We start from the raw sequence: 57,073 nt of genomic DNA, 5'->3' as shown, positions 1-57,073 counted from the left end.
AATTTTTCGGGGAATGTTAAAGTTGCACTGACAGTTTAGCAGACTGTGGGTTTCCTTGCTATTTTTGTATACAATTTGTACATTACTAATATCTAAACACAAATATTATGGCACTTTTTAAATCCGGTAATCCTACCCTCTCGGAAAAGATCTTTAACCGAAGTCTTAACCCCGCCGACACTGAGGTGATGACGGTAAGAGGCTCTATACAGAAATTTGGATTCTTGTTGTTGATGGTGGCTGCGGGTGCAGCTTACACCTGGAAATTATATGCTGAATTCAAGTTTCCCACCATGAACACGTTGATGTGGGTTGGCCTCATCGGCGGGTTGATAACGGCCTTGATCATCTCTTTCAAGCCTACGACCGCCAAATGGCTATCTCCTGCTTATGGCCTGTTGGAAGGTTTGGCGCTCGGGGCTTTCTCGGCCGTCATCAATGATGCGTTCAAGAAAAATTATCCGGGCATTGTGCTTCAGGCGGTGATGTTGACCTTTGCCGTGGCCTTTGCCGTCTTCCTGCTTTATAATTTCAGGATCATCAAGCCGACGCAGAAATTTAAAGCGGTGATCATCGGGTCGATGGCGGGCATCGGCGTGTTTTATCTGGTATGGATCGTCCTGGGGTTTTTCGGCGTGAACCTTAGCTTTATGGCCTGGGGTAATTCGAGCCCGCTGGGTATCGGTATCAATCTTTTTGTCGTCGCTATCGCGGCGCTTAGCCTTGTCCTGGATTTCGAGCGGATCGAAGTCGGTGCCCAAATGGGTGCACCTAAATATATGGAATGGTATGGCGCATTTGGCCTGCTGGTGACGATGGTCTGGTTATATATCGAGGTTCTGAAATTGCTGACCCGTTTTGCCAACAATAGAAATTAAAAAGCTCTCTCCATAAAAAAAGGCCCGTCTTCCGACGGGCCTTTTGTATTTTAAAACCAGCTTCTGATCCAGGTCTCATCGGCCCCGCGCCGGCCTTGCAGGCGACGGCGGCGGCGAGCCACCTCGTAGCGATGCCGGAAGAGGGTGATGAACAGGAGCAGGAGGAAGAGGATGGTAAAAGGCGGTATCCCCAGGAAGGATATCCATTTCCCGCCCCAGTGACGGCGCATCGGCCGCCTCAGCCTTTCCGCCAGCAGGTACATACTGGGAACCATGAACAGGGTCATGAAGAACGCGAAGGCCAACCCGAAGATGATGGTCCAGGACAGGGGCTTCCAGAAGACGGCGTTATCGCCGCCAAAGTAGATATGCGGGTTCAGGTCGGAGAACAGGGTAACGAAATTGATGTTGAAGCCGATGGCCAGCGGTACGAGTGCCAGGATCGCGGCCAGGGCCGTAAGCAGCACAGGGATGATACGGGTTTTCCCGGCCTCGATTGCCGCCTCTCTTGTCTTCATCCCACGACCACGGAGTTCATCGGTAAACTCGATCACGAGAATCCCGTTCTTTACGACGATACCCGCGAGGCCGACGATCCCGAGACCGGTCATGATAACGGACACTTCCATCTTTGTGATTGCGAAGCCGAGGATCACGCCGATGACGCTGAACAGGATCTCGTTCAGGATGATCACCGACTTGCTGACCGAATTGAACTGCAGCACGAGGATGGCGAGGATGGTTGCCAGCGCGATGACCAGGGCTTTTCCAAGGAAAGCGCCCGTTTCCGCTTGTTGTGCCCCCTCCCCTGTCTGGGTGATCGTGACCCCATCCGGTTTCTTTTTAAACTCGGCGATGGATTTCGCGAGCTGCTGGTTCACGGCGGTGGGGGTATAGCCGTTGAGCACATTCGACTTCAGGGTGATCACCCGCTTCTGGTTCTTGCGTTTTACGCTGCCCAGGGTGCTGGTATAATCGATATGGACCAGCGAGCTGATCGGCACGTTCTTGATGGCGCCGCCGCCGGCCATATCCCGGAAGGTTACGTTCATATTCAGGAGATCGACCAGGTTCTTGCGCTGAACGGCCAGGTTGCGGATCTGAATCTTATATTCTTCTTTTCCTTCTTTGATCTTCGACGCCTCCAGTCCGAACAATGCTGTCCGCAACTGCTGGCCGATCTGCGCAGAACTTACGCCTTCGGTCATAGCCCGTCGGCGGTCAACTGTCAAGGTTATTTCGGGATTGGTAAGGTCCACATCCATTTTCAACTCTTCGACGCCGGGAGTCTGAATGGAGTCGAGGTAATTTTTAAGGTTTACGGCTGTTTTTGTCAGGTCATCGAAATCGTCGCTGGATACTTCGATGTTGACAGGGGGATCGGTAGGCGGCCCACCCTGTTCCTGGTCGACCGTGATCTCCGCGCCGGGGATGCCTTTTATCACGTGGCGGATCGAGTCGAGGTATCTGGCGGTATTCACTCCATTGCGTTTGGCGAATTCAACGAAGGACACCTGGATACGGCCCAATTCGGGATGGGTGCTCTGGTCGCCGCTCGTCGGGTCGTTTGCCCCGATGGCCACGTTGGCAATGACGCTTTCCACGACCGGGTTTGGCTTACCATTCTCCATATCCAATACCTTGTAGACCTTGTTTTCGAGGGTTTTGGTGACGGAATCGGTGTAGTCCACGGCCGTACCGACGGGGAGTTTCAGATAGACGTAGATCTGGTTGGGATCGCCTTTCGGGAAGAAGACGACCTGTACATTCCTGGCGCCGAACAGAACAAACGAGAAGATCAGCAGCAGGAAGGTGCCGAACAGCAGCCAGGCCGGTCGCCAGCCTTTGAGCGCCCAGCGGAGACTTCGCTCGTAATGCCCCATGATCCAGGGAAGTACCCTGTTCTGGAAGCCGTGGATCATGGCATCGAAGACGAATTTATTCAGGATGGCGAGGAGTACGAGGAAGAGCAGCAGGTTCCCCAGGAAGGTGACATGCGCCAGATCGAAAAAGATCCCGAAGGCAACCGCGATCCAGAAACCGGGTTTTCTGAACATCGCCGCCTTTGAACGCGTAGTGCCGTCATCGGGGTGGTTCATGAAATCGACGGCGAAGACCGGGTTCATAATAAAGGCGACGACGAGGGAGGCGGCCAGGGTAAAGATGAGCATGGCCGGTAGATAGACCATGAATTTCCCGATGATCCCCGGCCAGAACAGCAGGGGGAAGAAGGGGGCCAGGGTCGTCAGGGTTCCGGCGAACACCGGGATAAACACTTCACCGGCGGCCATCATTGCCGAAGTGGAAGGATTGATCCGGCCTTTCCCCATGGTAAATATGCGGTGGGTGTTCTCTATGACCACGATGGCGTCGTCCACGATGATGCCCAGGCCGAAGAGCAGTGCGAAGAGAACGATGAAGTTGAGGGTGACCGCCGTGCCGATAATGACATTCGCTGCCGGGAGGAAGACGAAGGCCAGGAACATACTCAGCGGGACGGAAAGCGCCACGAAGAACGCGTTGACCACCCCCATGAAGAACATGAGGATGATGAGCACCAGGATAAAGCCGATGATGATGGAGTTGACCAGATCGTTGAAGGAGGTTCGGGTCAGATTGCTCTGGTCGCCGGTGACCACCACCTTCAGGTCTCTCGGGAGACTGGTCTTCATCTCTTCGACCGTCTTCTTTACATCATCGGAGGTCTTGATCAGGTTTTCACCGCTGCGTTTGATGATGTTCAGCGTTACGACGTTCTTGCCGCCGAGCCGGGCATAGCTTTCCCGGTCCTTTATCGTATCCTTTATCGTAGCAATGTCCTTAAGGTAGACGGCGGAGCCGTTGTCCGGGCTGCGAACGATGATCTGTTCGATATCCTGAGCCGTATGGAACTGCCCTTTCAGCTGCAGATTTCGTTTCATGTTGCCGACATCCAGCTGACCGCCGGAGATGTCGAGATTTTCGCCTTTTACCGCATTGTTGATATCGTCGAAGCTGAGGTTGTGCGAGCGGAGCTTGTAGTTATCGACATTGATCTGAAACTCGCGTTCGGGAGCGCCGACAATATCGACGCGATTAAGCTCGGGCAGGTCTTCCAGTCTGTCCTTCATATCGTCGGCGAATTTCTTCAGCCGCTGCTGATCGTAATCCCCGCTGATATTGACGTACATGATCGGCTGATCCGAAAAGCTCACTTCAAGGGCGGTTGGCTCCTGGGTCAGGTCGGTGGGCAGGTCTTGCTTCGACTTGTCGATAGCGTCCTTTACTTTTTGCAGGGCGATATCGGTTTGTACATCGGTTTCGAATTCCACTACGATGGCCGAATAATCCTGCTGCGAAGTGCTGGTGAACTTATTGATCTTGGCGCCCGTAATGCCTTTTATCTGCTTCTCGATGGGCCGGGTGACCAGGTTCTCCATGTCTTTGGGGCTGGTACCGGTATAAATGGTGGAGACGTAGATGGTTGGGATAACGATATCCGGGAACTGTTCTTTTGGCAGGGTGACGAACTGGAACACCCCCCAGGCGCTCACGACGAGCATAAACAGATAGATGGACGTCTTATTCTTTATACTCCAGGTAGTGGGCCTGAAGTGTTTGAACTTTCCTGTAAAATTTTCTAAAGCGCTCATAAGTGTTTTTTCAAATGATGAGAAATCGACTACCTGCGCGGACCCTATTGGGTCGTGATCAGCTGGCCTTCATAGAGACCCTGGAAGCCATCCGTTACAAGCTGGTCCCCTTGCTCGAGGCCGCTGGTGACTTCCACCTGGTCGGCATAGGACTGGCCGATGGTGATGGCTTTCTTATGTGCAATGGTCCTGCCTTTTTCCGTTGAAGCCACCATCACGTATTTCCCTTTTTCGTCTGTTTGAAGCGTGTTGATAGGAATGGTCAGGACGTTTTTCGCGGTATAGTCCTGCAGCTTGACGACGGCGACCTGATTGGCGCGGATGTCCCGGTCCGCGGGGAGGTGGATCTCCACCTGGAAGGCGCGGTTGCCGGTGTTGATCACTTTGCCGACAACCCGGACGGTGCCGGTGACTACTTTATTATTGAGGCCCGGGAAGGCAATTTTAACAGGGGTGCCGACATGGATCCGTTCCTGGTAGAGTTCGGGTATATTGACCGTGGCCTTCATATTGTCCGTGTTCATTATCTGCAGCGACGACGGACTATTTGCCGTGGACTGCGCCTGCACCGCCGAAGAGAAGAACTCGCCGACCTTAAGACTGAGATAGTTCACGGTGCCGGGGATATCGGCATAGACATTTGTCCAATTCAGTTGTTCCTCATTTATCTTTACCTGGGTTTCGGCCTGGTCTACCTGGTTTTTCGCGTTGATGAGCTCTACCTCCGTACCGATCTTTTGATCCCAGAGATTCTTTCTGCGGTTGTAGATATCCTTTGCATAAGCCAACTGGGTTTGGGCATTGGTCAGTTGTTGGCGCTGGATAGCGTCATCGAGGCGAACGAGCAATTGTCCTTTATTGACGTGATCGCCTTGTTTGACCAATACCTCGCGCACTACACCGCCGCTGCCGTTGGGCGAAACATTGGAATAGTTCTCCGCTTCGACATTCCCCTGAAGATCGATATAATGGGTGAAGGATGTCGGAACGATGCCCGTCAATGCCACCAGCTTTGCCTTTTCCCTGGGCCCGGCCGTCGAGTCGGTTTTTGCGATCACGTCCTCGAGGGTGGTTATTTGTTTTGCCAGTTTTTCCTGTTGGTCTTTCAGAGCGGCGAGCTGTTTCTTTTTCCCGTCAAGCGAATCATCCGACTGAACGGAGCCGCTGCCGCAGGCGGCCAGCAACAGGGAAGAAGCGAATACAACAGTCAGTAGCTTATGCATATCGATCAATTTTTTATTTTTCTTACAATAGGTTAGTTACAGTTTTCCGATGGCGTTGAGATAATCCACCCTGGCGGCTATCGCGTTGTACAGGGCGTTGAAATAGTTGGCCTGGGCCGTGCGTTGATCGTTCAGCGCCGTGGTAACCTCGAGGTTAGAGCCAAGACCCTGTTCATATTTTTTCCGCGTCTGGGTATACACCCGTTGGGACAGGTCCATGTTCTTTTTTTGATAATCGAGGGTTGCCAGGGCCGCCGTGAAACGGATCTGGGACTCTTTGACATCGTTGTCGATCCGGTTCTTCAGCGAGTCGATGCTATTCGAGGTCTGTTGCAGCCTGAGCTTTGCCTGTTTTATATTGGCGTCCTTGTAAAAACCATCGAAGATGGGCACATTGATAGCCAGGCCGACGTAGGTGGTGGGGAACCAGGACATTTTCTGACCCCAATTGAAGTCGCTGGTGTATTGGTTCTGGGAGTAGTTAACGTTTAGCTTAACCGTCGGGATATATTCTTTTTTGTATCGTTTGATGTCGAACTCGTTCAGCTGCCGGTTGATCTGGAGCAGCTGATAGTCGCGGCGGTCGGTATATTTATAGTCGTCGTTTAGCGCAGCATCCCGGACCATGTCATAGGTGAGGGTATCACTCAGATGCAGAGAATCTTTTACCGGCATGCCCATCAGGACCTTCAGACCGAGATAACCATTGGAAAGCTGGTACTCCACCTGTATTTTTTCGGATTCAAGATTGGCCAGCTGAACGGTTGCTTTGTCCACATCCAGTTGTTCGGCGAATCCATTCTTGAACATCTCGGTGGAGTTATGCAGCAGTTCCTGCTGACTGGAGATATTGGCGTCCACCTGATCGATCTGCCATTTGCCGACGAGCAGCTGGTAGTAGATCTTGTTGATGTTGGCACGGACCATCTGTTCGGTGATCTCGGTTCTCTTCCGGTAGAAATCCAGTGAAGCCTGGCGGGCCTGCAACCCTACGAACACCTGACCATCGAAGAGGATCTGCGTAAGGGTGACACCGGCCGTGGTGTTGTACTGGGTACCGAATTTCAGCGGGGTGAAGGTGCCGGGCTGGCCGCCGGTAAACTCCGAGGGGATCAGGGTAGTAGGGATCTGGATATAGTCTGTCCAGCCGAGGTTACCGCTTACCTGTGGCAGCGCCTGAGACGTGGTGGCGCGATTGCTTTGCACCTGGAGCTGGTAGTCCAGCAGTGAGTTCTTTACCAGCACACTGTTCTTCGATGCATAGTCGATCGACTGTGCAAGTGAAAGATCATGTACTTGCTGGGCACGGAGGTTAAAAACCACCAGCAGTAAGGGAATCCCCAAAAGACGGCTAAGCGTGTTGTTCATGAGATAGTTTTTTGGTGCGTTCTTCGGTGTATTTTTCGATCAGCTTTCTGCCTTTATCGGTCACGATGCCATACAGGAAAAGCATGGCGAGTTCAAAATTGACTTCGGACATCTTATAGCGGCTATGGGGGAACAGGTCGATGTTGAAGACGAGGAAGGCGGATTCTATCCGATTTTTCGCCACTATATCCCGGTTGATATCCGGCCGGTAGACCCCATCTTCGATGCCTTTCCGGAGATTTTCCAGGATGGCCTCATGCAGGAACTGGTATTTATACTCCCTGATCTTCTGAAAGGCCCGGGGATGGTATTTCTCCAGGTCATAGAGCATCATCGGGTTGGTATAGCGCAGCATTTCTTCCAGGTCCTCCACCGCCAGAAAGATCTCGTGTACGCTGTCGTTGGAGCTATAGCGGTATTGGAGACACTCTGCCTCGTTCTTTTGGATCTCCTGCCCGATTACCGCGTATACCATATCATCCTTATCTGTAAAGAATTGATAAATAGTCTTTTTCGAAATTCCAAGTTGGGCAGCGATCTCATCCATGGTGATGGACCGGATGCCGTACCGCATAAACAGCTCAGCGGCTTTTCCTAATATTCTCTCTTTTACATCCACGGCGGCAAAACTAGAGAAACTTTTATCGTTACCAAAGTTTCCTATGACGAATTGTGTATTATTTACCGGTGAATGGCGGATTTTGTCGGTGAACGGCAAATGGGCGGGATCGGGGCAGAATGCCTAATTTTGACCCCTAAATAGCTATACATGCCCTCACGCCAAATTCCCCGCAACCTTTTTCGGCTTTTTCTCCAGGGGCTGCTTATCCTCGCACCGATATCGATAACCATCTGGATCCTGGTGACGGCGTTCTACTGGATCGACGGCATCCTTCCCAACCTTGTATACTCGATCTTCCCCAAATTGATCGGGACGGATGCCTTCGGGCTGCCGCGGCGGCTTCCCGGGTTGGGTTTTGTCGTATTCATTGGCATTGCGTTGATTGTCGGTTATATTTCGCCGTCGTGGATCGTGAGCCGGGTGGTTGAGTTTGCCGAATCGCTGCTGGAGCGGACGCCGGGTATCAAGCTTATCTATTCGACGATCAAGGATTTCTTCGAGGCGTTTGCCGGCAGTAAACGGAAATTCACCAAGTCCGTGCTGGTGAGTATCGCCGCGCCCGATGTATGGCAGGTAGGTTTTATCACGCAGGAAGATCTTCAGCAATTCGATCTACAGGAATATGTCGCTGTATATCTGCCGCAGTCCTATGCATTTGCGGGTCATCTTTATTTTGTAAAAAGAGACCGGGTGCGGATCCTGACGGACATCAGCTCGGCCGACGCGATGAAGTTTGCGATCTCGGGTGGCGTCGCAGAAGTTGACGAGCAATAGCTTATCTTTGACCTTCATTAAAAATTTTCGCGTCGTGGTTCATAATTTCAATGCCGGTCCGAGTATCTTACCAAAGGAAGTCTTTGAACAGGCCAGCCGGGCCATAGTGGACTACAATGGTACGGGACTGTCGATTCTCGAGATCGGGCACCGGACCGCTTTATTCCAGGAAGTGGTCGATGAAGCAATGGCAACAGCCCGTGAGCTGATGAAGCTGGACAGTGATCATGAACTTCTTTTTCTTCATGGAGGCGCCTCCACGCAATTCTTCCAGGTTCCCATGAACCTGCTGAACGAACAGGACACGGCCGCCTACCTCGACGGTGGCGTCTGGGGCAAGAAGGCGATCAAGGAAGCAAAGCTTTTCGGAAAGGTGGAAGTTGTCGCCAGTTCGAAAGACCGGAACTACAGTTATCTCCCGAAAGGATACCGGATACCGGAGAATGCCAGTTATTTCCACTACACGACAAATAATACGATCGAGGGCACGCAGATGCATTCCATCCCCGAGACGGCTGTTCCGCTTATTGCCGATATGAGCAGCGATATTCTCAGCCGGGTGATGGATTTCAACCGGTTTGCGCTTATTTATGCGGGCGCCCAAAAGAACATCGGCGCCGCGGGTGTCAATATGGTCGTTGTCCGGAAGGACATACTGGGCCATGTCAGCAGGCCGCTGCCATCGATGATGGACTATCGCGAGCATATCGCGGCCGGCTCTCTGCTGAATACGCCCCCGGTATTCGCGATCTATGTATGTATGCTAACCCTTCGCTGGCTGAAGCAGCTGGGGGGTGTTTCGGCAATCGAGGCGATCAACGACCGGAAAGCCGCGTTGTTATATGATACCCTGGACCGGCTCCCTGTTTTCCGGCCTACCGTGGCAAAAGAGGATCGAAGCAAGATGAATGTGGTCTTTGTAATGGATGACGAAACGCTCGAGAAGGAATTTCTGGCGGAATGCAAGGCCAACGGAATGGTTGGGGTAAAAGGGCACCGCAATGTCGGCGGCTTCCGGGTATCCCTGTATAACGCGATGCCTCTCAGCAGCGTGCGGACGCTGACGGAACTGATGAATGAATTCGCACTAAAAAAAGCCTAACTAATACTATGTCTACGATTGTTCCTTTTCAGGCTCTACGGCCTGATCCGCAGTTCGCCGGCCAGGTTGCGTCGAAGCCCTATGATGTGCTCAGCAGTCATGAGGCCCGGGAAGAGGCTGCGGACAATCCTTATTCTTTTCTGCATATTACCAAGTCGGAGATCGACCTGCCGCTGAACATCGACACCCATTCACAGGAAGTATACGATAAGGCAAAAGAGAATCTGCAATCTTTTATCGAAAAAGGCATTCTCCTCGAGGAGAACACGCCCTGTTATTATATCTATCAGCTGGTGATGAACGGGCGCAGCCAGACCGGTCTTGTGTGCGGCAGCAGTGTCGACGACTATGAGAAGAACATCGTCAAAAAACATGAGCTGACCCGGCCCGACAAAGAGGCCGACAGGATCCATCATATGCAGACCATCCGGGCGCAGACGGGGAATGTTTTTCTTGCCTATAACAGCGTCAGCGCCATCGACGATGTCATCGAAAGCTGGAAGCGGGATCAGTTGCCCGTCTATGCTTTTAAGGCCGATGACGGCATCGGTCATACGATATGGATCGTCAATGACGAGGGAACCGTCAAGACGATAACCGCGTTATTCGCCAATGAGGTGCCCTTCACCTATATCGCAGACGGTCATCACCGGGCTGCGTCGGCCGCCAAGGTGCGCAAGGCGTTGGGAGCGGGGGCTTCCGCCGCAGCGGATTATTTCCTGACGACGCTGTTCCCTTCCGATCAACTGCAGATCATGGATTACAACCGGCTTGTTCATGATCTCAACGGGCATAGCGTCGAGGATCTTATCGATCTGCTGCAAAAAGATTTCTTTGTCGGGAAGGTGGATAAGGCCGTTCAGCCGCAGCAGCTGCATGAGTTTGGCTTATATATAGACGGCGGCTGGTACAAGCTGGTTGCAAAGGACGGCAGCTTCAGCACCGACGAGATCGGCATCCTGGATGTGACCATCCTTCAGAAGAATATCCTCGACAAACTGCTTGGCATCAAAGATCCGCGGACAGACAAGCGGATCGATTTCGTGGGTGGTATCCGCGGCTTGCAGGAGCTGGAGCGGCGGGTCGACAGCGGCGAGATGAAAGCGGCGTTCAGTCTTTATCCCGTCAGCATCCAACAACTGTTCGACATTGCCGACAGCGGCCAGGTAATGCCGCCAAAGAGTACCTGGTTTGAGCCGAAACTGCGGGACGGACTGCTTACACATCTTATTTGATCAACAAAGCAATATGCATGAACAGGATCCTTGTTTTTTTCACGGCACTGACCCTTTCACAATTCTCTGTCCTTGCACAATCCACGGATGATAAATCCCCGCAGACGGTTGCCCGCGGATATACCCAGCAGGGGGATTATACGAATGCCATTGTCGTGTTGAATACGGCACTTCAAAAGGATCCGCAAAACCTCGAGCTGTCAAAAGACCTCGCTTTTAACTATTATCTCAGCAAGGACTATATCAAGGGAGTCAGCCTTGCCCGCGCGCTGGTCGACCGGCCGGACGCGGACGTGCAGAGTTACCAGATTGCCGCGATGCTGTACAAGGCAATCGACCAGGCGAAAGAATGCGAAAAGCTGTATCGGGATGGACTGAAGAAATACCCCCGCAGCGGTCCGCTGCACAGCGAGTATGGGGAGATGCTTTGGGCGCGCCAGGATTATGGCGCCATCAAGGAATGGGAGAAAGGCATCGAAGTGGACCCGAATTACTCCGGTAACTATTATTTTGCAGCCAAGTATTACTATTTTACCTATGATAAGGTGTGGAGCCTGCTTTATGGGGAGATCTTCCTCAACCTGGAAAGCTATACAAAACGCACCGCGGAAATAAAGGAGTTGTTGCTCGAAGGGTATAAGAAACTGTATACCGAGAGCGATATGCATAAGAACCAGGATACGAAGAGTCCCTTTGTCAATGCCTGGCTCAACATCATGGGGCCGTTGAACTTTACCGTCAAGGACGGGATTACGGCAGAGTCGCTTACGGTTCTCAGAACCAAATTCATCCTCAACTGGTTCACCACCTATCCCACCAATTATCCTTACCGGCTGTTCGATTTCGAGCGCCAGTTGTTAAAGGAGGGGATGTTTGACGCGTATAACGAATGGATCTTCGGGGCGGCGGGTAATTTACCGGCTTTCCAGACCTGGACAAATGTTCATAACGAGGAGTACAAGCGCTTTATCGACTTTCAGCGGGGAAGGGTCTTTAAGATGCCGGAAGGACAATATTACCAGGTGGCCGCGAAGTAGGAATTTTTTGCTAATTTGTCGTCAAACAGTTATTTATGACCGAACCCAAGCGATTGTTCGACTGTCTGACGCTGAACCTGGAAAGAGACCCGTTACCGGATATGCTGGCGGGCAAAGTGGGTGGGGTCTATAAGACCCATAGTACGCAGGAAGTCGCTGAAACCGTTGATAAATTATGTACCGGCCTTCTCCGGCTGGGAATTTCCGGCGGAGACCGAACCCCCGAGACCATTGAGAAGGTGGGGATCATCTGTAAGAACCGGCCGGAATGGATCATGCTCGATCTTGCCGTCCAGCGCATCGGCGCTGCATTGGCGCCCGTCTATCCCACTATTTCACCAAACGAACTCGAGTTTATCCTGAACGATGCGCAGGTGAGGTATCTTTTCGTCAATGATAAGGATCTCTATCACACCGTGCAGGCGATCCGGGAAAAGGTGCCCTCCCTCAAAGAGGTCTTCACCTTCGAACCCGTACCGGGAGCCCGTAACTGGCATGAGTTGCTTGTTACCGCGACGGCGGAGGAAGCCGCACAGCAGAAAAAGATCCGGGACGCCATCGATGAGGACGACCTGGCCACCGTCATCTATACTTCGGGGACGACCGGAACGCCAAAGGGGGTGATGCTTTCACACCGGAATATCGTCAGCAATGTCCACTCCTGTATGCCCTGTTTGCCGCAAGGCAAGATCCGGGCCCTGAGTTTTTTACCGCTTAATCATATTTACGAGCGGATGCTGACCTATGTCTATCTTTTTAATAACAGCACCATTTATTATGCGGAGAGCATGGATACCATCGGGGATAACCTGAAGGAGGTGAAGCCGCAGATGTTCGTTACCGTACCCCGGCTGCTGGAGAAGGTCTACGACCGGATCATGCACAAGGGGTCCGAGTTGACGGGGATAAAGAAAAAACTGTTCTTTTGGGCGCATGATCTGGCGGCCCGCTTCGAGATCAACAAGCCGATGGGGCTTGGCTACAACATCCAGCTTTCCCTGGCCAACAAACTTATCTTCAGTAAATGGCGGGAGGCACTGGGGAATAATATCACCTGTATTGCCAGCGGCGGCGCTGCGGCGCAGGTCCGGCTGATCCGCATCTTCACGGCGGCGAAGATCCCGATCCTCGAAGGATACGGGTTAACGGAGACCTCTCCCGTCATCAGTGTGAACCGGATGGAGGTGCATGACCGGCATTTTGGTACGGTGGGTCCGTTGATCCCCGGCATCGAAGCGAAGATCGCCGCAGACGGGGAGATCCTTGTCAAGGGGCCGAACGTGATGATGGGTTATTACAAACGGCCCGATCTCACTGCGGAAGCGATCTCCGATGGCTGGTTCCATACCGGGGATATCGGGGAGTTCGTCGACAACAAATATCTCAAGATCACGGACCGGAAAAAAGAGATGTTCAAGACCAGCGGCGGCAAGTATGTGGCTCCGCTGGCCATTGAAGGCAAGATGAAGGAGTCGCCTTATATCGAGCAGATCATGGTGGTTGGACCGGAGCGAAAGTTTGTCGGTGCGCTGATCGTACCGGCTTTTCCCCGGCTGGAGGAGTGGAGCCGGCAAAACGGTGTCACGGCCACCACCCACGAGCAGATGATCCACGATCCGAAGGTGCTGGCTTTTTACCGGCAGGTCATCGATGGCTATAACGTCCACTTCAGTCATGTCGAGCAGATAAAGCGCTTCGAACTGTTGCCCGCGGAATGGACCGTCGAGTCGGGTGAAATGACGCCCAAGCTGAGTCTCCGGCGCAAGGTGGTGACGGAGAAGTTCAGCAAACTCATCGAGAAGATCTATCTGGAATAAATCTTTATTTCGCTCCGGACCGCTCGTCCGGCTGGAATTTCAATAATTGTACCGGCCCGTTTCCGACGATCAGGAAAAGGATCAGCAACAGGAATACGAGGATTGCGAGGAGCATTTCGGAGAAAGGACGGTAAAGCGAAGTATTTACAAAAAATATGGCACCAAGGAGGACCGGGATCTGCAGCAGGCAGGCAAACCGCGTCAATGCTCCCAGGATCAGCAGGATGCCACCGAGGATGTGAGCAAAGGCGATATAATTGCCCATCAGCATCTCTGTAAACGAACCAAAGGACATTCTGTTGGTGATGAGGCCGAGCATGGTGCCCATGTTCATCAGGAAGTCAATGCCCTTATAACAGAGAAAGACTCCCAACAAAATGCGTACTATATCGAGCCATTGGGGGTGATGAGTGTCACCCCAGTGTTCCACACGTTGTACCAAATTCATATAGCATCGTTTTTGGGTTATAAACAAATAGTTTCCAGCGAAACAAAGAGCTTCCCTTAAGTTACGACATTTTTTTGATCAGCGCTCCCAGCATCCGCAGGGCATCTTCCACTTCGGCGTCCCAGGGGCGGGCATAGCTGAGACGCAGACAGTTGCCAAACTGTCCCTGGGCCGAGAAGAGCTGGCCGGGAGCGACTGAGACGTTGTGTTTCAATGCTTCCTGATAGAGGCGATAAGCATTCAGCTTCCGGTCCAGCTGTATCCAGAGGACAAAACCGCCCTGGGGCCGGGATACCTTCGTATCCGGCGGGAAATGTTGCCAGATACCCTGCAGATAGCGGAGGCACTGCGTGTGCAGCGCCTTACGCAGTTTCTTCAGATGAAATTCGTAGCGACCGATACCCAGGAAATGGGCGATGGCCAGTTGGGTCAGCGTGGTACCTGAAACGGTATGCATCATCTTGATCCTGACCAGTTGTTGGGTGAACCGGCCGGGGATGGTCCAGCCGATGCGATAGCCGGGAGCCAGGGATTTTGACAACGAGCTGCAATAGAGAACCCATCCTTCGGTGTCGAAAGACTTGCAGGTACGGGGCCGGTGGCGGCCGAAATACATCTCTCCATAGATATCGTCCTCGATCAGCGGAATGCGATGACGGGTGAGCAACTGCACCAGGGCCTTCTTTTTCTCATCGGGCATACAGGAGCCCAGCGGGTTGCTGAAGTTGGTGACGAAGACGCAGGCCTTGATCGGGAATTTTTTGATCAGCACTTCCAGCTGTTGCGGATCGATCCCCGTGAGTGGGTCGGCGGCGATTTCCACTGCTTTCAACCCGAGGCTCTCCATCACCTGGAAGATGCCGAAATAAGTGGGGTTCTCGATGGCGACGGTATCGCCCGGCTTTGTCGTCGCTTTCAGACACATGACCAGGGCCTCCATGCAACCGGCCGTCACCACCACATCTTCCGCGGTATATTTCCCGCCCCAGTGAAAGGCCAGGAGGGCCAGTTGCCGGCGAAGTTCGGCATTGCCCTGGCTATGTTCATACTGGATGCCGTGATGTGGGGAGGCCCGCAGCGCGTGCACCAGGGATTTGTTCAGCTTTGCCGCCGGCAGCAGGCTTATCGGCGGGGCGGCCACGGAGAAGTTGACAAAATCTTCCCGGGAAAAGCGTTGGAAAACATTGGCGATCATTTCCTGCACGCTTATCTCGCTGGGCACCGGTTCGGGTTCCGCTATCCGGGGCAAGCCCGGCAACCGGCGAAGGTTGAAGCGGACATAGTAACCGGATTTCGGCCGGGATTCTACGAGTCCCTTGCCTTCGAGATGATAATAGGCCTGGAAGGCGGTGCCCATACTGATGCCATATTCCTCGCTGAGCATGCGGACGGAGGGGAGCTTGTCGCCGATCTTGAGGGTCTCGTCCCCGATCATTTTTTCGAGACCTTCGGCTACCTGGAGGTAGAGGGGGTCTGCGGAAGCGGTTTTCTTTTTCATACTTAAAAGATGAATCTGATCTAGTCAAAATTAAAAATTCTGCATCTGTTTTTTTTCTTTTTTGTTCCGGACCTTTGTCCTATAAATGATAAGCCATGCAAACAAAAGCCGCTCCTGCGCCCGCCCTCGGGGCCCAATACACCGATCATATGTTCGTGTGTGACTATGCCGATGGCCGATGGAAGGACGGTTCGATCGTTCCGTTCGGGCCTTTTTCCCTTATGCCGACTTCTCTTGTCTTCCACTATGGTCAAGCCATCTTTGAAGGGATGAAAGCCTTTCGGACGGAAGACGACCGTGTCCACATCTTTCGCCCGGACAAGCATTACGAACGGCTGACCCGGACGGCAGCCCGGCTTTGTATGCCGGTGATCCCGCGGGAGTTGTTTCACGAGGGAATGCGCCGGCTGATGGAACAGGACCAGGAATGGGTTCCGGGGCAGCCGGGCAGCGCGCTGTATATCCGGCCCTTCCAGATCGCAACCGATACCCGGCTTGCGGTGCGGGTGTCGGACAGTTACAAGTTTGCGATCGTGTGCTCGCCGTCGGGGGCCTATTTCTCCGGACCGGTGCGGGTGAAGGTCGAGCGGGAATATGCGCGCGCGGTGCGCGGGGGAACGGGTTACGCCAAATGCGGCGGCAACTATGGAGGCGCGTTATATCCGACCGAAAAGGCGAAGGCCGAGGGTTATGACCAGGTGCTGTGGACGGATGGGCTGACGCATTCGCAGGTGGAAGAGTCCGGAATGATGAATGTCTTTTTTGTTTTTGGGGATGGACTGGTGACGCCGCCGCTTGGGGATACGGTGCTCGATGGGATCACGCGGGACAGCCTGCTGACGTTGGCGGCCGCCATGGGTATTCGGGTGGAAGAGCGGGCTATCTCGGTGCCGGAGCTGGAGGCGGGACTTGAGAGCGGAGCGGTACGGGAAGCCTTTGGCGCGGGGACGGCTGCCGTTGTTTCGCCGATCGGCGTGATCGGCATCGACGGGCGGGATTATGAATTACCGGTCGTGGGTGGAGACGGCTACAGCATTGCTGACCGGCTCAAGGCCGAACTGGATGATATCCGTTACGGGCGCCGGCCGGATATCCATGGATGGAATCGTTTTGTGCATGCATAACTGGCCCTTCGATCCATTTTGGTTAGCTTTATGGAATGGAAAAGCAACGGCTGCAAATTCCCGACTGGAAGAAATGGGGCCCCTATCTGTCTGAACGTTCATGGGGCTCGGTGCGTGAAGATTATAGTCCCGATGGACAGGCCTGGACCTATACCACGCATGATATGGCATACAGCAAGGCCTGGCGATGGGGTGAGGAAGGCATCGGCGGGTTTGCCGACAAGCGACAGAATTTTTGTTTTGCGTTTAGTTTCTGGAATACCAGGGACCCGATCCTGAAAGAGCGGCTCTTCGGGCTCAACATCAACGAAGGCAATCATGGCGAAGATGTCAAGGAGTTGTATTACTATCTCGACTCCTCTCCTACCCATTCCTACATGAAGATGTTGTATAAATACCCGCACGCCGCCTTTCCTTACGAGCAGCTGGTGCAGGAGAACCAGCGGCGCACCCGCGAGCAACCGGAATTTGAATTGATGGATACGGGTGTATTTGACAAGGACGAATACTTCGATATCTTCATCGAATATGCCAAGGCGGATATGGAGGATTTCCTTATCCGGGTGACGGTGCACAACCGGGGCAGGAATTCGGCGCCGATCCACGTCCTGCCCACTGCGTGGTTTCGCAATACCTGGAGCTGGGGTATCGATGATTATAAGCCGCTGATGATGTCCACCAACGAGGGGGATATCCTTATCAGGCACCGGGAACTGGGTGAATGGGCGCTGTCTGCGGATGACGTGGATACGATCCTGTACTGCGACAACGAGACCAATGTCCGCCGGTTTTATGGAACGGAAAAGCCCGGTTTTTATAAGGACGGTATCCAGGAATATCTTGTTCATGGCAACGGGCAGGCTGTCAATTACTTTCAGGGGACAAAGGCTGCCTTCCATTATGAGCGTGTCGTCCCGGGCGGCGGGAGTACGACCTTCCGGCTCCGGTTGTCAAGGCGCAGCACCGGTGATCCCTTTGCCGACTTTGAGTCGGTGTTTACGGAGCGGATCCGGGAGACGGATGAGTTCTATGCCGGGATCCAAAAAGATATGCCGGATGTGGATCACCGCCGGGTACAGCGGCAGGCCTTTGCGGGGATGCTTTGGAACAAGCAACTTTATATCTACAATGTCGAAGACTGGCTGAAGGGCGATCCGGGGCAACCGCCACCGCCGGCACAGCGGCTAAAGGGGAGGAACTATGACTGGTTTCACCTCAAGAACAGCAACATCATCTCGATGCCCGACAAGTGGGAGTATCCCTGGTATGCCGCATGGGATCTGGCTTTTCATTGTATCATCTTCGCGCTGATAGATGTCGACTTTGCGAAACATCAATTGCTGTTGCTGACCCATGACTGGTATATGCATCCGAACGGGCAGTTGCCGGCCTATGAATGGTCCTTCAGCGATACCAATCCACCGGTTCATGCCTGGGCTGCCTATCGGGTATATGAGATCGAGAAACATCAGAACGGCGGGAAAGGGGATATCGCCTTTCTCGAGACCGTCTTTCACAAACTGCTGCTCAATTTCACGTGGTGGGTCAACCGAAAGGATGCCGAGGGCAATAATATCTTTGAGGGCGGATTTCTCGGGATGGATAATATCGGGGTCTTTGACCGGAATAACAGCCGGTTACCGGATGGCGGCAGGCTGGAGCAGGCGGACGGCACCAGCTGGGTGGCGGGTTATTCGCTGAACCTGATGCGGATCGCGCTTGAACTTTCCATGTTCAATCCCGTCTACCAGGACATGGCCAATAAATTCTTCGAGCATTTTCTGCATATCGCCGCGGCCATGGCGAGTCTGGGCGCCAACAACACCGGGCTTTGGGATATGGAAGACGAGTTTTTCTATGATACGGTACGCATGCCGGGAGATGCCGTGATCCGGATGAAGATGCGGTCGATGGTAGGACTGATCCCGTTGTTTGCGGTGGAGGTGATCGACGATGATATCCTGCAGAAGCTGCCGGAATTTGCCAAGCGGCTGAAGTGGCTGCTCGACAACCGGCCCGATCTGGCGTCGCTGGTATCGCGCTGGCATGAGAAGGGTTCCGACCAGAAGCACCTTCTGTCCCTGTTGCGGGGACACCGGATCAAACGCATTCTTTACAGGATGCTGGATGAGACGGAGTTTCTGAGTGACCATGGGATCCGGTCGCTGTCCAAAGAGTACGAGCAGCATCCTTATCAATTTCAGGTAGACGGACAGGTGGTGACGGTGAAATATACGCCGGCAGAATCCACCGTTCCCCTGTTTGGCGGAAATTCCAATTGGCGGGGTCCGATCTGGATGCCGATGAATTTCCTGATCATCGAGGCCTTGCAGCGATTTCACCACTACTACGGGGATGATTTCAAGATCGAATACCCGACGCATTCGGGCCAGATGAAGACGCTGGATGAGATAAGTACGGAATTGTCGCTGCGGCTGTCCCGGATCTTTTTGCGGGATGAGAAGGGGCGCCGGCCGGTCTTTGGCGAGAATGAGAAGATGCAACACGATCCGCATTTCAAAGACTATGTTCTCTTCTTTGAATATTTTGATGGGGATAACGGGAAGGGGCTTGGCGCTTCGCACCAAACCGGTTGGACCGGATTGGTGAGTAAGTTATTGCTGCCGCGGAAGTGAGGTATCCGGGCTTCGTGCGGCCAGCAGGTTACCGATGGCTTTTGCCGTCGCGGTAAGATTGGCAGCTGTCTGTTGCAGTGCTTTTGCCGGATGGAGGAGTTGATGGTTGATGGGAAGGAGAACGTCGAAGTATTCGTCCAGTTTTGTCGTGACTTGTGGCAGCCGGCCGGCGAGGCCGATAACGGGTATCCCTTTTTCTTTTGCGCGGAGCGCCACTCCAAAGGGCGCTTTCCCCTGTAGAGTTTGTTCGTCGATGCTTCCTTCTCCCGTGATGAGCAGGTCGGCATCGGCGAGGGATTTGTCAAACCCGGTCAGCTGCAGAAAATAATCGATCCCATTTACGAGGTCGGCGTCAAGCAGGCCATATAGTCCGGCGGCCGCCCCGCCGGCGGTGCCGCCTTTCGGCAGCGCGCCAATTTCTTTGCCCGTTGTTTTTTGAATGAGACCGGCCAGGTTTTGAAGCCGGGTTTCCAGTTGGCGGACGGCTTCCGGGGTCGCGCCTTTTTGCGGTCCGAAGACGGCGGCCGCGCCGCGAGGACCGAGGAGGGCGTTGTTCACATCGCAAAGAACGGTTAGCCGGGCGCCCGCAAGCCGGGGGTCAAGGCCTGTCGTGTCGATGGCGGTGCCGGAAAACCGGATCCCCAGTGCTGTCAGGATGCCGACCCCGCCGTCGACGGTTGCCGAGCCACCCATGCCGAGAATGATCCGGCGGGCGCCGTGGTCGAGTGCCGCGCCGATCAGCTCACCCGTCCCGAGCGACAGCGTATGAAGGGGATCGAGTTCCTCCCTTTTCAGCAGCCGGATACCGGAGGCGCTGGCCATCTCGATGATGGCGATCTCGCCGGCGAGGCCGAAAGAAGCCCGCCGCGGCCGGCCGAGCGGGTCGTGGACCGGCGCTTCGACGAGAGTGGCGCCGAGTCGTTTGATCAGCAGATCGCCTGTGCCGTCGCCGCCATCGCCTATCGGAAAGCACTCACCGGTAAAGGACAGGCGGCTTTGCCGGAGTCCCTGCAGGATCGCCGTGGCAGCGGCGTCTGCGGTGAGGCTATTCTTAAAGGCGTTGGGAGCGATGAGTATTTTCATAAAACATTTGTAGGATGGCCGGAATGCCAGGCCGCGAAATTGGCCAGGGTGGCTGTCATCAGCCGGGTCCGGGCTTCTTTTGTAGCCCAGGAGATATGCGGGGTGATGATACAATTCTTCGCTTTGAAGAGCGGATTACCGGCGGGCGGCGGCTCGGTCGAGAGCACATCGAGCCCCGCGCCCGCGAGGCGGCCGGCATCGAGGGCTTCCACCAGGTCCTGTTCCACGATGATGGGACCGCGGGAGGTATTCAGCAGGAAGGCCGTCGGTTTCATCCCGGCGAGGGTCTTTTTGTTGATGAGTCCCAGCGTCTCGGGAAAGAGCGGGCAGTGGATGCTTACGACATCGGACTGGGCGAGCAGCTGATCGACCGCGGCCCAGCGGAATCCGGGGCGATGGGATTGATCCGTTTGCGTCCGGCTGTTGCCGATGACCTTCATGCCGAAGGCTGTGGCAATATCCGCCACCTTGCTGCCGATATGCCCCATCCCGATGATGCCGATCGTCTTGCCCGATAATTCGACAAGGGGATAGTCCCAGAAACTGAAATCGGGCGACCGGGACCATTTGCCATCCATGACGGCGTCGCTGTGGCGCTGGACGCGGTGCGTCAGCTCCAGCAGAAGGGCAAAGGTCATCTGTACCACCGAGGCGGTGCCGTAGCCGGGGACGTTGCTCACGACGATGCCTTGCTGTTTTGCCGCCGCGATATCGATCATATTATAGCCGGTTGCCGTCACCCCGATATATTTCAATCCGGGCAGCCGGGCGAGCGTTTCGCGGGTAAAGGGCGTTTTGTTGGTGAGCACCGCCGCGGCTCCGGCGCAGCGGCCGACGATGGCGTCGGTTTCGTAGGGCGTACGTTCATAGACGGTAAGCTCGCCGTACTCGCGCCAGGGATCCCAGGAGAGATCGCCGGGGTTGAGGGTATAGCCGTCGATGGCGATTATTTTTTGACTCATGTATGATGTATGTATGTTGGGATCATCCACCGGATCCAGTAGGCCTGAGCCATGACGATGCAGCAGATGATGCACAATAATATAAAGCTGTGGCGAACCGTAAACCGGAAGAGATCGGATTCTTTTCCAACGAGGTTGCCGGCAGCGGCCGCCACGGCGATGGACTGTGGCGAGATCATCTTGCCGATGACCCCGCCTGAGACATTGGCGCCTACCGTAACGACCGGGTCTACGCCGATGGACACCGCCGTAGAAGCCTGCAATTTACCAAAAAGTGCGTTGGAGGAAGTATCCGATCCTGTGATAAAGACCCCGAGCCAGCCGAGTACCGGGGCAAAGAAGGGGAAGAGGGGTCCCGTATTGGCCAGCAGACCGGCGACGGTCTGGGTGATACCCGAGTCATTCACCAGGTAGGCAAAGGCAAGCACCGTGGCAATCGTAAGGATGGGAAAACGTAATTGACGGAGGGTGGTGACAAACACTTGTATTCCCTGTCTCAGGGTGAGCCCCGAAAGGGGCAGTGAGATGAGCGCGGCGATAAAAATCGCCGTGCCTGCCGCAGAGCCATAATTGAGTTTGTAGATATGAGCGATCAGGCCGCCGCTATGTTCGCGGATGGCATTGTGCAGGCCGGGAACGGCGAACTGCACCGTGGCATGGGCGTTTAACCCCTCTTTTACGGGCGCCAGTCCCCAGATGACGATCATGATCGTGAGCACGATAAACGGACCCAGCGCCCATAGCAACCGGCGGGCGGAGAAGGTTGCCGTTTCCTGTTCCGGCGCCGCCTCTTCGGGAAAACGCCAGATGGTGCGCGGACGCCAGAATCGCAGCAGGATCAGCAGGCTGATGATGGACCCGATGCCGGCCAGTACGTCGGGGAGGGCCGGTCCCAGGTAGTTGGAGGACAGGAATTGAATACCGGCAAAAGACAGGCCGGATGCCAGTGCCGCCGGCGCCACCTCCCGGGCCTTTTTGAAACCCGCCATCAGTATGACCAGGTAGAAGGGTAAGAGGGCGGACAGGAAAGGAAGGGTGCGGCCGATCATCGTGGACAGCGCCTGTTCGGGAATCCCGGTCACCTGCGCGGCCACCGTGACGGGGATGCCGATGGAGCCGAAGGCTACGGGGGCGGTGTTGGCGATCAAGCAGAGGCCTGCGGCATACAGGGGATTAAAGCCCAGGCCGGCAAGCATCGCCGCGGTGATGGCGACGGGCGCGCCAAAGCCTGCCGTTCCTTCGAGAAAAGACCCGAAGGAGAAGGCGATCAGCAGGGCCTGGATCCTTCTGTCGGCCGATATGGTGGACATAAAATGGCGGATGATCTCGAACTGCCCGCTATGGATGGTGCAATTGAACAGGAAGACGGCGGGGAGGATGATCCAGCAGATGGGAAAAAGTCCATAGAGGGCGCCGTTACCCGTCGAAAGCAGGGTCAGTTTTACCGGCATCCGGTAAACGAGGATGGCGATGAGAAAAGCGGCGCCGATGGCCAGGAGACCGGCCTGGAACCCCTTCATTTTCCGCAAAACGAGGGCCCAGAAGATGATCAGGATCGGAATAAGGGCCACACCGGCGGATAGCAGAAGATTATGACAGGGGTCGATAGGTTGTATCCATGGCATTTATGAATATCGGCAAAAAATTAAACAAAAATAATTTTTTGCCGATCTAGTTGAATATCTTGATCGCGGGGAGTTCGATGGTGAAGACGGTGCCGTTGCTCTTGTCGGAAACGACATGGATGATGCCCTTGTGCAGGGCGATGATGCGTTCGGCCATGGCCAGGCCAAGGCCAAAGCCGCGGGTCGTTGCTGTAGTGGCCCCGCGATAGAAGGGCTGGAAGATCTGGGGGATCTCTTCGGCGGGAATGACGACGCCCTGGTTGACGACTTTTACAAAGATCTTGTGATAGGCAAAGGTCAGGTCTACGACTGAGCGCTTATCGGGGGAGTATTTACAGCCGTTTTCCACCACGTTCCGGATGGCGATGTACAGGAGTTCGCTGTTGCCAAAGACCACGAAGTCTTTTTCGTCTTCGGGGAATTCGCCAAAATCCAGTTCTACGTTATAATCGGCGTTGTTCTTTTTCACCTCGCCCACCACTTTCATGAGAACCTCGTCTACGCGCACTTCGTTGAGTTCGATTCCACCCTGGGAACCCGTCTTTGCGATCTCGAGAAGACTTTTCGTCAGCTGGCGCATCTGCTGCACATCCTCCCGAACGGAATAAAGCACCTGTTTATATTCATCGGCGGAGCGATCTTTTTGGAGGATCACCTCCACCTGGCTGGACACCGAGGTCAGGGGAGTCGATAGTTCATGGGAGGCATTGGAGATAAACCGTCGCTGGATGGCAAAGGCTTCCTGCAGCCGGCCAAGCAGATCGTTAAAGGTATTGCCCAGCTGGCTCATTTCGTCCTGGCCGGTGCCGGCCCGGACGCGCTGGGAGAGATCGAAGGAGGAGATGTCTTTTACTTCCCGGATGATCTGTGCAATCGGGCGCAGCAGCTGGCGGGCAAAGAGGAAGCTGACGAGCGCAGTCAGAAAGACGCCGAGGATCAGGCTGATCAGCAATATCTTATTAAGGGTTTCGACCCGCTCGATACCATCGTCGTCATGGCCCGCCACCACGACGATAAAATCCCTTTTGCCGGCATTGCGATGGACGGCAATGGCCTCCCGGTTGTCCATGATAAAGGCTTTTTCCCCTTTCTGCTGCACTTCCCCGAGGAAATCCCGGGTGACGGTGAGGCGTGGGGTACCGGGCATATCAAACTGGTAAAGAACCGTTCCATTATCGGTGTACATCCCGATACTCCGGGATACCGTGGCCCCGATGAGGGAAACCGAATCGATCCGGCGCAGGATGTTGAGCCCGCTGTCTCCCATGATGGCATAGAGCTGGGTATTGTAGGTAGCCCTGGCCTTCAGCCGCTTTGCAAAGACCTGTTTGCGCTCGAGTTTTGCAAAATAATACACCGATCCGGTCAACAGCGAAATAATCGCCGTGACCAGCAGTGTAAAAAGGAGCATTATCTTGTAGCGGATCTTCACGTCAAGGGGTTTCTTTCAACACGTAGCCCATCCCTACCTGGGTATAGATGAGCTTGGAGGAAAAGTCCTTTTCGATCTTTTTCCGGAGGAAGTTGACATACACGTCGATCACATTCGTTTTGGTGTCGAAGTCGATGTCCCATACGTTGATGGCGATGTCGATCCGGGAAACGACCTTGTTCTTATTCCGTATAAAGTATTCGAGGAGTTGAAATTCCTTTGCCGTAAGGGGGATGTTGCGGCCTTCGCGGGAGACCTCCTTGCTGTCGAGGTTCATGATCAGGTCGCCGACCCGGAGGACATTGGCGCCGACTGCGGGTTGATGGTGCAGCCGCTTCAGTAGGGCCCGGATACGAACCAGCAGCTCCTGGAAGTCGAACGGCTTTACGATATAATCGTCCGCCCCGGCTTCGAAACCTTCGATCTTGTCTTCCGTTGTGTTCATAGCCGTGAGCATGATCACCAGGATATCCTCATTGAAACTGCGGATATGCCGGGCCAACTCATAGCCGTTCATCAGGGGGAGGTTGATATCGAGGATCGCCAGATCATAAGCACTTGTATCGAAGAGCTTTTTGCCGCTGAGGCCGTCGTAGGCTACATCCACCTCATAATGCTGTTCAGTGAGGCCTTTGCGGAGGGATTCCGCGATCTTCTTTTCGTCCTCCACCAAAAGGATCTTTGTTTCTGCCATAATTCGTGCTAATTTATCCTATTCCCCCCGTTCCTCTTATCATCGGCGATTAAAAAGAAATTAAACCGATTTAGCAAAATAAACTTCCTAAGTTCTTGCATTATGTTGAAAAAAAGTGTAAATTTTGTACACTCTTCCCTAATTACCCTTCGCGTAGAATTCCCATGTTGCCGGCCATTTTGAAGATACCCTATTGAATACGATTATTAAAATCTAAACACAAGGGGGTTGCTATGAAACTTCGCGAATCGCCGTATATCAACCGGCGGAAAAAAACGATCGAATTCTACATTCATCATCTGAATGCGACATCCGCAGCCCACATTGCCCTGGCGGGCACTTTTAACCATTGGTCACCGGACGAGTTGCAATTGCAGCCGGTGAAAGATGGGTCCTGGAAGGTGTCAATTCCCATGCTGCCGAAGGGCAAGTACTATTACAAGTTTCGCATCGATGAAAAGATGTGGATGGAAGACATCGAGAACCGGCTACGGGAGCCGGACGGGGCGACGGGCTGGAACAGTGTGTTAACCGTGTAAAAAGAAAGCGATCCCGACGGATCGCTTTCTTTTTATGCGTTATTGTATATTTTATATACCGGTTCACGAATTGCATTTCCCTCGTCACTGCAGATAAATTCCAGCAGCGAGGCGATCTCCTCCGGTTTTACCCAAGCGTTAAAGTCCGCATCCGGCATACTTTTCCGGTTGACCGGGGTGTCGATGGTGGAGGGTGCTATAACGGAGGCCACGACATTCTTTCCCTTGGCGGTGGCATTGAGCAGACCGGCAAACTGGAAGAGAAGCGATTTGGTCAACGAGTAGGCCAGCACCCCCTTTCCCTGTTCGGGTTTCAGTGCGGGGCGGGCGCCCATGAAGGCGATGCGTCCATACCCTTTTTCCAGCATGTGCCGGAAGAGGGGCCGGGCAAAGAAATAGGCGGTCTCGAAGTTGAGGGAGAACATTTTTCGCAGTGCCGCGCCGTCGGTTGCCGCGACATCGCCCATTGCGAATCCACCCACCAACAGCAGGGCGCCATCGATGTTGTCATAGAGTTCGATGATCTCTTCTACAAAGGTCGCCACGGCCTCTTCGTTGGTGGCATCCACCGACTTCAGCTCAAAATTATCATGCGCGGCGGCAAAGCCCAGATGGGTACCCGACTGGTCGACGGCGATGACCTTATAGCCTTTATCGAGGAACTTCTTTACCGTGGCGGCGCCGAGGCCGCCGTTTGCGCCGGTGATCAGGATGGTCTTTGGCATATGAATACTCCGTTTAAGGGACAAAGTTCCGGTTATTTTGCCAAAAGCGCCTCGAGCATTTTGTCGGCGACCAGTTGGTTCCCGTTATCATTTAAATGAACGCGATCCTGAGTGAGGATACCGGACTCTTTATTCCCCGGATTATTCTTCAGTTCGTAGTTGTGGAAGATCTCACGAAGATCGACAAGCCCGCAATGAAATTTTTGGGCAAGGTTGCGGATCACCTGTGAATAGGCGTTGAGGTCGCCGTCCTGCTGGTTGGTGAAATCATTCTTTTCCCCGATTACCGCGGGTGTGACGAGGATGACCCGGATATGCTTATCCAGCAGCTTATTGATGATCGCGGTATAGAATTTCTCGAATTTGTCGATGTCGGTGCCCGTGCCGGACGTGGCTTTGTGCCAGACGTCGTTGACGCCGATATAGATGAAGACGATATCGGGATTCTGGGCCATCACATCGTCATCCATCCGGAGATAGAGATCGTATACCTTGTTGCCGCCGATGCCGGCGCCGATGAGATCGTAGTCATTGGCCATCGACTTTTGGGTCAGTGCCTGTTTTATTCTTTCGATATAGCCGCCGGGTCTTGCGCCCTGGGCGGTGATCGAATCACCGAAGAAGATGACCTTTTGGGTTTTTGGACGCAGAGAAGTCAGGAGAGTAGCAGCGGAAATGAGGGTCATGATGACTGCCGTACGGGAGAGAAGTCGCATTGTTGTAAATTTTCTTGATCCAAACCTACGGGATTTTTTCTAGTGTTCGCTCGAGGGTGTAGATTATTTGCATGCAGGCACGGCTGTTATGATAGGGACATTTCCAGAATCCGGCCTTATCCTGTCCAGGCATCGGCGCATGATTGGCGTCTACGCCCCAGTACCATTCTTTTCCCGACGGTTCACGGATGAATCGCTTTACGAAATCCCAAATGCCGGTGGAGGCGTTCCACCATCGTTCGTCGCCGCTGATACTCCAGGCCCGCAGAAATCCGACCATGGCTTCGGCCTGCGGCCACCAATGTTTCTCGCGGACAAGATGATCGCCTTCTTTTTCGTACCAGAGGCCGCCGTCTTTGTCCACTCCTTTGCAGGTTGCATCCGCAATTTTGAGACAAAGCGCGGCGGTGCGATCGATGTACCCGGGGTCTTCGACGGCGATGGCTGCTTCGTGCAGAAGCCATGCGGCTTCGATATCGTGGCCATAAGAAATGATCCGGGATCTTGGTCGCCAGTCAGCGGTAAAGAACAGTCCCAGGTGACCCGTACCGGGGCCGGCGATATGCCCAAGGAATATTTCGAGCAGCTGCAGGAGCTTCTCTCTCAATTGCTGGTCGGGCCAGACGCGGTAAAGTGTCGTGTAGGCTTCCAGGATGTGAAGATGCGTGTTCATGGTCTTCGCCTCGTTGGCGTCCTTTTCGCTGAGGCGAAGGTCGTCCAGCGGCTTCCAGTCGCGATCGTAGGCTTCGAAATAGCCGCCGTTCACCGGGTCGGAGCTGTGTTTTTCGATTGTCCGATAGAGATGGATCGCCTGATCCAGTGTGGTCTGGCCACCGGTGGCATGGTAGTATTCGCTGAGGCCATAGAGAGCGAAGGCCTGTCCATAGATCTGTTTACGGGTGTTCAGGGGCCGGCCGGCAGCATCCAGACTCCACCAGGCGCCGCCGGATCGCGGGTCGAAGAAATGATCGACCAGGTAGGTATAGGCCCGGGTAGCCACCGGGCGATAGATCCATTGACCGGTGTGGCGCCAGGCGGCGCTGAACGCCCAGAGGATGCGGCTGTTGAGCACGAGTCCTTTTGGCGCGTCAGGATGCGGCTGATCGTTCCCATCTATCCGGCCGATGAAGCCGCCCTGCTTTTCGTCGGGGGAATGGAGCATCCAATATTTCAGGATGGATTGCAGTTCCCGCTTCATTTCCTGCCGGTAGGTGCTGGCATTCATAACCGGGCTTTGTTCTTGTCGATGATACGTTGCAGGGTCATGACGGAGCCGGCCGAAGAGCCTTCGTCTTCCGGGGTGTTGACGACATAATCCAGCAGCTGATCGACGGTCGTTGTCGCCACATGCATCCGGGTATCCGAAGAAGCATAGTAAATAAACACCCGGCCGTCCTCGTCGGCGATCCAGCCATTGCAGAAGACCACATTGGAGACATCCCCTACTCGTTCTTCCCCGACCGGGGCGATAAGGTAACCGCCGGGCTTATAAAGAACCCTGGTAAGATCGTGCAGATCGGTCAGGAAAAGATAGAGGGTATAGCGGAGGCCCGCGGCGGTATTGCGAACCCCATGAGCAAGATGAAGCCAGCCGAGCCGGGTCTTTATCGGTTCGGGGCCCAGTCCGTTTTTTGTCTCGTTGATGGTGTGATAGATGCGGGAATCAATGATGGTCTCTTTTTCGATGACGGCGTTGGTGATCGAATCGGCGAGCCCAAAGCCTACGCCGCCGCCGGTGCCGGTGTTGATAAACCCGTCCTGGGGCCGGGTATAGAAACCATATTTCCCCTCAACAAACCCGGGATGAAGAACGACGTTCCGCTGTTGAGGTGACCGGGTGGTGAGATCGGCCAGTCTTTCCCAGTGGATCAGGTCGTGGGTCCGCGCAATTCCACACTGGGCGACAGCCGCGGATTGATCGGAAGAGGGGGCAACGGGATCTCTTTTTTCGGTGCAGAACAGTCCATACACATAGCCATCTTCATGGCGGGTGAGCCGGATATCGTAGATATTGGTTTCGGGGCTTCCGGTGCCGGGCATATGTACCGGCGAATCCCAGAAGCGAAAATTGTCGATACCGTTGGGGCTGTCCGCGATCGCAAAAAATGATTTTCTATCACGGCCTTCGACCCTGGCCATGACGGCATAGCGTTGGTTCCATTTGATGGCGCCCGCGTTAAAGACCCCGTTGATGCCGAAGCGTTCCATTAGCCAGGGGTTGGTGTTTTCGTCGAGATCATACTGCCAGAAGAGTGGCACATGGTCTGCCGTGAGGATGGGATGACGGTAACGGAGAAATATCCCGTTTCCCGGCAGCAGCGGCTCGTTTGGCCGGTCGAGCAGCTGTGCATGATGTTTATTCAGTGAGGCAAGACGGTCTTTAAACAGATGCTTCATCGTGGTCATATTTTGAATTAGACGGTTTAGTATTCATTGAGCCGGTTCCACCAGGTTTTCCTGAGAATAAGGACGATGATCAGCAACAGTGCGCTGTTGATCAGCAGCGGCAGCTTCAGTCCCAATACAATATACATGGGCAGGAGGGTCAGACAGAGTTGGGCGATGACCCCCAGGATGATGTTGAACAGGTTGCGGCGAAAATTCCGGTTCCCTTCGAACGACGGGTCTTCCGCGATCACCATTTTGTGGACAGGCCCCCAAAAACCCCAGGGGCGAACGGTCCGGTAGAATGAGCTCAGCACTTCTTTGTCTGTCGGTGGTGCGGCATAGGAGCCGATGATGGAGCCGGCCAGCGACAAACCGAAAAGCACCGGCCAGTAATAGAGATCGAGCCCGTGAAGGACATTCCAGGATTTCAGAACGGCGAGCGCGATGGCGGGGATGATCCCGGCCAGCATCCCCCAGAAGAAGCCTCTGGCGTTGAAGCGCCACCAATGCCATTTCAGAAGATTAGAGGCGATGTAGCCGCCGTACAGACCCGATACGATCCATTGGAGGACGGTATTGACATCCCGGACGAAGAGACCCAGCACGATCCCCGTGAATACCACGGCAACGCCGGCGAGATAATTCATGTAAATGGTCCGGCGATTCGAAGCCGCGGGATTGACGTATTTAAGATAGATGTCGTTGACGAGATAGGCCTGGGCCGCATTGAGGGTCCCCGAAAAAGTGCCCATGAATGCGCCGAGCAACCCGGTGAGCACGATACCCATCAATCCGACGGGCAGGAAATTATTGATGGTGGCCGGTAATATCTTTTCAAAATCCGTTCCGGCGGGAGTTTGGAGATCGCCGCTGATGCTATGATAATACAGAAGGGCGAGGACGGTGAGGCCGATGATCATCGAATAGCGGATGGGCAGCAGAATGATCGATACGAAGCCGCTCATCTTGCTGGCTTCTTCGGGGCTTCGGGTGCTAAGCACTTTCTGCATATCATAATTGGGCGCGGGTCCGGCAAGACTGGCAAAAACTCCCTTGAACAACATCATCATAAAGAAGAGGCCAAACAGGGAAAAACCGTCATCGGCAATCTTTTTGTTGGCATCGTCGATGAGTCCTTTCCAGTTGAGGTCGAGGCGCCAGCCAAAGAAAGGATCCAACCAGGATCGGGGGACGGCCAGTGTGTTGCCGGATTGATGCAGCCGCTGCATAGCGATGACGGCGATGCTGATACAGGCCACGGTCATCAGAATATATTTGATGACGTCGCCAAGAACGATGCTGTGCATTCCGCCGAGAATGGAATAGAACATCGCGAAGAGGGTAAAGACGATGCCATAGAAATGCGGAACGTACGCCAATGGAATATCGAACGGGATGTATCCCTTTATATTTTCCCAGGGAATAAAGATCTGCATGAACTTTCCCAGGCCCACAAAACCATAGGCCATGAATCCCAGGCAGCTCAGCAGGGCAAAGGCCACCACGATATTATGAGAGGCGCGGACGCCCGGCCCTGTGCTGCCAAAGCGGGTGGCCAGCCATTCGGCGCCGGTCGTGGCGTTTGACCGGCGAAGCCAGCGGGAGAGATACACCATCATAAATACCTGGTTAAAGACGGGCCAGAGCCAGGGTATCCAAATGCTTTTCATCCCATAAACAAAACAGAGGCTGACCATCCACATCGTTCCCGAGATGTCGAACATATCCGAGGCATCGCTGAGCCCGAGCATATACCAGGGAAGGGACTTTCCGCCCAGCAGGTAGTTGACCTTATTCTGTCTGGCTTTCTTACGCAAGGCCCAGCCTATCACGACCATGGTGATCAGGTAGGCAACGAGGATGGCGAGATCCGGTAATCGCAGTTTCATTATTTCTGATAAAACCTTTCCTTTGCCGCCGCCTGCTGGAAAAGTACGCGGGGTGAGGAGTGGAATTTGACAAAGTCGGGAGCAGAGGCCTGACCTTTAAAAGGTACATAATATTCGTGATGACCGCCGGGTTCGTCCCCGGCGTTGCGCCAGGCCATCACATAAGCGAGATGATGGACTTGCAGCACCGGCAGAAATGTTCCGGTCCACCAGGTGCTGTCCGGGAGGCCGTTGTAGCCGAATTCCGTCAGGGCAGGTATCTTATGATGTTGAGCGGTGATGGTCTCGAGAAGGGTCAGCATCCTGTCGAATGCTGTGGCAAATTGTGCATTGCCGGTTCGCTGATACGTATCAAACCCGGCGACATCCACCCATTCATCCCCGGGATATTTTTCCAGCCAGGCATCGGCCGTTGCAAAATTGTCCGTATTGCAGGCATAGAGCAGGTTATGAATCTGCTTCTCATCGCGCAGATAAGATACGGTGAACTGCCAGAGCCGCCGAAACTCATCCGGTGTACAATGACTCCCGCCCCACCAGAACCAGTTGCCGTTCAGTTCATGAAAGAGCCGGAGGATCACCGGAATAGATTCGCCATGATCGCCCTTCAGGCTGTGGAGGAAGTTGGCAACCTTGTCGAGCCAGCTTTTGTAAAGGGCATTCTTTTCACCGCCGGGAAGAATGGAGGCTACGGTTCCGGGAGCGGGTTGCCAGGCCGTACCACCGGTGAGGGGGTTATTCAAATGCCAGCTGATGGTAATGACTCCGCCCCGCCGGTATCCTTCCAGGATGAATTGCCGCATCTTGTCAAAGGGAACGCCATCGATATTATCCGGGTGATCCAGTTCGATCCGGCCGAGTTCCCAGCCATAGAGTCCGGGATAGTCACCGGTGACATCTTTTATATCGCTGCGGCCGGGGATGTCTTTCCAGCCGACGCCATAGGCAAGATCATCCTGATGTCCAAAGAGGAAGCCTTTTGAAGGAAGAGTTTTCAAATGGTTGTAAAGACGGATCGTCTCCGGCGTAGCTTTTTTGTCGACGGGTAATTCCTGTGCCTGGATCTTCAGGGTCAGGGGCAAGCAGCAAAGGCACAAAAAAAACTGTCTCATTGAAGGGTAAGATATCCCATTTTCACCGGCCCGAGTACTACTTTATTATCCGGGAATTGTTCATTTTTGACACCCGGGATGTTGTATCTTTAGAGAACCAACCTTCAAACGAACTAGTTGCTATATGAGTGCGAATATCATCCGTGAGATTACACCACTCACTCAAAATGACTGCTTCACCATTTTCTCCCGGGTAAAAAGAGATTTCAGTTTCCCCTTACATTATCATGAAGAGCTTGAATTAAACCTGATAATCAACGCGAAAGGCGCAAGGCGAATCGTCGGCGATCATATCGATACCATCGAAGACATGGAACTGGTGCTGGTGGGCCCCAACCTTTATCATGCCTGGTTCACGCATCAGTGCAAGAGTGAGGAGATAAGGGAGGTGACGATCCAGTGGCATAAGGATCTTTTCGAGGATAAGCTGCTCCGGCGCAATCAGTTGAGCTTTATCCGCAGCATGATGGACCGGAGTCAGAAGGGGATCCTCTTTGACCGCGAAGCCGCTTCGGAAATTGCGCCGCGTATTCTTAGCCTGAACCAGAAGAAAGGGTTCGATTCGGTGCTCGAACTGCTATCGATATTGCACGATCTTTCCATTTCGCGGAATATGCGCACCCTGTCCGATGCCTCCTTCACCAATCAGCATTTTACGTATAACAGCCGGCGCATCGAGAAGGCCTTTGAATATATGAACAACAACTATGACAAGCCGATTACGCTGGGTGAGGTGGCGCGGCTGGTCAGCATGACGGAGGTGTCTTTCAGCCGGTTTATAAAAAAACGGACGGGGAATACTTTTATCGACAGTCTCAACGAGATCAGGCTGGGTCATGCCTCGAGAATGCTGATCGATACGACCCATAGCATTTCGGAGATCTCCTACCACTGCGGTTTCAATAATATCTCCAACTTCAACCGCATTTTCAAGAAGAAAAAGACCTGCACCCCGAAGGAGTTCAGGGAGAATTTCAATTCCGGGACAAGAGTGTTTATTTAAACCTGAGCCGCGGCGGCGACGTTTTGGTGCGGACTGTTGATGAGGTCCATGTCGGGTTTCGACTCGTCGGTAAGCGCAACCTTCCCCCGTTCTTTACGGACGATCCGGGAGTAGAGCGATATTTCCTTATCGAAAAGAAACCGGAAAAAGAGCACGGTCCAGGACTTGTGCGAGACCAGGCTGTCATAATACGCCGGAGCCGTCTTTTTTATCTTCGGCAATTTATTCCAGGGGATGGAGGGAAAGTCGTGGTGTTCGTTATGATAACCTACGTTAAACGCTACGGCGTTGAGCACACCATAATAGCTGAAGGTTTCCTGCTGTTCGTCATGGGTGAGATAGTGTTCCTGTATCCAGCGGGCGCCCAGGGGGTGAAGACCGACGGAGAAGAAGAAGCTGAGCAGCAGGTAGGAGATGGCCTTGGGGCCGATAAAATACCAGATGGCGGTGATGAATACGATCTCGGCAATCCAGTTGAGTGCTACCCATTTGTCAAAGGGCTTTATCTCCCGGAGGCGGGAAATGCGGAATACCTGGAAGACCGGATAGAAGAGCAGCCAGATGATCTTGCCGATAAAATAGTTATTGATGAGTTTGGCTTCCCAGCGATTGGGAAGGTCCGCGTCCAGCTCGTGGACACCCTGGAAAGAGTGATGCTTGATATGATACCGTTCGAAAGAAACGGAGCTGGGGAACAACTGGGGGAGATTGGCCAGGATGCCGGCGAGGCGGTTTGCTGAGCGGTTCTTGAAAAGCAGGTGATGCGCGCATTCGTGGATCATCACAAAAAGCGAGTGATCGGCAAACGCGCCCAGCAGGTAGGCTGCACCGAAGACGATCCACCAGGACTGGTCTTTTACCAGCCAGGCCAGCGCTACCTGAAACAATACGAGTCCCAGGACCGCAAAGAACGTATACTTGTTCTTCCCGATAAGCCTTCTTATCTCCGGGTGTTCCTGCAATATCTGTTTGGTACGGAGCCGGTGGGGCTCTTGCTTAACGGAGTATACAAAATCGGTTCTCTGTGACATAGATGAGTAATAAGATCGGCAGTTAGGATGCCGCGGCTCAAGATACTAAAAAAACGGCTTTTTTAAGGCAACGTATTGCCTTACAGGCCCATTTTTAAGAGTTTAAAAACATATTGATGGTATCCTATGGGATTTGTATCTTGTTTTCAAATTCGATACCCATGAATATCCAGAAACTCTTATCCGGAGGGCTATTCCTTTTGACTGCTCTGGTCAGCCAGGCGCAGCCGGACTCGGCGAAAATCTCCCATAAAGCTTTATGGTATGCGGACAGTCTTGTAAAAGCGGATGCTTATCAGGACTGGGGGGCCTATGCCAATCTTGCGCCTTTCAGCGTAATGAAGTACTATGGCGGCAAGGACGGTTATTCCGGCCATGTCCAGCAGGTGCGTGTGTATACCACCAGTTATCAGGATGAGGCGCCGCCGGAGCTGCAGCTTCAGACGCTTGTGACGGTGAAGGATCAATGGCAGTGTGTGATCCGGCTTTCGCGTTATTTTCACCGGGACGACAAGAAATTCCACCTGGTGAGCTACCTTATTGGCCAGTCCAAAGATGAGGGGGATACCTGGCGGATCTTTGATGTCAACTACAATACCGTGGCGAATATGATGCAGATCTTCCCTGATATCCTGGATATGCCGCTAAAGGAGACCTCCATCCTCAGCGAGGAGCAGGAGCTGGCAAAGCAGCAGGCGGAGACCGCCGCGGCGGCGTCCGCGGGAAAAAAGACTGCGGCCAGGAAGAAGTAAATCGATTTTTAAGTGATTTACCTAGGTATTTTTAAAGTAAGTTCCTAAATGATTGATAACCAATAAACAATTTTCTTGAATTGCCATGTTACGGATGTAATTTTGGCTTTTCATAGGATAAGGTTTAATGGTTAAAAACACTTTGATTAGTACGCCCCGGGTATTCTTACCTGGGGCTTTTTTTTATTTCCTTTTTGGCGCTGTCAGGCCCATATCCGTCAGCCAGTTGGCCATCAGTTGTGGCCAGGCCTTCACTGCGGCGAGGTTTGACCGGTAGCCCATATTAAAGCCGTGGTTCCCACCTGAAAGGATATGCGCTTCCACGGGAACTTTTGCGGCCCGGTATTTCCCGAGAAGCGTGACGACGGGCGTTGAGCAGCAAGGGTCATCGTTGGCGGCGATGAGAAAGGCGGGCGGGGCATCGGCGGGAACTGTTTCGGGAATGCCGAGCGGTCCGGGATAAACGAGTAGCTGGAAGTTAGGTTTTCCGGGGAGCCGGTCTATCGGATCAGGCGCCTGCGGATCACCCTTACCGGGAGTATAGGCGATAAGGTTAGCCACTTCTCCGCCTGCGGAAAAACTCAGGGTCCCCACTCTCTCCGGATCGATATGCCATTCGGCCGCCCTGCTGCGCACCAGGCGCATTGCCCGGTAAGCGTCCTGTTTTACTTCTTTGTCCAGACTGTATAAGTTTGAATCCTCTCTGAACAGCCGATACTTTACAATGAACGCGGCGATACCCAGCTTATTCAATGCACGGGCCGGGTCTTTTCCTTCCGCATCAAACACGAGTAAGCGATGACCACCGCCGGGAAAGATGACGACGGCAGCGCCCGTTGCCTTGTCTTTTGGCGGCAGGTAGACGGTGATGCTCGGGTTGTGAATATTCTTTACCCAGTAGTCGCGGGCCTGTTCGGGTTCGTTGCGTTTGTTCTCGAATCCCGGTGCGCCTTTTGGCCAGAGCGGGATCTGCCGCGCGGTGTCCTGGGCGCCGGCGGTAAGGGAGAGCGCAAGAAAGAAAAGAAACGTCAGACGATGCATGCGGTGGTTGTTTGTAGCTGAAGTTACGGATTTGCAACGGCGTATCAACCTAACGGTGATAGGTATCGAGACGCCGCCGCTCTTACAGGCGGGCAACCGCTCGGCAGTCAAAATCTACCGCTCAGACCCGATATTTGACATTCAACCATCTATTTTGCCGCTTGTCACAGGAGGCGGACCGTTTATTGAACAAAAGGAACCGCTCCTACCGGTTCGACTAGCAGCGAGGGCTTTCCTGCTATTATCTTTACTCCATCAAATCAAACGAAGCCTACGCTTCTACGAAAATGAAACACACTCCACGGGGTTGACGAATTAAAAACCCCATCTACTGTTCGCCATCCGGCGACTATTGTTTCCCATCATTACCCATTCTATCTAACTAGCCGATTATGAAAAAGTTTATCGGAGTGGTCATCCTATTGCTCACTCTTGCCTTGTGCGTGATCTACCGTCAGCTGACCCATCGTACAGCGAACGAAACGCCGGAACATGCTGAGGCTTCTGCTTCTGCTTCGATGCGGGAGGGGATGCTCCTGTCGTACCTGCTTCTCCAATAAGAAAGCAATCACTACTCATAACCATTTAAAACAAACACTATGGCCAGAATTGGCAAGAGGATCCTTTCCGCGTTCGTGGACATCGGCGAGGATGCTGATCGAAAACAATCGCCGCCTGCGGCGGCAGAGATGCCGGCTGCGGCTTCCTCGGCGACATCAGAGACAGTTGGGACAGCCGGGACATCGGCGACGGCTGGGACATCGGCGACGAGCCGGACATCGGCGACGGAACAACGGTTTTCGGGGTATTTCGACAAGCTGTTCAGCGATGCGAACATCCCCGGTCCGGATTACTACGAGTTTTCGCGGATGATCGGCGCCATGCAGGCGATCCCGAATGAACGGGCGAGGTATGCCGCGGCTTTTGCCGGCCTGCAGGTGCAGGGGCTTGACAAGGAAAAGCTGCTGGCTACCGCCAACGAATACCTGCGCGTGCTGTCGGCAGACGCGGATCAATTCCAGAAGACGGTGGATGCCGCCTTGCAGGAAAAGGTCCATGCCCGCGGCGCCGAGGCGGAAGAAAAAAGCCGGCGTATCGAAGCCTTGTCCCGGGAGATACTTGAACTGCAACAGCAGATCGGTGTCCTGCAAAAGGAAATAGCCGGGAACGAGGAAAAGCTGAGTGTCAGTACCAACGGATACGGCGCCGAGAGTCAGCGACGCAGGCAACAGATCCTGGCCGATATCGAAAAGATCGGTCAATATATATAAACCTTAAAAACAAATGACCATGAACACGCTAATGCAAAAAACAAAAACACCCGGCTGGTGGAGTGAGCCGAAGCATATCGCCACGGCGGTTGTCGGCCTGTCACTTGTCGCGGGTTTGGCCTATGGGTTCCTTATGTATGTATTGCCCTGGCTTGTATCGGTAACCTGGAGTATCGTCAACCTCGTGATCGGCGGTGTCGTCTGCGGATTCCTGTTGATGCTTGTTTCGAACCGGAAGTTCTGGCGGGCGCTGAAATATCTTTCGGAGTTTCTCGCCAATTATTCCATCGGGCTGGCCATCGAGCTCAACCCCTTTAATATCCTGCAGGCAAAGATCGACCAGGGTTATAAGGACCGGGATACGCTGTATAAACAGTCGGGCAGACTAAAGGGCAAGCAGTCCGAACTGATGGACAAGCTCACCGAAAAAGAAAAAGAACTGCAGCTGAACATCCAGAAGGTGAAGATCCTGCAGAATGAAGGCGGCAACAACCGCCAGGTGAGCCTGTACACGAACAACGTCATGCGTTGCCGGGAGTACATCGACAATGTAACGCCGATCGTGGGCGATCTGAACAAGCTGATCCAGTTTGCGGATGCCGCCTACGAGGAGAGCGGCATCATGCTCGAGGATGCCAAACTGGACCTCGAAGCAAAGCGGGACCTGTATTACTCTGTGACCACCGGCCTGTCCGCCGTCACCAGCGCCATGAAGGCCTTTAAGGGTGATGACGAGCTGAACAGGGATGCCGAGAAGGCGTTGGCCCTGTTGAAGGTGAGGATCGGGGAAAAGATCGGCCATATCAAATCCGCCATCGACGTGACCTCAAGGTTCATGGATGACCAGGTGCTGGAGGACAAGGCGAAGTCCGCACAGGCGATCGAACTGATCAACCGCTTTGACCTTGGCCAGGATTTCAATTATTCGGGATCGGCGCTGAAGGATGGAGCTGCGAAGGGCCATCTGAAGGATGTGACGATTACCGATCGCTATAAAGACCTAATTAATTAAACTCTTAAAATCTACTTATATGTCAGTCAAATTAAAACCCGCGGGTAAATTATTGGTCATCGCTCTTGTCGTGGCGGGCGGCATTCTCAGTGTGAGATGGTATCAGGGCAGGCCGAAAGATGCCGGCAAGGCAGTCGAAGTGGGCAAGGTCGTTTTGCCCGATGCGCCCGAAGCATCGCTGAACGAAAAAGCCGTGTTGTTGCCGCTGCCCGCCGCGACGGAGGCCGTTAATGGCGGTACGCGGATCACCTGGGAACGGATGGCCTGGAATGCCCAATTCTCCGGGATGTATGCCAACGGCGGCGTGCGCACTACAAAGGGCTCGCTGTTTGACAAGGCTCATCTTGACGTCAGCTATCTGCGGCAGGATGACTGCAACAAGCAGATGGCCGACCTGGTGAAGTTTGCCGGGGAGTACAAGTCCAACCCGAATACGCCGGGGATCTTGATCTCCTTTATGGGTGACGGGATGCCGGCCTTTATGACCTCGTTGTCGAAGAGCCTGGAAGCGCTTGGCCCCGAGTATCAGCCCATCATCCTGCCGATCGCGCATGGTAAATCCTATGGGGAAGACCAGGTGATGGGGCCGGCCTCCTGGAAACAGGATGCGCATAATGCCATCGGCCGGTGTGTGGCCGGTGTACTTCGGGACGGGGACATCAACATCCTGTTGAAGTGGGCCGGAGACAACGGCATCAAGGTTAATCCCGATGAGACGACCTATGACGCCGAGGCCATCAACCTGATCGCGGCCAACGACTTCCTCGATGCGCCTAACAAGTACATCACCGGTTATACGGAAAGCAGGAAGATCATTGTCAACGGGAAGACCACGGGCCGGGATACGACCGTAGGTGTGGACGGGGTAGCTACCTGGACGCCGGGTGACGTCAATGTCGCAACGAAGAAAGGCGGCCTTGTGACGATAGCCAATACACATCAGTACGCATCGCAGATGCCTGTGCAGACGATCGCCATCCGAAAATGGGCGTATGACCACCGTACCGATATCGAGGAGATGATCATCGCGCTGGCCCAGGCGGGCGACCAGGTGAGGTCCTTTACCGAAGCGCGAAAATTCGCTTCTGAAGTAAGCGCAGCCGTTTACCAGGAACAGAATGCCGCCTACTGGCTGAAGTACTTCAATGGCGTCGAAGAGAAGGACGTCCAGGGCCTGAAGGTGCACCTCGGCGGCTCGGCCGTCTTCAACCTGGCGGATATGGCTAACAGCTATGGGCTTGGCGCGGACAAGGTGGACAGGTACAAGGCCGTGTACAACACCTTCGGTAACCTGATGGTGAAGATGTACCCTTCGATGATGCCCAATTTCATGCCCTATGAAAAAGCCGTGGACAAGTCCTTTCTGCTGAGCGTGATCTCCAATCACCCCGAACTGCTGGAAGGGAAGGCGATCGAGACAAAATATGCGAGTGAGATCACGGAAGCTGTGTCTTCCCGGTCCTATCATATCGAGTTTCAGACGGGGTCAGCGGTGCTCCGGGCCGAGTCCTACAAGCTGCTGGATGAGATCTTCCAGTCGGCCGTCGTCGCCGAAGGCCTGAAGATCGGGGTGTTCGGTCACACGGACAACAACGGCGGAGACGATGTGAACATGCCTTTGTCGGAGAAACGAGCCGCCGCCGTAAAAGAGTGGCTGGTGCGCAGGGGGTTGAAGGATGACCGGATCGAGACCAAGGGCTTTGGTTCGACAAAACCGGTGGCTGACAACAGCACGGACGCCGGCAGAAGCCGTAACCGTCGCGTGGAAATAGTATTGGGGGAATAAGTAGTTGGGGGGCCTCGCGGCCCCCCGATTTTAAAAATATAATCATGTTCAAGCCATTTTCAATAGTTAGCAGGACGACTCTGCTCATCATGGTGGCGGCACAGGTGGTCTTCGGACTGGTTCTCTGGCAGTGGCACCCCGGGAGTTTGATCCCCGGTCCCATCCGGGTCCTGGAGGCGCTGGGACAATTGTTGTCCACGGCGCTGCTCTACGACAACCTGCTGGCGAGTCTGCTCCTTACGCTCAAAGCCCTGTTGTATTCGCTTGCGCTTACACTTTTGATCAGTTATGGATCGACCCTTCCCTTTTTCCGGCCCGCGGCCCAGTTTGCCGTCAAATGCCGGTATCTGACGTTGACCGGGTTGATCTTCATTTTCACTTTGCTGACAAAAGACGGGGGTGCGCTGAAGCTTTCGCTATTGGTGTTCGGCATCGTGCCTTTCTTTACGACCTCCTTCCTGTCGGTGATCCTCCGGACGCCGGCGCAGGAATTCGAGCTCTGCCAGACCCTTGGCTATAACCGATGGGAGACCCTGTATGAAGTGATCATCATCGGCAAGGCCGACCAGGTATTTGAGATCGTCCGGCAGAATTTCGCCATCGCGTGGATGATGATCACGATGGTCGAGGGATTGAATATGAGTGAAGGTGGTATCGGGACGTTGCTGATCAAGTACAATAAGTACAACGATTTGCCTCATGTGCTGGCGTTGCAGGCGGTTATCTTCGGGCTCGGTCTCTTTTTCGATTATGGGCTGGGCCGGTTGCGACATTGGTTGTTCGCTTATACAAAAATCTAACGTATGACACCCTATATAAAAAAAGAAGTTCTGTTAAAGGCCAGCAATGTTTCGCTGTGTTATGGCGACAAGTGTATCCTCCGGGATATCAATTTCACTATCCGGGATATCGTTCGCCCGGGTTTGCAGCAGGGCCAGGTGGTCTCGTTGATCGGTCGCAGCGGCATCGGTAAGACCCAATTGTTCCGGGTGCTTTCCGGTCTGCAGAAGCCGACAGGGGGAGACATTACCATCCACGAACGGAAACCGGCGGAAGTCGGCGGAGGGATCGAGGTCTGGCGGGAGCGCCCTGTCCAACCGGGGGACATGGGCGTTATCTTCCAGAATTATTATCAATTCGGCTGGAGAACGGTAAGACAATCGCTGCTGCTGGCGGCGCGGAAGAATCCGGCTCTGGCCGATAAGGAAGCGGATGCCATCCGGGAATATGCGGTACGATTCGATATCGCCGAGGTGCTGGACTATTACCCGGCTCAACTGTCCGGCGGGCAGCAGCAGCGGGTGAATATCATCCAGCAGCTGCTGAAGGGAAGTGATTTCCTATTGCTGGACGAGCCCTTTTCAGGACTGGACATCTGTGTGCTGGAAAAGGTAACCGAGCTGTTGCTGCAGGTCTCCCTGTCCGACGAGCTGAAAACGCTGATCATCGTGTCGCATGATATTGCCACGGCGGCGGCTATTTCGGATACCGTGTTTATCCTCGGGCGTGCCGCGGGCGCCGCGGGATCGACCCTGGTGCGCGAGATCGACCTTATCGAACGCGGGCTTGCGTGGCGGAACGATCTTCGGGATGACCGGGGCTTCCGGGATACGCTGGCGGAGATAAAGGACTGTTTGTAGGTTTGCGGCGTTTGCCGGAGGGTCAGAACTTGAACAGGGCCCGGATGCCCGCATAGGCGATCTGCATGCCGATACAGAATACCAGGAAGGCACTGAGGCGATTGACGATCTGTTCTCCCCGGGGGCCGAGGCGGCGGATGAGCCTGGCGGTATTGGCGTAACAGATATAGATGAGCAGGCAGATGAGCAGGATCGCAATAAAAAGAGCGCCGAGGTTGATGAAATGTCCGAGCAGATCGGTCTCTTCTTCATGGGCGGCGAGGGTCAGGATAACGGAGATGGTACCCGCCCCTGTAGACATGGGAAAGGAGATCGGATAGAAAAGGAGATTGTCGATGTCCCCCGACCGGCGTTCGGGTTGGGCCGTTTCCTTTTCTCCCTTCACCTGGTCGGTATTGAGCAATTGCCAGCCCATGCGGCAGATGAGGACGCCCCCCGCCAACTGGACGATGGGGATGGAGATGCCGAAGAGCCGCATGATCCAGCTGCCGATGAGGGCGGAGACGAGACAGATGACAAAGCAATAGAGGGCCACTTTTTTTGCGGCCCGCTTCCGGTCGGGGTAACTGAGGTCTCCGAGTAAGGGGTCGATGATAAAGGCCGATCCCACGGGGTTCACCGCGGGAAACAAAGAAAGGAATCCGATGAAGATCGTATGCAGGAAAGGAAGATCAAAATGCATAGACAATATTACGCTAAATTGTGATCCTTAAAACCAGCCATGAGGACCAGCGTATTTTATTTGTTACTCGTCACCTTACTTTCGGCCTGCCATTCCGCCAATCCCGATCTCCCACATGTACTTATCAAGACAGGAGCCGGCGATATCGAGGTCGAAGTCTACCTGCGTCAGGCGCCAAAGACAGCCGGGGCCTTTTTGTCCTATATCGATTCCGGGTTTTATAAGAACGGCTCTTTTTACCGGGTGCTGAACGATGACAACCAGGTAACGGGCTCGCCCATCTCCAACCTGATCCAGGGGGGTATCTGGAAGACGAATCATAGCAAGGCCGTTAGCCTGCCGGGGGTGCCGCATGAGCCGACCAGCCAGACCCATATCCTTCATACGAACGGTGTGCTCTCCCTGGCGCGGGACAAGCCGGGCACGGGAACGACCGAATTCTTTATCTGCGTGGGTGACCAGCCGGGATATGACTTTGGCGGGGAGAATAACCCCGACGGACAGGGATATGCCGCTTTTGGAAAGGTGGTCAGCGGGATGGACGTGGTCAGGACGCTGTATGCCCGGCCCGAGAGCAACCAGGCTTTTACTCCGCCGATCCCTATTTATAACATCGTTAGAAAATAAACCGGCGATCATTAAAATAAATTTCTCCTTTTTGTCCGATACTTTTCCCTTCAATCGTCATTACCGCGAAACTATTATTAACTTTTAAAAGAAATGCCATGAAAGATTTTATGCTTGTTTTCCGCGGTCCCAGCTACGAAGATCTGAATTTTACGCCCGAGCAATCCCAAAAGGCGATGCAAAAATGGATGGACTGGATCGGCAAACTGAGTGCCGAAGGCCGGTTTGTCGGCGGCGCTCCGCTTACCGCCGAGGGCAAAATGGTAAAGGGAAAGAAGCCGCTGATCACCGATGGCCCGTTTGCCGAGGGAAAGGAATCGGTTGGCGGGTACCTGATCATCAAGGCCGATTCGCTCAAAGAAGCCTCCGAAATGGCTCTTGGCTTCCCCGACTTTGAACTCGAGGGAACGGTGGAAGTGCGTGAGATCGTCCCAATGGCATAACGATGAACGCGGGAATGGGCTCGTCGCCCCAGCAGCTGGTCGATCATCTTTTCCGTCATGAGGCGGGGAAGATGATCGCCGTTTTGACGCGCATCTTCGGTATCCACAACCTGGAGCTGGTGGAAGATACGGTCCAGGAAACCTTTTTAAAGGCGTTGCAGGTTTGGAAGTTTGGGGCGATGCCGGACAATCCATCGGCCTGGCTGATGCGGGTGGCGCGTAACCATACCGTTGACCTTATCCGGCGACAGCAGAAATTTGCGGATGTATCAACGGAGTTGTCGATGCGATTGCAGTCGGAAACGGAGATCGCGATCGAGCAATTCTTTCTCGAAACGGAGATCGCGGACAGCCAGCTGCGGATGGTCTTCACCTGTTGTCACCCGGACCTCAACCTCGAAGACCAGGTGGCGCTGACGCTGAAAACGGTCTCGGGTTTTGGGGTACAGGAAATAGCGAAAGCGCTTGTCTCCAATGAGGCCGCGATCCAAAAACGGCTATACCGCGCGAAGGAATATATCCGGGAGCATGATGTCCGGTTCGAGATCCCATCGGGGTTTGCGCTCAACGACCGGCTGGAGACGGTATACATGGTGTTGTATCTCCTGTTCAACGAAGGATATAATTCCTCAAAGGCAGACGAACTGATCCGGTATGACCTGTGTGCGGAAGCGATGCGGCTTTGCAAGCTGGTTACGGAGCACAAGGTGACGGCACAGCCCTCGGGTTTTGCCTTATTATCACTGATGTGTTTTCAGGCCTCCCGCTTCGAAAGCCGGCTTGGTGAAGACAATACGATCATTCTCTTACATCAGCAGGATCGCCAGAAATGGGACCGGCAGCTGATCCAGATGGGGTATCACTATCTGAACGGCTCTTCTACGGGCGAGGTGTTGTCCGTCTATCATCTTGAATCAGCCATTGCCGCCGAGCATTGTCTGGCGCCCGATTTTGCGTCGACCAATTGGCCGGCGATGTTACGCTTGTATGATTATTTGCTGGAACAAAAGCCTACGCCGATCGTCAAGCTCAACCGGGCGATCATTCTTGCGCAAACGGCGGGTGTCGCGGCGGCGATAGACACCATCCTGGATATTCCCGGGATTGCCGGCCTGCTTGAACAGCACTATATCTATGCAGCCGTTCTTGGTGATCTTTACAGCCGGTCGGGCAATTTTCCCGAGGCCCGCCGGTTACTGGAGAAGGCGTATGACCTTACGCCTTCGTTAGCGGAAAAGAAGTTATTACAAGAGAAGATGTCCGCCCTTACTGTATGATCTTGCCTTTTATTTTTTCCAGGAAGGCGGCGCGGTAGGTATCGCCCAGGGAAATGCCTTCTTTTATGCCACGCAGCTGAACGGCATTCCCGTCGATAGCGATGATAATTGTCCGGTGAGCAGAAAAATGTTACATGAAAAAAGCGGATTGTAACGATGAACCGGACCGTTTTTTGCCTAATTTTAATATAGGAAAGGACATAACCGTTATTTCTATTGTATGGTGGCACGAATCGGCCGGATCCTACTCCGGATAGTTGTAGGGTTGCTTATCTTTATCGTCATCCTTCTTCTTGTGTTTGACAGGCTGGTGCAGTTCAGGATGGATGACAAGGAGTTGTTCTCCTGGTTCCACGAACGTCATCTCGACCCCAGGATCGACTACTATCAAGCAAAGGGCAGGAGAATCCGTTATCTCGCGATAGGTGATCGTCCCGATGCCACGATCCTCTTTATTCATGGCGCGCCAAGTTCCCTTAGTTATTGGAAAGATTATCTTGCCGACAGCCTCCTTTTGTCGAGGGCTACGATGTACGCGGTAGACCGGCCGGGCTATGGCTATAGCGGATTGGCGAATGCTATGCCGGATATCGGCGATCAGGCGGATGTCATCCGGCTTATCCTGGACAGTCTGCACAGGGCAAACCATCCGGTGATCGTCGTTGGGGTCTCGTACGGCGGGCCGATTGCCTGCCGGTTGGCCATGGATTATCCCGAGTTGGTCGATGGGCTTGTGCTGGTAGCGCCGCCGATCGGGCCGGGTCTTGAAAAAATATTCTGGTTCACGTATCCCGTCGAGACTCCGGCGGTTCATTGGTTTGTCCCAAGAATGCTGAAAACGGCCAACGAGGAGAAGGTCCATCATAGGGCAGAGCTGACGAAGATGTTGCCTTTATGGGGGCGCATTCATGTTCCCGTTATATATGTTCAGGGGGAACAGGACGGGCTTGTGGATACCACGAATGCCGGGTTTGCCCGGCAGCATTTGTTAAATGCCCCCTCCCTTACTATCCGGATGATACCAGGCAGGGGGCATTTGATCGCTTTCGCGGAAAAGGACAGGATCGAAAAAGCGATCCTCGATATGCTGGATACGACCGAAGCGAAGCATGGTGTGCCCGCCAGGCCCGCGGGTTCCGTTGCGACAGGGCACCCTTAACCGTCCATCCGAACGATCTTTGGTGTAAACCGGCCTACGATATCCACCAGCTCCTGCTGGGACTGCATCACTTCCCCGATGTTCTTATAGGCCTGCGGTGCTTCGTCGAGTCCGCCGCCCAGGAGCTTTACTCCATGTTTTCCGAGCGTTTCCTTTAATAAGGCATGGGTGATCGAGTTGATCGCTGCCGTGCGGCTCATCTTTCTCCCGGCGCCATGCGCGGCGGAGGCAAGGGATGCGGCCTCGCCCCGGCCTTTTACGATATAGCCCGGCGCGGTCATCGATCCGGGGATCACCCCAAGGACATCTTTTCCGGCGGGTGTCGCGCCTTTCCGATGGACGATACATTCCCGGCCATCCACCATTTCCTTCCATGCGAAGTTGTGGTGGTTCTCTACCCGGCCGACGGCCTTGCGGCCCAGCTGCGCCGAGATCTTTGCGTGGATGATGTCATGACAGGCGGATGCATAGTCGCCGGCCAGGTTCATCGCCAGCCAGTATTCGATCCCTTCGGCTTCGTCGAGGGTCAGCCAGGCCAGGTTCCTCGCCTCACCGGGCAGCACCCGCTTCTCCTTTGCGATGCGCGTGTAGTGGTTGGCGATGGATGCGCCGAGCGCTCTCGAGCCGGAATGCGACAGCAGACCCAGGTAGTTACCGGGTGCAAGCCCCAGTACGGGATCGGCTTCGCCGATCTCCACGATACCCCATTCCACGAAGTGGTTTCCGGAACCCGAGGAGCCCAGCTGCCGGGCAGCCCGGCCCTGTAAGCTCTTCAGGATTGCTATCTCGTCGAACTCCGGCCGGTCGAGCACTTCATGAGAGGCCGTCTTTTCAAATTGCCGTCCCCCGCCGAAGAGCGTCGCCGCCTGTAACTCCCGCGTGAAATAGGCTTCCTTTTGGATCAGTTCCTTCGGGTCGATATCGAACACCGAAAGACACATCCGGCAGCCGATGTCCACGCCCACCCCATAGGGGATGACGGCGTTCTCCGTGGCCAGCACGCCGCCGATGGGCAGGCCATAGCCGCTGTGCGCGTCAGGCATCAGGGCGCCGGCGACGGCCACGGGCAGTTTTGCCGCCTGGTACATCTGGTTCATGGCACCCTGTTCTATGTTCTGACCCCCAAAGATGCTGAATGCCACCCCTGTTTGATTCAGGGAGACGTCGGCGCCTTCCGGGTCCTGGTTTGGCAACAGCTGCTGCGCAATGAGTCCCAGTACCGCGTCGTTTGCGTATTCCACCGGGGATGCGAGGATCGCCCTCAACAGATTCATAACTACTTCCTCCTTTTCGAATTTGTACTCTTTTTCCATGATATTCATCGCGATGCTGATGACTGGCCCTTCGGGGTAGCCCAGCGCGCGGATATCTTTTCCTCTTAATTTTAGTTTTGACATTAGTTTATCGTTTTGTTACCGCCAGTGAAAATCTGCCGCAGCTGATCCATCAATACTCCATTACCGTTGACACTGATCGTGCTGATCTTTTCGGCGATCTTTTCGACGTATTCCAGTTCTTTCAATTTAAATAAGATCGGGTTGTCTTCCATCAGTTTTGCCGTATTCAGCAGGCTCCGCGTGCTGGCGGCTTCTTCCCGGCGCAGGATGATGTTGGCCTGAGCCTTTTTCTCGGCCACCAACACCTGGTTCATGATCTCCTTTACATCACCCGGAAGGATAATGTCCCGGATACCAAAACCTGCGACCCGAACACCGAGCGTATCGGCTTCCTGCGCTACCTTTTCCAAAATGTAAGGTACGATGGCGTCCTTCTTCTCGAGCAACTCATCAAAGTTCAGCCCGGTTATATATTCCCGCAAGGCGAGCTGGAAGGCCACATATAATTGCCGTTCGTACTCCTTGTTCTGCAAAAGCGCTTTTTCGATATCCACTACCTGGTACCGTGCCCAGGCATTGATCCGCAGGGAAGCCTTATCCCGCGTGAGGATCTCCTGACCGTTTAGTTCTGCCTGCTGCAGTCGCGTGTCCACCTTACCGATATAGATCGGGATGTTGTTCTTCCACCAGGCATAGAAGCCGCTTTCGAGGTTCCGGTCATATTTTCCATCGATGAAAAGTACGGCCTTTTCATACGCTTCCACGCTGGAGGTCCGGACATAGGCTGCCAGTTTACCCGTCAGGGTTGCCCGGTCGATATTCTCGGTGATCCCGATCTTGCTGGTATCGGCCTTTACGAATTCATAGTTGACGATCCCTTTCCAGAATGCGTACCGGCCGGCGGCGAGCACCTGTGTAAACAGCCCGTTCACGTACTGAAGAACGATCTCGTCCTCTTTTACCTCAACTACATAGAGAGCATCCTTCAACTGTTCATCTCTCAACAGGAGGTTCAATTCGATAGCTGGGACAAACGGCTTGGTCCGATCGTAGATGTCCACTTTTTTGTTTAGGTTAAGCCAATACGAGCCTTCGGTCAACAACCGCTGATATACTCCATTCTTAAACACCAAACCCATTTGGTAGGCATTAATCATTACCCTTTTCATATACTTTGTTTTTATCTGTTCTTTAATAAAGCCGGTTGCATCTTCCTTTCGGGGGCCGCGGAGTTGGCGGGATGATCGGTCTGCGTTTTTTGTTATTAAAAAAGGCGGACTTTCTCTCCGTTGCCGACTGCTAAGCGGTCATCGAATTGCTCCGGAGTAATACGGTTGCCTTAGCCTTTGCTTTGACGTCGTTGGTTCTCCTTTGCGGGCCGATGGTCCCGGCTTTTGTCTGGTCGCCATTTTTAGGGAAGCGGCGGACTTCCTACAACCCTTGCATTAACAGTGCAATGCTCTACCATTGAGCTAACCGATCCAGGTCGGTGCGGGATTCGAACCCTTGGGAATATGTCCGGGCAAACAGGATACAGAAAGTTATTTCCTCTGCACTGTGGGGCCTTTTGAAACCCTGGTCCACGAAACATATACCTCGTTCTCCCTCGCGGGAATCTCTTCTTGATGATACAAACTTCCAACCCATGTGTGCAATCTATTTGCACAGTTGAAAGTTTTTCCCTTTTTTTACAAAAATTCTTTTTATGCCGGTCAATCGCAACGCCCTTATCCGTTATCGTACCATCGACCGTTGCCTGCAAAACAGGCGGCGGAAATGGACGATCGATGACCTGATAGAAGCCTGCAATGAAGCCCTCTATGAATATGAGGGTCGCAGAGAAAGCGTCAGCCTGCGGACGATCCGGCTCGACCTCAGCGCGATGCGAAGCGACAAGCTTGGCTACAATGCTCCGATCATCGTTAAGGACAAGAAGTACTACATCTACGAAGACCCTGAATACTCCATTACCAATATCCCTCTGAGCACGCAAGACCTCGGCATCCTCAAGGAAGTATCGGAACTTCTCCGGCAATTCAAGGGCTTTAGTCATTTTGCCGGGATGAGCGAGCTTATCCATCGGCTGGAAGACAAGGTCTACAGCGAACAGAATCATCTACCTGCCGTCATCGACTTCGAAAAGAACGATCTGCTGGAAGGCCTCGAATGGCTCGACGTGTTGCACAAGGCCATCGTCGCCCGAAGTACGCTCCGCATTCACTATCAGTCCTTCAAGGCCCGGAGCGGCAGCGAACTCATCTTCTACCCTTATCTGCTCAAGGAATACCGCAACCGCTGGTTTGTCCTTGGGATGAAGAAGGAGGGTAAGGAGATCCTGACGTTCGCCCTCGACCGGATACGGAGCATCGAGCTGCAGCCCGGGGAAGAATTTCGCGAACGTCCGGGCTTTGACCCGCACTCCTGGTTCTCCCCGATTGTCGGCGTCACCCGGAATCATGACGGAGGACTTACCGAAGTGCTTTTCCGCGCGAACCGGGAACACGCTCCCTACATCCGGACCAAACCTATCCATCCATCTCAAATGGTAGTGGAAGAGAGTGCTACCGGCACTCTCTTTTCCATCACCGTTATTCCCAATTTCGAGCTCGAACGGGAGCTGATCGGCTTCGGGGAAGGCTTGCAGGTGCTTTCTCCGGCCTCCCTTGTCCGCCGCTTCCGAAGCCGCATCAGGCTAATGAACCACCTGTATCAACGAGATGTCTCCTGAATCCCATGATCTCCATCCGGGATGGCGGATGCTGCTTCTCATGCTGGTTGGCGATCTCCGCGACGGTCATGGGTTTTGTAATGGCGTTTTTGAAACCCAGGTGATCGCTTAGTCGCTGGGACTGTTCCACAGCCAGCTTACCGAACTCGTACTTTGCGATGAGCCGGCCCTTTCTGAGGAGGGCGTCATCGACAAGGGTCAACGAATTGTTGAACGTGCAGATGATCTGGATATTCAGGAAGTCCGCCAGCAAGCCATCCGAGATATTCAACAGATTCGAGACCGAAGACCCGGGACTGTGTTTTCTATCCATGATGATATTCTCCGCATCCTCGATGACCACTACCGTTTCGGGGTTGCTGATCAGCAACTGGATAAAGTCCGGATTCATCAGGTTGTTCGCGAGGTTGGGCGAGAGGAACAAAACCCGCTTTTTGATCTTTCCGATCAGGTGGCGGAGATAGGTGGTCTTGCCTGTGCCGGGTAATCCGTGCAGCAGTACGACACCTTTGTCCTTCTTTTTACCCAGCCGTTTGCGGATCAGCTCGTCGACTGACTTGAAATCCTCGTTGTAAAAGAGGTTGAGGTCGAGCTTTGTCCGTTTGATCTCCATCGGCTTCAGGTCGAGTCTACCCCTATCCTCAACGATGAGATTGATCTCCAGGGGTTCCCGCCGATGTCTTTCCTTAAAGGCATTAGCCATTGCGGTTACTTCGTCGAGAAATTCCTGGTTTGCGCCGTTGTGCCAGACCTCGCAGTAGCCACCTCCGAATTCGAGAAGACACTCATTGTCCATGATCAGGATGGTCGTACTGAACTGGTATCTGTTCTTTGGGCGCTTGAACCACCGGTACTGGTGGGTGCGAGCGATACGGCTTTCAAACTTCTTTTTTGCCGCCTCGAATGCTTTCTCGCCGTCGATACCGTTGATGTAGTTGACGCTCGGCAGCTGGTTAAAGCAATACAGATACAGCATTTTTGCATCCAGGTAATAGCCGTCAAATACATTGTTGGCATTGATCACCCGTTGATTGTATAAATTTTCCATTGTTCTTTTCTTTTACTGAACCATTTTATTTGCGCAACTGGAGCTGGCGAAGGCATGGGGTTTGGCCCGGAATGCGAATCCCATTCCATGGATATAACCCATCGCTTCCCGCAGCGCGTCGTTGCTTTTGAATTGCGGGTTTGTGTTGATATCGGCATGGATCTCCAGGTCAACGTCGTATAAAGTAAAAAGCCGGGAGAGGGAGTAGGCGATCTCGATGCTTTTAGCCACTTCCTTCAGCATTCGTTCTTTTATATTCATCTTCCTGCGGGTCGTCTCGGGGAGGACATACATGAATCCGCCCTTTCCTTTCCGAAGGAATACGATAACGGTGGCGAATTGCGTGTGTGCGCTTTTCACCTGACTATCGGTGCCGATACAAACCTTGAGCGTGTTGCCCATTTTCTTTTCTTTTACCAGGACGGACCTGATCTCATCCGCAATAGGGATCCTGATCCGGGTTCCATCGGGCTTCTGCCAGTGCTGTTGCTGTTCCATGGCTTTCGTTTTAGTGGCGCCCCGAGGAATCGAACCTCGATTGTCGGTCCTTCAAACCGATGCAATAGAACCATCTCTGCCAGAGCGCCGTTGTTGGCCTGCCGGGGATCGAACCCGAATCCTCGCATTAAAAGTGCGATACTCTACCCTTGAGCTACAAGCCAGAATAAACCGGACAACAAAAAACCCGGTCCTTTTGAGACCGGGTTTATCTTACTGCGCATCCTTTCAATCGAATGCACACCAATCTAACCACGGTCTCGTGTAGGGATACACCTCGCCCATGCAGCAACTCCACAGGGAGCTCTGCCGGTTTATCTTCCGTTGGCGGGCGGGTGATATCGTATGTCCTATTTCATTTGTCATGTTTGAATAAAAAAAACCCCGCAATCTCTTGCGGGGCTTATGTTTATGATTTTTTAACGATAGTTAACCAATAGCATAACATGCCCCGCGAACGGTATAGTCCTCCTTAGGACTAAACCTCTCAGCTATTTCGATATGTTTGGGCATCCGGCGCATTTTTAGATTCTTTTAACAGTGCAAAGATGCAAATAATTCCCGGTTCGCGCCAAATTTTCGGGAAAGTATTTTTTTATTTAGTAATTTAAGAGTGGCCCCTGAGCCCGCGTCAAGAGCACGATATGGGAAAACTTTCATTTCTCCATCTTTAAAAAAAGAGAGCATGAAAATCGTTTTATTCCTGTCGCTGCTGATGCCCGGCATCTTCTTTTCCGACAACAGCAAAACTTTTATTGACCCAACGGGCACCTATATCCTAAAAGGTGAAGTGAAGGAGAACAAAGTGATCAGTCATTCCGGTGAGATAAGGGTCAAGCTCCTGAGTGAGGAATTGCTGACCCTTTGCTTTTATATCGACGAAGGATATCCCGGTCATCAATCCGGTTCCTTTCTTGACACCCTGCGTTACGAGGACAACGCCGCGGTCTATAGCAGCCGGGATTCCGGCTGCATGTTGCGCTTTCAATTCAAGCAGGCCGGTGTGGAAATGATCCACATCTTTGCGGTAACCGCGAGTGATTGCGGGTTTGCACCCGGAGTGCTCACCGGTGCATTCTTCAAGAAGACCTCGTCGGGTATACCCGTGATCCAGGACCTGGCAGGCCTGAGGGCCGTGGGACATGATTAAGCTTCGTGTTGTCAAATAGCCGAAATTTGCCCAATGGCAGTATTCGAAGGAACATCGGTAAAGGGATCGCATTTGTTCTATTCCTGTTATTCAGCGGCGAGCCGGGTGCAGGAGCAGTTCGTGCACGATCACGCACTGACCTTCATCCTGGAAGGCAGCCTGGATTTTTACCTGGGCACCCGGCATCGGACCTTTCATGCTGGAGATATCGCGTTGGTAAAGCGGAACCAATTGGCGAAGGCTACGAAGATCCCGCCGGCGGGCGGTGTCTTTCGATCGGTAAGCCTTCATCTGAGCCAGGATGTACTTAGGAAGTTCAGTTTGGAATATACCCTGCAGCCATCCGGTCCCTATATCGGCGAGAGTGTCGTCCAACTAAACCCTGATGCTTTTGCCAGAAGTTTTGTCGACTCGCTGACGCCTTATATGTCGATGGATCCGGGCTCCGCCGACGCTTCTCTTGTGGAATTAAAAGCAAAGGAGGCGATCTTGCTGATCCTTCGCCTCAGCCCCGACGTAAAGGACCTGCTCTTTGACTTCAGCGAACCGGGGAAGATCGATCTCGAAGAATTCATGAGCCGGCATTTCACCTTTAATGTCGAGATGAAGCGGTTTGCCTATCTCACGGGCAGAAGCCTGGCAACGTTCAAACGGGATTTTGAAAAGATATTTCACACCTCACCGGGGAAATGGCTACAACAGAAAAGACTCGCCCAGGCATACTACCTCATCAAAGAAAAAGGTCGAAAACCTTCGGACGTTTACCTGGAGGTCGGCTTTGAAGACCTGTCTCATTTCTCCTTTGCCTTCAAGAAAGAGTATGGCAAAGCACCTTCCCTGTTAAACTAACGCCCGGACTTATGGCTGTTTATAATCTCGGCTTACGCTCGTGGCCGAACAGGACATACCCCAGGGTAAAATTCCAGTTCATGTTGCCCATGTTCACATAATCGGTATGATACTCGCGGGAGAAGCCGCGCACCCAGGATGCCGAGATCTGCAGCTTTTTGTATTGCAAGCCGATCAACGCATCCATGCCTGCATCGAGGGAAGCAACATTGCTCTTCCCAAGCGTGGCATAGGAGTTATCACCGGAGATATGGATCTTATTATTGATAGGGAAAGTACCGGGGACATATACATTGCTGGAGTTGTCATATCCCGTATAGAATCCTTTCTCCGTGCCGGAGAGGTTTTTGGCAATGTAAGGACCGACACCGGCAAAGACCTTCCACTTGCTGTCTATCCGAAAGGAATATAGGAGGTTGACGGGTAAGCGGATGGTATTTACTTTCAGCTTTGTGTCGGAGAAGCCGATAACAAAGTTGCCCGAATTGGCAAAACCCTTAGACTGACCCAGGTGCGCGCCTGTGCTGGCATACATCAACGCGGGTTGGATCTCAAGGCCGGAATAGCCCAGATCATATTCAGCAAACACACCAGCCTGCCAGCCATTCATGGCCCAGGTATTCTCGCCGGCGGTAAGGCCGGTATAGCGATCATTCTGCCAGTAATTAAGTGAGCTAAAAGAACCTTGAACACCGAGACGAAGCTGAGAAAAGCCTTGAAGAGAAGCGAGACATAAAATACAGATCAATAATTTCTTCATATATATCTGTTGAGTTGTGTTTTTAGGACCGGCAAACTAGTCCATTTGCTGCAATAAGGTGAAACATTAACATTCTAATAACGCGGCAAGTTACTGATTATCAGAAACAAACCAAGCAACTATATTGATGAATGGGTAAACGCGAGGCCGAAGGTAGGGCAAAATCATTAAATTGCCTTTACACAGCGATATGAAACTAAGATCCCTGGCCCTTCTTATTTTTTTAGCCGGCTGCGGTGGCCACAGTAGCAATAATATAACGGATAGTGTAACGGTAGCGGCTGCGGTACCTGATCTCAACTTCAGCGTTGGTTCCATTTACCAGCATGATACGACATCTTACACGGAAGGGTTGCTATTCCATGATCATCAATTATTCGAGAGCAGCGGAGCAAACCCGGAAGATCCGCGGACGCAACGAAGTATGGCCGGTATCGTAAATATGAAAACGGTTATATTTACGCACTGATAAATTGTTTTTGTGATGGGCAGCTTTACGACTTTTCAAACGTTCAATGATCCCGGGCTTGCATCGGCGATTGCCGACAAGCTGACGGAACAACGGATCGATTGTCTTGTCGAGAAAGTGGAGCCCTTGCTGGAGCCCAGCTTTTTCCGAAATACCGTTGAGCCGAATATCCATCTGAAGGTACGGGCTACCGATCTTGACAGAGCGCATGAGGCGTTGGAAGAATATTATGAACACCAGCTGCAGGATGTAGACCCGGGCTATTACCTGTTTGCCTTCACTGATCCGGAATTGCTGGATATTATGGCAAAGCCGGATGAATGGGGCCATTTCGATTATGTCCTTGCCCGGGAGCTGCTGGCGGAGAGAGGCCTGCCGATCCCGGAAGAAACCATCCGCCAGATGAAACAACAACGTATCCGCCAGCTGGCCCAGCGGGCAAGGGTGGAAAGCTTCCGCGAACTTCTGCGCCGGGTCTTCCGTTTGGGGCGACCATAGAAAAAGCGCCAATCCTTTACTTCCCGGCAGATGCCTCTGTCAACGGAGAACCAGATCCTGCAGCCGCGGCCACCACCGGATTGACAGGTAGTATCCCCAGCTGCTGCAGGAAGCCCAGCCGGTCTGTTTGAATATTTCCGCTTACGATCTTGCCGTCCCTGCATCCATAAATTCCCATTCCTTCACTGGCAACGGAAATTCCCGTCGCCGGGATGGCATTGAAGGGGGCGTTATGCGTTCCATTCCATGTCCAGCGCACGGCAACTATATCGTCCTCTCCTATCAATTCTTTCAGCTGGTACTGAATATCAGGAAAGGCTGCGATCAGTCCGGCGGTCTGCGCCTGAAATGCGGCGGCGCCTTTTTCACCGCGTGCACCGACGTAGTCGTCGGAGACAAGGTCTTGTAATAATTCAACCCTTCCATTGTTGAAAACCTCTTCGAATAGCAGGCGAACTGCTTCTTTGTTCCTTTTCATTTGATCTTTTTTGTAAAGGTATTGTCGCGGCAGGGCGGAGAATTGTAAAAATTCATTGATCTACCAGAAACGCGAGGATTGGAAGAATTCTCCCGGCGCGCGGCCGGTGAAGAGCCGGAAGTCCTTTATAAAATGGGATTGGTCGAAATAGCCGGCCGCGTAGGAGGCTTCTGTCAGCGATGAGTAAGCCGGGTAATTCCGGATCAGTTGCCTAAGCCGGACGATGGAGGCGTATTGTTTCGGAGTGGATCCGACGAGAGACCGAAAGCGCTTTTCGAAAGGATCCTGGCTGAGGTGCAAGGAGGCAGCCAGCTGATCGATCCGGACAATTCCCTTGTGCTGCCGGATCAGTTGGACGGCATTGCCGATGAGGGCATCCTGTTTTGTGTTGATCAGGCGGCGAAGCAGAAAATCCTCCACCTGTCTGACCCGCAGGGAATCAGTGGCGGCTTCCGCGAGACCCTCCAACAGCTGATCGAGTTCCCCCTGACGAAAGAAATTGCCGGCGGAAATACTCTGGTCAAAAAGTTCGTTTGCAGGCGTCCGGGAAATGGCGGCGATACCCCCTTCCTTAAAGACAATAAGAAAGTTAGCGGCCTGGGGAGTATAGATAAAATGCCGGACGGACCGCCGAAGGCCGGAGATGACGACATCGGGTAAGAGCTCTTCTTCATCCAGCCGCTTTTTTATCACCGCTCCTTTATATCGCAGCGACATGACCAGGGAGGTGTCCGGGATGACCATGCTTTCGGTAGCCTCATCGGTTTCAATGAGGATGAATTCCCTGAGGTAGGGCTGCAAGGCAATAGTGGGTGGAAATCTTTGCAGTTTCATCTGATCTGGTCAAAAATAGCAATTCTGCTTCTGCTTTACTATACACATAAGCTGTTACTTTGTTCTCCAAATAATAGCCATGGACGAAAAAGAGGTAAAGGCATTTCGCGCGGCAACCGCGGGGACAGCAGGAAGGATCCA

General features: G+C 53.5%; 53 protein-coding genes, 2 tRNA genes and 2 pseudogenes (1 of these 57 cut by a window edge). 27 read left to right on the top strand and 30 right to left on the bottom strand.

The genetic code is table 11. The features are described 5' to 3' along the window. A pseudogene (locus VGM48_RS20435) lies at positions 1-2 on the top strand (hypothetical protein); its annotated part reaches 601 nt to the left of the window's first position; the annotation flags it as partial. Positions 3-107: 105 nt separating this feature from the next. Next, the gene (locus tag VGM48_RS20430; RefSeq protein WP_331582286.1) at positions 108-878 is read left to right on the top strand and encodes a Bax inhibitor-1/YccA family protein; all 771 of its coding nucleotides are present in this window, start codon (positions 108-110) and stop codon (positions 876-878) included. Between the two features lie 50 nt (positions 879-928). Here VGM48_RS20430 and VGM48_RS20425 read toward each other — a convergent pair whose 3' ends face one another. The 4 genes from VGM48_RS20425 to VGM48_RS20410 are packed head-to-tail and all read right to left on the bottom strand — an operon-like array spanning position 929 to position 7,720. Then, entirely contained in the window at positions 929-4,510 is a 3,582-nt protein-coding gene (locus VGM48_RS20425) for an efflux RND transporter permease subunit (RefSeq protein ID WP_331582285.1), read from the bottom strand. Between the two features lie 44 nt (positions 4,511-4,554). Continuing rightward, complete coding sequence (locus VGM48_RS20420) at positions 4,555-5,733, bottom strand: efflux RND transporter periplasmic adaptor subunit (RefSeq protein ID WP_331582284.1); 1,179 nt, start codon at positions 5,731-5,733, stop codon at positions 4,555-4,557. A gap of 36 nt (positions 5,734-5,769) precedes the next feature. Beyond that, positions 5,770-7,101: a TolC family protein gene (locus VGM48_RS20415; RefSeq protein ID WP_331582283.1), complete on the bottom strand. Its 1,332-nt coding sequence runs from the start codon at positions 7,099-7,101 to the stop codon at positions 5,770-5,772. Beyond that, the gene (locus VGM48_RS20410) at positions 7,085-7,720 is read right to left on the bottom strand and encodes a TetR/AcrR family transcriptional regulator (protein WP_331582282.1); all 636 of its coding nucleotides are present in this window, start codon (positions 7,718-7,720) and stop codon (positions 7,085-7,087) included. The genes VGM48_RS20415 and VGM48_RS20410 overlap by 17 nt, the downstream gene beginning before the upstream one ends. 150 nt (positions 7,721-7,870) lie before the next feature. Here VGM48_RS20410 and VGM48_RS20405 point away from each other — a divergent pair, with 150 nt between their 5' ends. From VGM48_RS20405 to VGM48_RS20385, 5 genes are read left to right on the top strand one after another with little or no spacing between them, the layout of a single operon-like run. Beyond that, positions 7,871-8,497 (top strand): DUF502 domain-containing protein, encoded by a 627-nt coding sequence (locus VGM48_RS20405; RefSeq protein WP_331582281.1) that lies wholly within the window; start codon positions 7,871-7,873, stop codon positions 8,495-8,497. A gap of 34 nt (positions 8,498-8,531) precedes the next feature. Further along, positions 8,532-9,599 (top strand): 3-phosphoserine/phosphohydroxythreonine transaminase, encoded by a 1,068-nt coding sequence (gene serC / locus VGM48_RS20400; protein WP_331582280.1) that lies wholly within the window; start codon positions 8,532-8,534, stop codon positions 9,597-9,599. Positions 9,600-9,607: 8 nt separating this feature from the next. Continuing rightward, entirely contained in the window at positions 9,608-10,834 is a 1,227-nt protein-coding gene (locus tag VGM48_RS20395) for a DUF1015 domain-containing protein (RefSeq protein WP_331582279.1), read from the top strand. A gap of 17 nt (positions 10,835-10,851) precedes the next feature. Next, positions 10,852-11,871: a tetratricopeptide repeat protein gene (locus VGM48_RS20390; protein WP_331582278.1), complete on the top strand. Its 1,020-nt coding sequence runs from the start codon at positions 10,852-10,854 to the stop codon at positions 11,869-11,871. A 35-nt stretch (positions 11,872-11,906) separates the two neighbouring features. After that, positions 11,907-13,688: a long-chain fatty acid--CoA ligase gene (locus tag VGM48_RS20385; RefSeq protein WP_331582277.1), complete on the top strand. Its 1,782-nt coding sequence runs from the start codon at positions 11,907-11,909 to the stop codon at positions 13,686-13,688. Positions 13,689-13,692: 4 nt separating this feature from the next. Here the strand turns inward: VGM48_RS20385 and VGM48_RS20380 are convergent, their stop codons facing one another. Next, positions 13,693-14,136 (bottom strand): DoxX family membrane protein, encoded by a 444-nt coding sequence (locus tag VGM48_RS20380; RefSeq protein ID WP_331582276.1) that lies wholly within the window; start codon positions 14,134-14,136, stop codon positions 13,693-13,695. A gap of 61 nt (positions 14,137-14,197) precedes the next feature. After that, positions 14,198-15,634: a PLP-dependent aminotransferase family protein gene (locus VGM48_RS20375; protein WP_331582275.1), complete on the bottom strand. Its 1,437-nt coding sequence runs from the start codon at positions 15,632-15,634 to the stop codon at positions 14,198-14,200. Between the two features lie 95 nt (positions 15,635-15,729). Between VGM48_RS20375 and VGM48_RS20370 the strand changes: the two genes are divergently transcribed. Together VGM48_RS20370 and VGM48_RS20365 are read left to right on the top strand one after the other, a co-directional pair. After that, the gene (locus VGM48_RS20370) at positions 15,730-16,758 is read left to right on the top strand and encodes a branched-chain amino acid aminotransferase (protein WP_331582274.1); all 1,029 of its coding nucleotides are present in this window, start codon (positions 15,730-15,732) and stop codon (positions 16,756-16,758) included. 35 nt (positions 16,759-16,793) lie between these two features. Next, a complete protein-coding gene (locus VGM48_RS20365) occupies positions 16,794-19,394 on the top strand; it encodes an MGH1-like glycoside hydrolase domain-containing protein (protein ID WP_331582273.1) in 2,601 nt (866 codons plus the stop codon). On the opposite strand, the gene VGM48_RS20360 is transcribed toward VGM48_RS20365, so the two are convergent. From VGM48_RS20360 to VGM48_RS20340, 5 genes are read right to left on the bottom strand one after another with little or no spacing between them, the layout of a single operon-like run. Continuing rightward, positions 19,374-20,477, bottom strand: a complete 1,104-nt coding sequence (locus VGM48_RS20360) for a glycerate kinase (RefSeq protein WP_331582272.1) — start codon at positions 20,475-20,477, stop codon at positions 19,374-19,376. The genes VGM48_RS20365 and VGM48_RS20360 overlap by 21 nt on opposite strands. Next, the gene (locus tag VGM48_RS20355; protein ID WP_331582271.1) at positions 20,474-21,439 is read right to left on the bottom strand and encodes a D-2-hydroxyacid dehydrogenase; all 966 of its coding nucleotides are present in this window, start codon (positions 21,437-21,439) and stop codon (positions 20,474-20,476) included. The genes VGM48_RS20360 and VGM48_RS20355 overlap by 4 nt, the downstream gene beginning before the upstream one ends. Beyond that, entirely contained in the window at positions 21,436-23,064 is a 1,629-nt protein-coding gene (locus tag VGM48_RS20350; protein WP_331582270.1) for a lactate permease LctP family transporter, read from the bottom strand. Before VGM48_RS20350 ends, VGM48_RS20355 begins: the two co-directional genes overlap by 4 nt. Before the next feature lie 46 nt (positions 23,065-23,110). After that, on the bottom strand, positions 23,111-24,496 hold the full coding sequence (locus VGM48_RS20345) for a HAMP domain-containing sensor histidine kinase (protein ID WP_331582269.1): 1,386 nt from the start codon (positions 24,494-24,496) through the stop codon (positions 23,111-23,113). Between the two features lies 1 nt (position 24,497). After that, the gene (locus VGM48_RS20340) at positions 24,498-25,190 is read right to left on the bottom strand and encodes a response regulator transcription factor (protein ID WP_331582268.1); all 693 of its coding nucleotides are present in this window, start codon (positions 25,188-25,190) and stop codon (positions 24,498-24,500) included. A 233-nt stretch (positions 25,191-25,423) separates the two neighbouring features. Here VGM48_RS20340 and VGM48_RS20335 point away from each other — a divergent pair, with 233 nt between their 5' ends. After that, on the top strand, positions 25,424-25,729 hold the full coding sequence (locus VGM48_RS20335) for a hypothetical protein (RefSeq protein WP_331582267.1): 306 nt from the start codon (positions 25,424-25,426) through the stop codon (positions 25,727-25,729). 32 nt (positions 25,730-25,761) lie between these two features. Here the strand turns inward: VGM48_RS20335 and VGM48_RS20330 are convergent, their stop codons facing one another. From VGM48_RS20330 to VGM48_RS20305, 6 genes are read right to left on the bottom strand one after another with little or no spacing between them, the layout of a single operon-like run. Next, positions 25,762-26,454, bottom strand: a complete 693-nt coding sequence (locus tag VGM48_RS20330) for an SDR family NAD(P)-dependent oxidoreductase (RefSeq protein WP_331582266.1) — start codon at positions 26,452-26,454, stop codon at positions 25,762-25,764. Positions 26,455-26,486: 32 nt separating this feature from the next. Next, positions 26,487-27,170 carry an SGNH/GDSL hydrolase family protein gene (locus VGM48_RS20325; RefSeq protein WP_331582265.1) on the bottom strand — a complete coding sequence of 228 codons (684 nt, stop codon included), beginning with the start codon at positions 27,168-27,170 and terminating at the stop codon, positions 26,487-26,489. Between the two features lie 25 nt (positions 27,171-27,195). Continuing rightward, positions 27,196-28,395, bottom strand: a complete 1,200-nt coding sequence (locus tag VGM48_RS20320) for an AGE family epimerase/isomerase (RefSeq protein ID WP_331582264.1) — start codon at positions 28,393-28,395, stop codon at positions 27,196-27,198. After that, complete coding sequence (locus VGM48_RS20315; protein WP_331582263.1) at positions 28,392-29,567, bottom strand: glycosidase; 1,176 nt, start codon at positions 29,565-29,567, stop codon at positions 28,392-28,394. The genes VGM48_RS20320 and VGM48_RS20315 overlap by 4 nt, the downstream gene beginning before the upstream one ends. 26 nt (positions 29,568-29,593) lie before the next feature. Continuing rightward, positions 29,594-31,447 carry a sodium:solute symporter family protein gene (locus VGM48_RS20310; protein WP_331582262.1) on the bottom strand — a complete coding sequence of 618 codons (1,854 nt, stop codon included), beginning with the start codon at positions 31,445-31,447 and terminating at the stop codon, positions 29,594-29,596. Beyond that, entirely contained in the window at positions 31,447-32,559 is a 1,113-nt protein-coding gene (locus VGM48_RS20305; protein WP_331582261.1) for a glycoside hydrolase family 26 protein, read from the bottom strand. Before VGM48_RS20305 ends, VGM48_RS20310 begins: the two co-directional genes overlap by 1 nt. A 124-nt stretch (positions 32,560-32,683) precedes the next feature. On the opposite strand from VGM48_RS20305, the gene VGM48_RS20300 reads away from it, so the two are divergent. Continuing rightward, on the top strand, positions 32,684-33,562 hold the full coding sequence (locus VGM48_RS20300; RefSeq protein WP_331582260.1) for an AraC family transcriptional regulator: 879 nt from the start codon (positions 32,684-32,686) through the stop codon (positions 33,560-33,562). On the opposite strand, the gene VGM48_RS20295 is transcribed toward VGM48_RS20300, so the two are convergent. Next, positions 33,559-34,593: a fatty acid desaturase gene (locus VGM48_RS20295; RefSeq protein WP_331582259.1), complete on the bottom strand. Its 1,035-nt coding sequence runs from the start codon at positions 34,591-34,593 to the stop codon at positions 33,559-33,561. The genes VGM48_RS20300 and VGM48_RS20295 overlap by 4 nt on opposite strands. A 161-nt stretch (positions 34,594-34,754) precedes the next feature. Between VGM48_RS20295 and VGM48_RS20290 the strand changes: the two genes are divergently transcribed. Then, positions 34,755-35,345, top strand: coding sequence for a hypothetical protein (locus VGM48_RS20290; RefSeq protein WP_331582258.1), 591 nt, complete (start codon positions 34,755-34,757; stop codon positions 35,343-35,345). Positions 35,346-35,528: 183 nt separating this feature from the next. Here the strand turns inward: VGM48_RS20290 and VGM48_RS20285 are convergent, their stop codons facing one another. Then, positions 35,529-36,386 carry an alpha/beta hydrolase gene (locus VGM48_RS20285; RefSeq protein WP_331582257.1) on the bottom strand — a complete coding sequence of 286 codons (858 nt, stop codon included), beginning with the start codon at positions 36,384-36,386 and terminating at the stop codon, positions 35,529-35,531. Positions 36,387-36,778: 392 nt separating this feature from the next. Here VGM48_RS20285 and VGM48_RS20280 point away from each other — a divergent pair, with 392 nt between their 5' ends. Genes VGM48_RS20280 through VGM48_RS20255 form a run of 6 tightly spaced genes read left to right on the top strand, consistent with a single transcriptional unit; the run spans position 36,779 to position 42,095 of the window. Then, complete coding sequence (locus tag VGM48_RS20280) at positions 36,779-36,946, top strand: hypothetical protein (protein ID WP_331582256.1); 168 nt, start codon at positions 36,779-36,781, stop codon at positions 36,944-36,946. Between the two features lie 39 nt (positions 36,947-36,985). Then, on the top strand, positions 36,986-37,657 hold the full coding sequence (locus VGM48_RS20275; RefSeq protein WP_331582255.1) for a hypothetical protein: 672 nt from the start codon (positions 36,986-36,988) through the stop codon (positions 37,655-37,657). A gap of 19 nt (positions 37,658-37,676) precedes the next feature. After that, a complete protein-coding gene (locus VGM48_RS20270) occupies positions 37,677-38,669 on the top strand; it encodes a hypothetical protein (RefSeq protein WP_331582254.1) in 993 nt (330 codons plus the stop codon). A 19-nt stretch (positions 38,670-38,688) separates the two neighbouring features. After that, a complete protein-coding gene (locus VGM48_RS20265) occupies positions 38,689-40,455 on the top strand; it encodes an OmpA family protein (protein WP_331582253.1) in 1,767 nt (588 codons plus the stop codon). 44 nt (positions 40,456-40,499) lie between these two features. After that, complete coding sequence (locus VGM48_RS20260) at positions 40,500-41,255, top strand: ABC transporter permease (RefSeq protein WP_331582252.1); 756 nt, start codon at positions 40,500-40,502, stop codon at positions 41,253-41,255. A 3-nt stretch (positions 41,256-41,258) separates the two neighbouring features. Beyond that, a complete protein-coding gene (locus VGM48_RS20255; protein ID WP_331582251.1) occupies positions 41,259-42,095 on the top strand; it encodes an ATP-binding cassette domain-containing protein in 837 nt (278 codons plus the stop codon). Between the two features lie 22 nt (positions 42,096-42,117). On the opposite strand, the gene VGM48_RS20250 is transcribed toward VGM48_RS20255, so the two are convergent. After that, positions 42,118-42,777, bottom strand: a complete 660-nt coding sequence (locus VGM48_RS20250; RefSeq protein ID WP_331582250.1) for a MarC family protein — start codon at positions 42,775-42,777, stop codon at positions 42,118-42,120. 39 nt (positions 42,778-42,816) lie between these two features. On the opposite strand from VGM48_RS20250, the gene VGM48_RS20245 reads away from it, so the two are divergent. The 3 genes from VGM48_RS20245 to VGM48_RS20235 all read left to right on the top strand — a co-directional run bounded on the left by VGM48_RS20245 (position 42,817) and on the right by VGM48_RS20235 (position 45,124). Next, positions 42,817-43,404: a peptidylprolyl isomerase gene (locus VGM48_RS20245; protein WP_331582249.1), complete on the top strand. Its 588-nt coding sequence runs from the start codon at positions 42,817-42,819 to the stop codon at positions 43,402-43,404. Between the two features lie 98 nt (positions 43,405-43,502). Further along, the gene (locus VGM48_RS20240) at positions 43,503-43,847 is read left to right on the top strand and encodes a YciI family protein (RefSeq protein ID WP_331582248.1); all 345 of its coding nucleotides are present in this window, start codon (positions 43,503-43,505) and stop codon (positions 43,845-43,847) included. 2 nt (positions 43,848-43,849) lie between these two features. After that, the gene (locus VGM48_RS20235; protein WP_331582247.1) at positions 43,850-45,124 is read left to right on the top strand and encodes an RNA polymerase sigma factor; all 1,275 of its coding nucleotides are present in this window, start codon (positions 43,850-43,852) and stop codon (positions 45,122-45,124) included. Positions 45,125-45,141: 17 nt separating this feature from the next. Here the strand turns inward: VGM48_RS20235 and VGM48_RS25650 are convergent. Then, positions 45,142-45,354 (bottom strand): annotated as a pseudogene (locus VGM48_RS25650) (hypothetical protein); the annotation flags it as partial. Here VGM48_RS25650 and VGM48_RS20230 point away from each other — a divergent pair. Then, positions 45,345-46,283, top strand: coding sequence for an alpha/beta hydrolase (locus VGM48_RS20230; RefSeq protein ID WP_331582246.1), 939 nt, complete (start codon positions 45,345-45,347; stop codon positions 46,281-46,283). The pseudogene VGM48_RS25650 and the gene VGM48_RS20230 sit on opposite strands and share 10 nt — an antisense overlap. Here the strand turns inward: VGM48_RS20230 and VGM48_RS20225 are convergent. Both VGM48_RS20225 and VGM48_RS20220 read right to left on the bottom strand, forming a co-directional pair. Then, on the bottom strand, positions 46,280-47,680 hold the full coding sequence (locus VGM48_RS20225; RefSeq protein ID WP_331582245.1) for an RtcB family protein: 1,401 nt from the start codon (positions 47,678-47,680) through the stop codon (positions 46,280-46,282). The two genes, VGM48_RS20230 and VGM48_RS20225, sit on opposite strands and share 4 nt — an antisense overlap. Continuing rightward, positions 47,680-48,789, bottom strand: coding sequence for a slipin family protein (locus VGM48_RS20220; protein WP_331582244.1), 1,110 nt, complete (start codon positions 48,787-48,789; stop codon positions 47,680-47,682). Before VGM48_RS20220 ends, VGM48_RS20225 begins: the two co-directional genes overlap by 1 nt. A gap of 536 nt (positions 48,790-49,325) precedes the next feature. Between VGM48_RS20220 and VGM48_RS20215 the strand changes: the two genes are divergently transcribed. Beyond that, positions 49,326-50,348, top strand: a complete 1,023-nt coding sequence (locus VGM48_RS20215; protein WP_331582243.1) for a WYL domain-containing protein — start codon at positions 49,326-49,328, stop codon at positions 50,346-50,348. Here the strand turns inward: VGM48_RS20215 and VGM48_RS20210 are convergent. The 4 genes from VGM48_RS20210 to VGM48_RS20195 all read right to left on the bottom strand — a co-directional run bounded on the left by VGM48_RS20210 (position 50,308) and on the right by VGM48_RS20195 (position 52,058). Then, entirely contained in the window at positions 50,308-51,396 is a 1,089-nt protein-coding gene (locus VGM48_RS20210; protein WP_331582242.1) for an AAA family ATPase, read from the bottom strand. The two genes, VGM48_RS20215 and VGM48_RS20210, sit on opposite strands and share 41 nt — an antisense overlap. A 12-nt stretch (positions 51,397-51,408) precedes the next feature. Further along, positions 51,409-51,894 (bottom strand): ribonuclease H-like YkuK family protein, encoded by a 486-nt coding sequence (locus tag VGM48_RS20205; protein WP_331582241.1) that lies wholly within the window; start codon positions 51,892-51,894, stop codon positions 51,409-51,411. A 14-nt stretch (positions 51,895-51,908) separates the two neighbouring features. Further along, positions 51,909-51,983 (bottom strand) — tRNA-Phe (locus tag VGM48_RS20200). Positions 51,984-51,987: 4 nt separating this feature from the next. Then, positions 51,988-52,058: transfer RNA gene (locus VGM48_RS20195), tRNA-Lys, on the bottom strand. A gap of 521 nt (positions 52,059-52,579) precedes the next feature. On the opposite strand from VGM48_RS20195, the gene VGM48_RS20190 reads away from it, so the two are divergent. After that, positions 52,580-53,044 carry a hypothetical protein gene (locus VGM48_RS20190; RefSeq protein WP_331582240.1) on the top strand — a complete coding sequence of 155 codons (465 nt, stop codon included), beginning with the start codon at positions 52,580-52,582 and terminating at the stop codon, positions 53,042-53,044. 33 nt (positions 53,045-53,077) lie between these two features. Continuing rightward, positions 53,078-53,893 (top strand): AraC family transcriptional regulator, encoded by an 816-nt coding sequence (locus VGM48_RS20185; RefSeq protein ID WP_331582239.1) that lies wholly within the window; start codon positions 53,078-53,080, stop codon positions 53,891-53,893. A 19-nt stretch (positions 53,894-53,912) separates the two neighbouring features. Here VGM48_RS20185 and VGM48_RS20180 read toward each other — a convergent pair whose 3' ends face one another. Beyond that, positions 53,913-54,653 carry an outer membrane beta-barrel protein gene (locus tag VGM48_RS20180; protein ID WP_331582238.1) on the bottom strand — a complete coding sequence of 247 codons (741 nt, stop codon included), beginning with the start codon at positions 54,651-54,653 and terminating at the stop codon, positions 53,913-53,915. A 190-nt stretch (positions 54,654-54,843) separates the two neighbouring features. On the opposite strand from VGM48_RS20180, the gene VGM48_RS25645 reads away from it, so the two are divergent. Together VGM48_RS25645 and VGM48_RS20175 are read left to right on the top strand one after the other, a co-directional pair. Beyond that, positions 54,844-55,122 carry a glutaminyl-peptide cyclotransferase gene (locus tag VGM48_RS25645; RefSeq protein WP_414711259.1) on the top strand — a complete coding sequence of 93 codons (279 nt, stop codon included), beginning with the start codon at positions 54,844-54,846 and terminating at the stop codon, positions 55,120-55,122. A 15-nt stretch (positions 55,123-55,137) separates the two neighbouring features. Further along, a complete protein-coding gene (locus VGM48_RS20175) occupies positions 55,138-55,620 on the top strand; it encodes a hypothetical protein (protein ID WP_331582237.1) in 483 nt (160 codons plus the stop codon). Between the two features lie 16 nt (positions 55,621-55,636). Here the strand turns inward: VGM48_RS20175 and VGM48_RS20170 are convergent, their stop codons facing one another. Together VGM48_RS20170 and VGM48_RS20165 are read right to left on the bottom strand one after the other, a co-directional pair. After that, on the bottom strand, positions 55,637-56,098 hold the full coding sequence (locus VGM48_RS20170) for an ester cyclase (protein WP_331582236.1): 462 nt from the start codon (positions 56,096-56,098) through the stop codon (positions 55,637-55,639). Between the two features lie 60 nt (positions 56,099-56,158). Further along, complete coding sequence (locus tag VGM48_RS20165; protein WP_331582235.1) at positions 56,159-56,932, bottom strand: helix-turn-helix transcriptional regulator; 774 nt, start codon at positions 56,930-56,932, stop codon at positions 56,159-56,161. Positions 56,933-57,073: the final 141 nt, after the last annotated feature.

Origin of the sequence: Puia sp. (assembly GCF_036500295.1) — a bacterium.
Classification (GTDB): Bacteria; Bacteroidota; Bacteroidia; order Chitinophagales; family Chitinophagaceae; genus Puia.
Note: the sequence above shows the minus strand (reverse complement) of the source record. Positions and strands in the feature narration are given on the sequence as shown.

Coding starts and splice junctions, on each gene's coding strand:
- VGM48_RS25645 (WP_414711259.1), top strand. CDS start 54,844: ATGAAACTAAGATCCCTGGCCCTTCTTATTTTTTTAGCCGGCTGCGGT.
- VGM48_RS20165 (WP_331582235.1), bottom strand. CDS start 56,932: ATGAAACTGCAAAGATTTCCACCCACTATTGCCTTGCAGCCCTACCTC.
- VGM48_RS20230 (WP_331582246.1), top strand. CDS start 45,345: ATGGTGGCACGAATCGGCCGGATCCTACTCCGGATAGTTGTAGGGTTG.
- VGM48_RS20340 (WP_331582268.1), bottom strand. CDS start 25,190: ATGGCAGAAACAAAGATCCTTTTGGTGGAGGACGAAAAGAAGATCGCG.
- VGM48_RS20305 (WP_331582261.1), bottom strand. CDS start 32,559: ATGAGACAGTTTTTTTTGTGCCTTTGCTGCTTGCCCCTGACCCTGAAG.
- VGM48_RS20220 (WP_331582244.1), bottom strand. CDS start 48,789: ATGAAAAGGGTAATGATTAATGCCTACCAAATGGGTTTGGTGTTTAAG.
- VGM48_RS20170 (WP_331582236.1), bottom strand. CDS start 56,098: ATGAAAAGGAACAAAGAAGCAGTTCGCCTGCTATTCGAAGAGGTTTTC.
- VGM48_RS20290 (WP_331582258.1), top strand. CDS start 34,755: ATGAATATCCAGAAACTCTTATCCGGAGGGCTATTCCTTTTGACTGCT.
- VGM48_RS20260 (WP_331582252.1), top strand. CDS start 40,500: ATGTTCAAGCCATTTTCAATAGTTAGCAGGACGACTCTGCTCATCATG.
- VGM48_RS20180 (WP_331582238.1), bottom strand. CDS start 54,653: ATGAAGAAATTATTGATCTGTATTTTATGTCTCGCTTCTCTTCAAGGC.
- VGM48_RS20275 (WP_331582255.1), top strand. CDS start 36,986: ATGGCCAGAATTGGCAAGAGGATCCTTTCCGCGTTCGTGGACATCGGC.
- VGM48_RS20185 (WP_331582239.1), top strand. CDS start 53,078: ATGGCAGTATTCGAAGGAACATCGGTAAAGGGATCGCATTTGTTCTAT.
- VGM48_RS20360 (WP_331582272.1), bottom strand. CDS start 20,477: ATGAAAATACTCATCGCTCCCAACGCCTTTAAGAATAGCCTCACCGCA.
- VGM48_RS20390 (WP_331582278.1), top strand. CDS start 10,852: ATGAACAGGATCCTTGTTTTTTTCACGGCACTGACCCTTTCACAATTC.
- VGM48_RS20370 (WP_331582274.1), top strand. CDS start 15,730: ATGCAAACAAAAGCCGCTCCTGCGCCCGCCCTCGGGGCCCAATACACC.
- VGM48_RS20205 (WP_331582241.1), bottom strand. CDS start 51,894: ATGGAACAGCAACAGCACTGGCAGAAGCCCGATGGAACCCGGATCAGG.
- VGM48_RS20375 (WP_331582275.1), bottom strand. CDS start 15,634: ATGAAAAAGAAAACCGCTTCCGCAGACCCCCTCTACCTCCAGGTAGCC.
- VGM48_RS20430 (WP_331582286.1), top strand. CDS start 108: ATGGCACTTTTTAAATCCGGTAATCCTACCCTCTCGGAAAAGATCTTT.
- VGM48_RS20325 (WP_331582265.1), bottom strand. CDS start 27,170: ATGCGACTTCTCTCCCGTACGGCAGTCATCATGACCCTCATTTCCGCT.
- VGM48_RS20215 (WP_331582243.1), top strand. CDS start 49,326: ATGCCGGTCAATCGCAACGCCCTTATCCGTTATCGTACCATCGACCGT.
- VGM48_RS20355 (WP_331582271.1), bottom strand. CDS start 21,439: ATGAGTCAAAAAATAATCGCCATCGACGGCTATACCCTCAACCCCGGC.
- VGM48_RS20255 (WP_331582251.1), top strand. CDS start 41,259: ATGACACCCTATATAAAAAAAGAAGTTCTGTTAAAGGCCAGCAATGTT.
- VGM48_RS20225 (WP_331582245.1), bottom strand. CDS start 47,680: ATGTCAAAACTAAAATTAAGAGGAAAAGATATCCGCGCGCTGGGCTAC.
- VGM48_RS20280 (WP_331582256.1), top strand. CDS start 36,779: ATGAAAAAGTTTATCGGAGTGGTCATCCTATTGCTCACTCTTGCCTTG.
- VGM48_RS20425 (WP_331582285.1), bottom strand. CDS start 4,510: ATGAGCGCTTTAGAAAATTTTACAGGAAAGTTCAAACACTTCAGGCCC.
- VGM48_RS20190 (WP_331582240.1), top strand. CDS start 52,580: ATGAAAATCGTTTTATTCCTGTCGCTGCTGATGCCCGGCATCTTCTTT.
- VGM48_RS20315 (WP_331582263.1), bottom strand. CDS start 29,567: ATGAAGCATCTGTTTAAAGACCGTCTTGCCTCACTGAATAAACATCAT.
- VGM48_RS20415 (WP_331582283.1), bottom strand. CDS start 7,101: ATGAACAACACGCTTAGCCGTCTTTTGGGGATTCCCTTACTGCTGGTG.
- VGM48_RS20235 (WP_331582247.1), top strand. CDS start 43,850: ATGAACGCGGGAATGGGCTCGTCGCCCCAGCAGCTGGTCGATCATCTT.
- VGM48_RS20385 (WP_331582277.1), top strand. CDS start 11,907: ATGACCGAACCCAAGCGATTGTTCGACTGTCTGACGCTGAACCTGGAA.
- VGM48_RS20300 (WP_331582260.1), top strand. CDS start 32,684: ATGAGTGCGAATATCATCCGTGAGATTACACCACTCACTCAAAATGAC.
- VGM48_RS20365 (WP_331582273.1), top strand. CDS start 16,794: ATGGAAAAGCAACGGCTGCAAATTCCCGACTGGAAGAAATGGGGCCCC.
- VGM48_RS20245 (WP_331582249.1), top strand. CDS start 42,817: ATGAGGACCAGCGTATTTTATTTGTTACTCGTCACCTTACTTTCGGCC.
- VGM48_RS20265 (WP_331582253.1), top strand. CDS start 38,689: ATGTCAGTCAAATTAAAACCCGCGGGTAAATTATTGGTCATCGCTCTT.
- VGM48_RS20420 (WP_331582284.1), bottom strand. CDS start 5,733: ATGCATAAGCTACTGACTGTTGTATTCGCTTCTTCCCTGTTGCTGGCC.
- VGM48_RS20380 (WP_331582276.1), bottom strand. CDS start 14,136: ATGAATTTGGTACAACGTGTGGAACACTGGGGTGACACTCATCACCCC.
- VGM48_RS20350 (WP_331582270.1), bottom strand. CDS start 23,064: ATGCCATGGATACAACCTATCGACCCCTGTCATAATCTTCTGCTATCC.
- VGM48_RS20320 (WP_331582264.1), bottom strand. CDS start 28,395: ATGAATGCCAGCACCTACCGGCAGGAAATGAAGCGGGAACTGCAATCC.
- VGM48_RS20285 (WP_331582257.1), bottom strand. CDS start 36,386: ATGCATCGTCTGACGTTTCTTTTCTTTCTTGCGCTCTCCCTTACCGCC.
- VGM48_RS20405 (WP_331582281.1), top strand. CDS start 7,871: ATGCCCTCACGCCAAATTCCCCGCAACCTTTTTCGGCTTTTTCTCCAG.
- VGM48_RS20240 (WP_331582248.1), top strand. CDS start 43,503: ATGAAAGATTTTATGCTTGTTTTCCGCGGTCCCAGCTACGAAGATCTG.
- VGM48_RS20210 (WP_331582242.1), bottom strand. CDS start 51,396: ATGGAAAATTTATACAATCAACGGGTGATCAATGCCAACAATGTATTT.
- VGM48_RS20270 (WP_331582254.1), top strand. CDS start 37,677: ATGAACACGCTAATGCAAAAAACAAAAACACCCGGCTGGTGGAGTGAG.
- VGM48_RS20175 (WP_331582237.1), top strand. CDS start 55,138: ATGGGCAGCTTTACGACTTTTCAAACGTTCAATGATCCCGGGCTTGCA.
- VGM48_RS20335 (WP_331582267.1), top strand. CDS start 25,424: ATGAAACTTCGCGAATCGCCGTATATCAACCGGCGGAAAAAAACGATC.
- VGM48_RS20330 (WP_331582266.1), bottom strand. CDS start 26,454: ATGCCAAAGACCATCCTGATCACCGGCGCAAACGGCGGCCTCGGCGCC.
- VGM48_RS20395 (WP_331582279.1), top strand. CDS start 9,608: ATGTCTACGATTGTTCCTTTTCAGGCTCTACGGCCTGATCCGCAGTTC.
- VGM48_RS20295 (WP_331582259.1), bottom strand. CDS start 34,593: ATGTCACAGAGAACCGATTTTGTATACTCCGTTAAGCAAGAGCCCCAC.
- VGM48_RS20250 (WP_331582250.1), bottom strand. CDS start 42,777: ATGCATTTTGATCTTCCTTTCCTGCATACGATCTTCATCGGATTCCTT.
- VGM48_RS20310 (WP_331582262.1), bottom strand. CDS start 31,447: ATGAAACTGCGATTACCGGATCTCGCCATCCTCGTTGCCTACCTGATC.